We start from the raw sequence: 56636 nt of genomic DNA, 5'->3' as shown, positions 1-56636 counted from the left end.
CGCGCCGTGCACGAAGGCCGCGCGGTATTCGACAACATCAAGAAGTCGCTGCTATTCATCCTGCCGACGAATATCGGCGAGGCTGGCGTGATTTTGTTCGCCCTGCTGGCGGGACTGGCCCTGCCGGTCACCGCCAGCCAGATCCTGTGGGTGAACATGGTCTCCGCGGTCACGCTGTCGCTGGCGCTGGCTTTCGAGCCGCCCGAAATCGACGTCATGCAGCGGCCGCCGCGCTCACCCGCCGAGCCGCTGATCACCCGCTCCATGCTGGTGCGCATCGGGTTCGTCAGCCTGCTGATGGGTGCAACAACCTTCGGCATTTTCGAATGGGAACTGGCGCGCGGCAGCAGCCTTGAGTTTGCACGCACCGCAGCGGTCAATATGCTGGCCTTCGCCGAACTGGCCTATCTGTTTCAGGTGCGCAGCTACACCGCCTCGGCGCTGCATCGCACCCTGTTGCACGGCAATCCGGTGGCGCTGGCGGTGGCCATTTTGCTGGTGCTGCTGCAGCTGGCGTTCACCTACGCGCCGCCGCTGCAGTCACTGCTCGGCGGCGCGGCGCTGCCGCCGTCGTCGTGGGCGATGATCCTGGGGCTGAGCCTGGCGGTGTTTGCCGCCATCGAGATCGAAAAGGCGCTGTGGCGGCGAATGGGCCTGCAGCGCATGTGACGGCGCATCCGTGGCGGGGGCCGACCCTGCCACCGCGAGCCGCATTCTCGACGGCAGCGCGAGAGAGTTCACAGCCGCTGCATTACCGCGCCGAAGTCGGCGGCCTTGGCGTTGTACAGGCTGGAGGTCACGAGCACGTCCACGCCGCTGGCGGCAAACGCCGCGGCGTTGTCGGGGCGGATGCCGCCAGCGGCGTTGATGGTCAGCCGCGGCTGCAGGGCGCGCAGTTGCGGCACGAGCGCGGTCAGTCGCTCGGGCGACATTTTGTCGAGCTGCACGCCGTCCGCCCCGGCGCGGGCGGCGACCAGCGCGTCATCAGCGCTTTCGGCCTCGATGAGCACGAACTTCTCCGGGCTGTGCGCCTTGGCGCGCGCCACCAGCTGCGCCGCATCCAGATCAGGCAGAAAGGCGCGGTGCTGGGCGAACACCAAAATGGTTTCCGACAGCCCGGCGCGGTGCACCATGCCGCCGCCGCACAGCACGGCGTAGTGCTGCAGCTTGCGCGCTCCGGGATGCGCCTTGCGCGTGCCCGCCACCTGAATGCGCGGATTGCCCGCGCGTGCGCAATCGACCATCTGCCGCGTGGCGCTGGCGATGCCGCCCAGATATTCGAGCAGATTCATGCCCTGCTTCCAGGCCATATGCAGCGCGTGCGCGTTGCCGTGCAGCCGCAGCACCGCCTGCCCAGGCGCGGTAGCGTCGCCATCGGCCGCAAGCGGCTCGGGGCGCAAACCCAGCGATTGCGCCAGGCGCAGCAGCGGCGCCAGGCCCGCGAGCACGCCGGGCTGGCGTGCGGAGTAGGTGAGGCTGCCGGGCACGTCGGGCAGCGCCAGCGCGCGCGTGGTTTCGTCGTGCAGCGGCAGGTCTTCGAGAATGAGTTGATCGATGTCAGCCTGGGTGAAGTACATCATGTTTGGCAAGCTCCTTGTTTTGCAGCAGACGCACGGCAACGAACAGCACCAGGCTGAACCCGCCCAGCAAGGCGCTGAGCCAGGCCGCCTGGGCGTAGTCGCCCGTGGTCACGGTGTTGAAAATCGCCAGCGACAGGGTTTCGGTGCGGCCGAGGATGTTGCCGCCGAGCATGAGCGATATCCCCACCTCGCCCATGCCGCGCGCCAGCGCCAGCAGCAGCCCGCCGAGCAAGGCGGGCAGGGCAATCGGCAAGTGCATGGTGAGGTACACATTGACCGGCCCGCGCCCCAGGGTGAGCGCCACCTCGTGCCACACGCGGGGATGCGTCTGGAGCGCGGTCTGCAGGGTCTTGACCGCCAGCGGCAGCCCGGCGATGAACGCCGCCAGCAGCAGCCCCGGAAAGGTGAACACAAAATTCACGCCGAGGAGCTGCAGCGCGTGCCCGAGCAGGCTCTCGCGCCCCAGCAGCCACAGCAGGGCAAAGCCGATGACCACCGGCGGAAACACCAGCGGGATAGTGATCAGCGCGTCCAACCAAGCCGGTCGGCGCAGACCGAACTGCAGCGCATAACCCAACAGCACAGCGGCCACGGCGTAAGCGGGCAGCGCCAGCAGGGCGATTTGCACGCTCAGCCACAGCGCCTTGACCGCATCCGGGGTGAGGACGGACATGCGGCAAGGCTCACAGCCCGGCGCGGCGCAAAATCTCCTGCGCCTGCGCGCTTTGCAAGAACTGCGCAAAGCGGGCGCGGCTGGCCGAGGTTTCGGGCTGCACCGTCTGCTCGGGGAATGCGGCGACGATTTCGATGGGCGCATAGCTGTCCGCCCCCGGCTGGAGTTCGAGGTAGCCGCCGAGCTGCCCCTTGACCGCCAGCACCTCGGTGAGGTTGAGAAAACCGGCGTCGATCTGCCCCGAGGTGAGGTAGGCGCTGACCTGCGGCACGGTCTGCACGATTTTGAGCTTGTCCTGCAGCGGCGCCCACAGGCCCTTGGCCTTGAGCCATTGCTCGGCGGCTCGGCCGTAAATCGCTTGCTGCGGATTGGGCAGGGTGATGGACTGCATCTCGGGCAGGTCGCGCACCGGGTCGGTGATCGGGTCGGGGCTGCGCCGGCCCAGCAGCTTGCGCCGCCACGCCAGCACCAGCTTGCCCTGGCCGAGGGTTTGGCGCTGCGGCAGGTTGAGGTCTTTGGCGTGGTCGATGAAGTCGGCGTCGCCGATCAGCACATCCACCCGCCCACTGGCGCGCGCCTGCGCAAAGATTTGCTGCAGATTGCCATAGCTGCGCTCGACCGGGATCCCGGTGTCGCGGGTGAAGTCGGCGCACAGCGCCTCAACCGGGCGCTTGTAACCGGCGCCAGCCATGAGCAGCAACCCGGCGGGATCGGCAGCCAGTGCGCGCGCCGCGGGCAGCAGCGCCATCAAACCGCCGAGAGCGAGGCGGCGACGGGTGAGCAAAACGGTTTGCATGACAAACTTTCCTTAGGGTGTTCAGGTGGAACGACGGTGGCGAAACACTTTCCACGCCGAGACCGCCAGAATCAGCGCCAGCAGCAGGCCGAGGCCGTCGGTGGGCACGACGCCCAGCAGCAGCCCGCCCAGCAACGCACCGAGCAAGGAGCCTGCGGCCATACTCAGCAGCAGCGCGCGATGGGTGCGCAGCACGGCGAACGCCGCGCTTTCGCGGTAGCGGGCAAATCCCACGATCATGGTCGGCAGCGACACCAGCAGCGACAGGCTGCCCGCGAGCTTGAGGTCCAGCCCCCACAGCAGCACGATGGTCGGAATCAGCAGTTCGCCCCCGGCCACGCCCATCACCGCGGCGAATAGGCCGATCACCAGCCCGGCGGCGATGCCCACAGCCGCGTGCCCCCAGGGCGGCAGAATCTGTGCGAGATTGGGCAGGGCGCGCAGGCCGAACACCTGCTCGGCCGCCATGGTGCAGGCCAACAGAATGAGCAGCACCAGCAGCACGCCATCGAGCGTCTTGTGCGGCAAGCGCATCGCCCAGCCCGCGGCCCACCAGGCACCGAGCAGACTGCCCGCCAACAGGTTGAGCACCACGGGCCAATGCGGCAGCAAAACCGCCAGCGGCACGGCGTGCAGCCGGGCGACGATCGCCACGCCCACCACCAGCAGCGACAACGCCTTGTTGGCGATCACCGCCTGCAGCGTCGCCAGACCGAACAACCCGACCAGCACCGGCAGACGAAACTCCGCCCCGCCCAGACCGACCAGGCCGCCGAGCAGCCCGATGGCCAGCGCGGTGAAAAAGCCACGGACGGCACAGGCCGTATCGCAGGCCGTGGGGCAGGGGGCGGTGACCGACGAAGACGCGTTCATGTCATCGCTCCACCGAGGCGGCCTTGATGAGAGCGATCACAGCCTCGTCTTCGGCGAGACGCAGCGCATCGCGGGCGCGCATGGTGATTTCGCTCCACAGCCCCTGGCCGTCGGCCAGACACAGACGCACCAGACTATGCCCAGGGCGGCTTGCGGCAAAGCCGCAAATGCGCGCGGGCAGGTGATTGAGCATGCTGATTTCGGTGGGCACACTGCGCGCCAGCGCCACGTCGCGGGCGTAGATGCGCAGCCGCACCTGACCCGGCTTGGCGGCGGCAGGAAAGGTCAGCAGGCTGCCGTCGATGCGCAGTTGCGCCAGACCTTCGGCCAGCGGCGTGGCCTCGCCTTCGAGCACCGCCACCGGGCCGAGCCGGTCGAACAAGGGCGAGTCGGCGCGCATCAGCGCCTCGGTCAGCGGCTCGATGCGCAGGATGCGCCCGTCCTGCATGAACACCACGCGCTGCGCCAGACGCTCGATTTCTTCCGGCGCGTGGCTGACCAGCACCATGGGCAAGCGCTGCGAGCGGGCGATCTGGCCGATGAGTTCGAGCAATTCGTCCTTGGCTTTCCAGTCGAGCGCGGCCAAGGGCTCGTCGAGCAGCAGCAGCCGCGGGCGCGACAGCAAGGCGCGGGCGATCGCCACCCGCTGCTTCTCCCCGCCCGATAGCGCGGCGATGCGGCGGTCGAGCAGGTGGGCGATGCCGACTTCGGCGGCGACCTGGTCGATCGCCGCAGGCGCCTCGCCTTTGGGCGCGCGGCTTGCCGCAAACTGCAGATTGCCGCGCACGGAAAGATGCGGGAACAGCGCCGCGTCCTGGAATACATAGCCCACGTCGCGCTCCGGCGCCGGGGTCTGCCGCCGCCCGTCCAGCCAAAGCGCCTCACCGACGCGCAGCGTGCCGCTGGCGCGCGGAATCAGCCCGGCGATGGCGCGCAGCAGGGTGCTTTTGCCGCAGCCGGAGCGGCCGAACAAGGCGGTGATGCCGTCGAGCGGCCAGGAAAAATCACCCGTCTGCAGGCTGAAGGCACCTAGCCGCGCCTGCACATTGCCGCTGACCGCTGCGGTAGATCCGCGCCCCGACATCAGCCGTGCTCCTTGTTGCCGTGGCGGTACAGGCCATAGACGATGGTCAGCACGACGACGGCAAACACCAGCATCAGCGCCGAGAGCATGTGCGCCTGGGCGTACTCCATCGCCTCGACATGGTTGTAGATGTCGATCGACACCACGCGCGTCTTGCCCGGAATATTGCCGCCCACCATGAGCACCACGCCGAACTCACCCACGGTGTGCGCAAAGGTCAGGGTGAGCGCGACGATCAGCCCGCCGCGCGACAGCGGCAGCACCACGTTGAAAAACCGGTCCCACCAACCGGCGCGCAGGGTGGCGGCAGCGTCGAGCAGGTTGCGCGGCAAGCTCTCGAACGCGCGCAGCAGCGGTTGCACCATGAAGGGCAACGAATACACCACCGAGCCGATGATCAGGCCGATTTTGTTGAAGGTGAGCTGGCCTTCATAGCCGAGGCTGTGCAGGGTTTGCGTCACCCAGCCCTGCGGATTGAGAAAGACCAATAGATAAAACCCCAAGACCACCGGCGGCAGCACCAGCGGCAAGGCCACCACCGCCTCGACCACGGCGCGCAGCGGCGAGCGCCAGTTCGCCAGCCACCAGGCCAGCGCCATGCCGGGAACCAGCAGGATGGCAGTAGCGATGCTGGCGACCTGCAACGTCAGCCACAGCGGGCCGAGATCGAGCGCATAGCCGAACAGGGTCATCGTCCGCCGCCCGTCAACGCGGGATGGTGTAACCGTATTTCTCGATCACCGTGCGCGCTTCAGGCCCACGCAAAAAGTCGAGATAGGCCTTGGCCACGGCCTTGTTTTCACCGGGCTTGAGCAGGATGGCGCTTTGGTCGATGGGCGCGTAGTCCGCCTGCGGCACCACCCACCATTGCCCCTTGCCTGCGCCGATGGCCTGCGACAGCGCGACAAAGCCCGCCTGCGCATTGCCGGTGGCGACGAAGTCGAAGGTCTGGCCGATGTTCGACCCTTCGACGATCTTCGGTTTGAGCGCGTCATATACGCCCATTTTTTTCATCGCCTCGATCGCCGCTGTGCCGTAGGGCGCGGTCTTGGGGTTGGCGATGGATACATGCGCGAAATCGCCCTTGCGCAGGATTTGCTCGCCCTGTTCCTTCAGCGGCAGCGTGGTGCTGTAGAGCACGAGCGTGCCGCGCGCATAGACGAAATTGCTCGACGCCAAGGCCAGACCGTCTTTGGCCAGCGCGGGCGCGGTGGTGTCGTCAGCCGCCAGCAGGATGTCGAAAGGCGCGCCGTTGCGAATCTGCGCGGCAAATTGCCCAGTGGCGCCGAAGGCGTACTTCACCTCGTCCCCGGTCTTGGCCTTGAACGCCGCGCCGATTTCCTCGGCGGGCTTTTTGAAGTTGGCCGCCACCGCCACGGTGAGGGTTTCGGCCTGCGCGCTTGCCACCAGCGCGAAAGGCAACACGAGCGCGAGCCCAGCTCGGCGCAGGATTCGGACAAATCGGTTCATACGGATCTCCGTCAGGTTGGGTTACAGGGGCATAAAAAAAGCGGCCCCGGGATGACCCCGAGGCCGACAAGCGAGATGGGACGTTTAGTCCACCCCGAGGATGACATGGGTGGCCTTGATGAGCGCGCATGCGGCGTCGCCCACCTTGAGGCCGAGTGTTTTTTCGCTGCCGGTGGTGATCATCACCACCAGTTCGGCGCCGCCCTTGAGGCCCAGCACCACTTCGGTGTTCACCGCGCCGGTGGTGATGGCCTTGACCGTGCCGCACAAGGTGTTGCGCGCCGAGGTGGCCGGGGCGGCGCCCTTGACCAGAATAGGCCACGAGGCCTTGACCAGCGCCCAGGCCGATTTGCCCGCGGCAAGGCCCAGACGATGGGCGCTGTCTTTGGTGACGATGGCCACGAGGTGCTGGCCCTCGCCGAGGTCGAGCACGACTTCGGTGTTGACTGCACCGTCGTGCACCGCATGAACCTTGCCGTGAAGATGATTGCGCGCGCTGGTTTGCATGATGACTCTCTCCTGATGAAGGGGTGGATGATGTGTTCAGTGTATATGAATGGCTACGACGCTTGAGCTAAAAACCGAACCGATCTTCCCCTTCAGACTGTGACCAACGCCCACAATGTCAACTCATCACCAATATTTGCCCCTATGCCTACTTTGCAACCGCCGCGAACATCGCTTGCGACGTTGTATTTTTATGAATATATTGAAAGCCTCGCACAGCTGTCAAGCGCTGAATTGGATGAAGGAGCAAAACCATGCAAAGACGCACCGTCGCCAGCCTGATTGCAGGATTGGCGGGATCGCCTTGGCTCATCGGCACGGCCCAGGCGGGCAGCGCGCTGGCGCCACCCGGCATTCAGGCGGCATGCGGCTGCGCGGCGGGCGCGCCAGCAGCGCCGACGACCTGCTCGACGGCCTGCAGCACGCCCTGAGCGATGCGCATCGGCCGCTCGCCCAACCCGAAGCACAGCGCCGGGTCGCCGCGCGGATCGACTTCGACGAGTTTGGTTTTACGCCGCACCGGCACGCCCGAACGGGTCAGCCCGCGCAACACGCCGCGCAGCGGCGCAGGCAGCGGCAGGAGTTCGCTCTCTGGCGTGTGCACATGGCCGATCACCTCGCCTGCCTCGACCGCCTGGCCGATCCGCAAAGAGGTTTCGAACACCCCGTCCTGCGGGGCGTAAACCAGGCGCTCGCGCCCCGCGCCGAGGATGGGCCGCGGCTCTCCGGCCAGCGCCCGAGCCGAGCCGACGTGCAGCACCCGCCCCAGTTCATCGCCCCAGGCCGACTCGATCACCACATCGGCGTTATAGCCCACGGTATATCCTGGACCAATGCCGACCGCAGTCGCTGCACCGCCGCACAGCACGCGCAGATCGGGCTGCGCGGCGGCGTGTTTGCGCAGCCGCGCATCGACCAGAATCTGCGCGCCGAGCTGGCGCAGCCACAGCGGCAGGTCGGGAGCGACCACCAGCGGCAGCCAGATGCGGCGGGCAAAGGCGAGAGCCGCATCTGCCGGGTGAAACACCCGCACCGCGCTGAGATGATCGAGCACCGCGATGCCGTCGAACACCGCATCCACCCAGCACATGCCACGCCGCGGGGACGTGGGCTGTTCCGTCTCGACCAGCAACACGGCGTAGCCCTGGCGGAACAAAACATGCGCCACGGCAGAGCCCACATCCCCTGCGCCAAGAACCACGATGCAAGCTGCCTGGCGACGAGGAGCAGGCACAGGTTTGACAGGGAACAATTCTGCAGCGGACATGGCAAGGGATGTGGCAGGCCAAGGGGAATTCGTTATATCTTAGAGAATATCTCGAAACCCGCCATGATTTTTTATTGGAGACCCTGATGCCCCGCTCTCGCCCCGCCCGCCGTCAGCGGCCACTGCAACCTGTGCGCCCCTCGTTGATGCCGCTCCTGCCGCTGCTCGCGGCCCTGCATGCCGCAAGCGCCGCAGCGCAAACCCCGCAGGCCGCGCAACCGGTGTTCCAGCTTGGCGAGGTCGATGTGCAGGCCCCCGCCGTGTCCAAGCCCGCGCCGGGCGGCACGAGTAGCAATGTGGTGACGCAGCAGCAAATGCTCGACCGTGGCGCGCTCAATGTGGGCGAGGCACTGGGCGATCTGCCCGGCGTCACCCCGGTGACGCTGGGCCAGCGCGGCGAGACGCAGGTGAACATCCGCGGCTTCGACTCGCGGCAGATCACCCTGAACATCGACGGCATTCCGATTTATGTGCCCTACGACGGCAATGTGGACTTGAGTCGGCTACTGACGCCCGGCCTGTCCGAAATCGTCGTGACCAAAGGGCTGGGCTCCTTGATGTACGGGCCGAACAATATGGGCGGCTCGATCAACCTCATCACCCAGGCGCCCAGCAAAAAACTCGAAGGCAGCATCACCGGCGGCCTAACCGCCAATCAACACCGGCTGTACGGCAACGATCTGTCGGTGCAACTGGGCAGCCGTATCGACAGCCGCTGGTATGTGCAGGGCGGCGTGGCCAGCGCCAATCGCGACAGTTTTCCGCTGTCCACGGCGTTCAAGCCGGTGGCGGCGCAGCCGGGGGGCGACCGGCTCAACGCCGCCAGCCACGACATCAACGCCAACCTGAAAGTAGGCTTCACTCCCAACGCCACCGACGACTATGCGCTGGGCCTCTACACCGTCAACTCCGACAAAGACTCGCCGCCCTACACCGGCAACACCAAGGTCACCGGCCAGCCGGTGCGCTACTGGCAGTGGCCGCAGTGGAACAAACAGAGCTACTACTACATCGGCAACACCGCCCTCGGAACGGGTTACCTCAAGACCCGGCTGTATCACGACACCTTCGACAACGAACTGATCTCGTTCGACAACGCCCGCTACAACTCGACCCAAAAACCTTACGCCTTCAATAGCCAGTACCGCGATTTTTCCAACGGCGCCACGGTCGAACTCGGCCAGCCGCTGGGCACGCAGAACTTCCTCAAACTCGGACTGTTCTACAAGCAAGACGTGCACCGCGAGTCCAACCTCGCCACCCAGGCGCAGCCTTACCAGACGCCGTGGCTGCATTTCGAGGCGCACACCTACGCGCTGGGCTTCGAGAATGCCTACAAGCCCACGGCGGCGGACACCCTCACCTTCGGCTACCGCCGCGACGAGCACCGCTTCGATCGGGCCGAGCAATATACCAATAAGGCGCAGACCCAGATCGGGCCGATGCCCACCAGCCCGCGCGTAGGGGCGAACAATGCACAAATCGTCTGGCGGCACAAGCTCTCGGCGCACACCGAGCTGCGCGCGGGCATCGGGCAGAAGACCCGTTTTCCCAGCATCAAGGAGGTGTATTCCTACCGCCTGGGCCAGGCCATCCCCAATCCGGCGCTGGGGCCGGAGCGCGCGCTCAACCGTGAAGTCGGCGTCTCCGGGGTGATGCTGGGCGGGGTGAAGTACGACGCCGCGGTGTATTGGGATTCGATCAAGGACGCGATCGAGAGTGTCGCCACCTCCACCCCCGGCATCAGGCAGGCGCAAAACGTCGGCACGGCGACCAACAAGGGGCTGGACTTGAGCGTGCAGGCGCCGATCGGCAACGCCTGGATCGCCTCGGTGGCGTATAGCTATCTCGACGCCACGCTGGGCGCGCCTGGACTGGTCGCCACCAATGCGCCGCGCCACTGGGCCGATCTGGGCGTGTCGTGGCTGCCCGGCGACGCCACCACCCTGTCGGCGCATGTGCAGGCGGCCAGCAGCCGCCAGACCACGACCGACGGCAAGCAGCCGGTGGCCGGGTTCGCCGTGGTCAACCTGCGCTGGACGCAACGCCTGGCCCCGCGACTGACGCTCTACACCAATCTGAACAACGCCTTCGACCGCAACTATCAATTGAGCGAGGGCTTCCCCATGCCCGGACGCGAGCTGCGGGTGCAACTGCAGTACAAGCTATGAGCCGATTTCTCGCTTGGCTGCGCGCTCCTTTGCTCGGCGCCGCGCTCCTGCTGCACGGCGCGTTCGCGCTGGCTCAAACGCCTGCGGCCTGCCCCAGCGCCCCGAGCGGCCCGGTGTATGGGAGCAGCCCGGTCAACAATTACTTGCTGCTGGCGCTGGCGCCCGATCGCATGGCGGGGCTGAACTTTCCCTGGAGCAAGCAGGCGGCGCAGATTCTGCCGAAAAGCGTCCTCGATCTTCCCGTGCTCGGCGGTTGGTTCGGCCAGGGCAAGACGGCCAACCTGGAGCAGGTGTTGCGCGTGCATCCCACGCTGGCGCTGGTGTCCGGGGCGACGGTGGGTGCGCAGGCCAGCACGGCGGCCATGCGCAAGCTCGGGCTGCCCATCTGCCCGGTGCGGCTCGACAGCCTGGCGGACTACCCCGCGGCCTTTCGCCAGGTGGGGCAGGCGCTGGGGATCGCCGCACGCGGCGAGGCGCTGGCCGCCGACGCGCAGACCACGCTGGACGATCTGGCCGCGCTGCGCCAGCGCGTATCCGCACAAAAGCCTGTGCGCATCTATTACGCCGAAGGCGAAGACGGCCTGGCGAGCGAGTGCAGCGGCTCGATCCATGCCGAAGCCATCACCGCCATCGGCGCGCATAACGCCTTGCACTGCACCGACGGCAGCCGCTTCGGCATGGTGCGGGTGAGTTTCGAGCAAATCCTGGCCGCAGACCCCGACTGGATCCTCACCCAAGACGGCCCGGCGATGCGCGCCATCCAGACCGAGCCGCGCTGGAGGCTGCTGCGCGCGGTGCGCGAAGGCCATGTGCTGTTCGCACCGCAAGTGCCGTTTCGCTGGATCGACCGGCCGCCGTCGTTCATGCGGCTGCTGGCCGCGCCCTGGCTGGCGAGCCGGATTTTCCCGGCAGACTACCGCGCGGTGTTCAAGACCCCGATCGACGCCCGCACCCAGGCGTTTTTCGCGCTGTACTTCAAGCGCACGCTTTCCGCCGCGCAAGCGCGCGCCGTTCTGGCGCCCGACCCCGCCGACTATCCCACCCAGTATTGACCCGCCATGCCTGCCTCCCCCCTGCCGCAAATCGGCATGATGCTGCACATGCAGCCCGCCGCGAACGAGCCCATCCCCGCTTTTTTCCAGCAGCGCGCCGCCCTGGTGCAGGAGATCGAGCAGATCGGCGTGCAGGCGGTGTGGGTCACCGAACACCACTTCGACCCGCAAAGCCTGAGCGCCTCGCCGCTGCTGCTGCTGGCCCACTGGGCGGCGCGGACGCAGCGCATCCAGCTCGGCGTGGCCGCGGTGTTGCCCGCAGGCCGCAACCCCTCGCTGCTGGCCGAGGAAATCGCGCTGCTGTCCAATCTGGCGCCTGGGCGCATCGCCATCGGCTTTGCCAAAGGCGGGCCGTTCGAGGCGCAAAAGCGCGCTTTCGGCTGGGGCAGCGATGCGGCGCGCGTGCAAATGCGCGAGGTGGTGGACGCCTTACTCGACCGGCTGCACCCCCAGTCGGTCGGGGGCGGCGGCGAGGCCGTGCTGCAACCGCCGGCGCAACTCCCGCTGCCCCTGTTCGTCGCCAGCCGCGAGCCCGACACCCTGGCTTGGGCGGCTTCGCGCGGGCTGGGCTGGATGAGCGCGCAGTTCTGGCCGCTGGAAACCTACGACGCCCAGGCCATCAACTGGGGCATCGTTGCACAACGTCCGGCCGACGCGCTGCTGTCGCGCGGGCTGTGGATCGATGAGGATGGCGACGCCGCCAGACGCCATGCCCTGGCGTGGCTGGCCGCCTTTCGGCGCAACAAGCAATCGCAATGGAAGGTCGGCTTTCGCGGCCCCATGGCCGAGATGGACGAGAGCGAAAGTCTGGCGCGCGCCATCGTCGGCACGCCCGAGGAATGCGCCCGGCAGCTCACCGACCTGCTGGCGCAACGCGCGGTGCCGCGCCTGGCATTCAACCCGCTCGACGACCGCCCTGAACGGCAGCTCGAACAAATGCAGCGGCTGTTGCGTCAGGTTTTGCCGCTGGTGTCCTCATCTTTATCCGCGCCCCAGCCGACGTCTTTGCCTGCGTCTTTGCCCGCCGCGTCTGCCGCGCCGCATCGGGCAGACGCCGCATTGCCCGGCCGTCCATGAAGGGTCGCTTCGGGTTGCTGGGCTCGGCCTTGTTGCTCTGCGCCGCGATCTCCTTGCTGCTCGGGCGCTATCAGCCCTCGCCGTTCGAGGCGGCCATGCGCCTGTGGCAGGGCCTTGCAGGCCATCCTTCCGAACTGTGGACGGTGATCGTGGAGCTGCGCGCGCCGCGCATCGTCGCGGCCATGTGCATCGGCGCTGCGCTGTCCGCCTCGGGCGCGGCTTACCAGGCGCTGTTTCGCAATCCGCTGGCCTCGCCGGAAGTGCTCGGCGGTTTGGCCGGAGCCGCATTCGGCGCGGCACTGGGCATCCTGCTCGGTCACACCCTTTGGCAGGTTCAGCTTTCCAGCTTTGTCTTTGGGCTGATGGCCGTGGGCATGACCCTGCTGCTCGCCCGCCTGGTCGGCATCCATGGCATTGTGGTGCTGCTGTTGGCGGGCTTGATCACCGGCGCGTTTTTCACCGCCCTGCTGTCCACCGCCAAGTACGTCGCCGACCCGTACGACAAGCTGCCCGCCATCACCTATTGGCTGATGGGCACGCTCTCCAGCGTGTCGGCGCACAGCGTGTGGCTCACCGCCCCGCTGATGGCGCTGGCCACCGCCGCCCTCATCGGCCTGGGCCATGCGCTCAACGTGCTGAGCATGGGCGACGAGGAAGCGACCACACTGGGCGTACCGGTGCGCGCCACGCGCGCCTGGGTCATCGCGCTGGCCACCTTGCTGGGCACGCTGTCGGTGACTCTGGCCGGGATGATCGCCTGGGTCGGTCTGCTGATTCCTCAGATTGCCCGGCTGATCTGGGGCGCGGACAACCGCCGCGTGTTGCCCGCCTCTGCCTTGCTGGGGGCGCTCTACCTTTTGCTGCTCGACGACGTGGCGCGCACGGCGTTCACCGTGGAGTTGCCGCTGGGCGTTCTCACGGCCTTGGTCGGGCTGCCGCTGCTCGCCGTGGTGCTGCGACGCGCCGCCGTGAGCTGGGCCGATTGAGGAGCCGGAGATGATCGACGCACAACAACTCCACGTCCGCTATGGACAGGAAGAGATCGTCAAGGGCGTGCAGCTGCGCCTTGCCCCAGGTGAGACGCTGGCGCTGCTCGGCCCCAACGGCTGCGGCAAAACCACCTTGCTCAAAGCCCTGTGCGCGATTCATGCGCCGCATGCTGGGTCGGTGCAAGTCGATGGCTTAGACCTCTTCACCCTGTCCGCGCCCGAGCGCGCCCGACGCATTGCCTATGTGCCTCAGCAGCACCGGCTGGTGTTCGCTTACAGCGTCATCGACGTGGTGATGATGGGGCGGCTGGCCAGCCGCGGGCTGATCGCCCGGCCCGCAGCCGACGACTTCGCCGCCGTGCACGCCATCCTGCACCGGCTCGGCCTGCAAGCCCTGGCCACACGCAGCTACGCGGCGCTGTCAGGCGGGCAGCGTCAGCAAGTCTTGATCGCCCGTGCGCTGGCACAGGACGCTCCCTACCTGCTACTCGACGAACCTGCCAGCAGCCTGGACTTTGGCAATCAGTTGCGGCTGCTCGAACTGCTCGCGCAGTTGCGCGACGACGGGCGGGCCGTGCTGTTCACCACCCATCATCCTGATCACGCCTTTGTCGTGGCCTCGCGCGTCATTCTGATGCAGGCAGGCCGCTTCATCGCCCAGGGCAGCCCGGCGCAGTGCATCGACCGCGAGCAACTCGCCCGGCTCTACGGTCTGGCCCCGGATCATCTGCAACGCACCCTGCTGGCGCCGCACTGGTCAACGCACGGGGCGATGGGCTGAATCCGTTTGGGGATGCTCCTATACTTGCCCACGCGCCGATTTGCCCTGGGCTTGCGGGCGCGTAACAAATACCGCTAAAACAGCGCAGACCACCGGCGGTTTTCGCTGCATTGCCAGCGCCGCCGGTTTGTTTTTTCAGGAACACCCATGAGTGCTTCGCCCTCAGCCCTCGGTGACGTCACGCCGCAGCGCATGGCGTTCGAGCAGCCGCTGCCGCTTCAAAGCGGCGCGCAACTGCCCGCCTACGAGTTGATGTATGAAACCTACGGCACGCTCAACGCCGAGCGCAGCAACGCCGTGCTGGTGTGTCATGCGCTCAACGCCAGCCATCACGCCGCCGGCACGCATGCAGGCAACCCCAAGAGCGTGGGCTGGTGGGACAACCTGATCGGCCCCGGCAAACCGCTGGACACCGAGCGCTTTTTCGTCTTGTGCGTCAACAATCCCGGCTCGTGCTTCGGCTCCACCGGCCCGATGAGCCTCGACCCCGCCACTGGCCAGCCTTGGGGCAGCCGCTTCCCCGTGGTGACGGTCGAAGACTGGGTGGATGCGCAGGCGCGGCTGCTCGACCGGCTGGGCATCGAGCGCCTGGCTGCGGTCATCGGCGGCAGCCTGGGCGGCATGCAGGCGCTGAGTTGGGCGCTGCGCTACCCCGAACGCGTGGCCCACTGCGCCGCCATCGCCACAGCGCCCAGTCTTTCGGCGCAGAACATCGCCTTCAACGAGGTGGCGCGGCGCGCCATCACCACCGACCCCGACTTTCATGGCGGCGACTACTACGCCCACGGCGTCGTGCCCAAGCAAGGTCTGGCGGTGGCGCGCATGATCGGCCACATCACCTATCTCAGCGACGACGCCATGGCCGCCAAATTCGGCCGTGCGCTGCGCAATGGCGCTCTGGGCTACGGCTTTGGTGTGGACTTCGAGATCGAGAGCTATTTGCGCTACCAGGGCGACAAATTCAGCGGCTATTTCGACGCCAACTCCTATCTGCTCATCACCCGCGCGCTCGACTACTTCGACCCGGCGCGCGCCACCGGCGGCGATCTGGCGCAGGGGCTGGCGGCGGCGCAGGCGCGCTTTCTGCTGGTGAGTTTCACCACCGACTGGCGCTTTTCGCCCCAGCGCTCGCGCGAAATCGTGCAGGCGCTGGTGACCAACCGCCGCGCTGTGACCTATGCCGAAGTCGATGCCCCGCAGGGCCATGACGCCTTCCTCATGGATCACCCGCACTACCACGGCGTGGTGCGCGCCTGGTTCGACCGCATCGCGCAGGAGCTTTCCAAATGACCACTCCCCTGAGCGTGATTGCCGATCTGGTGCCGCATGGCAGCCGCGTGCTCGATCTGGGCTGCGGCGATGGCCGCATGCTGGCGCATTTGCGCGACACCCGCGGCTGCACCGGGCTGGGCGTGGAAATCAGCCCTGAAAAATTGATCGCCGCCGCCGAAAAAGGCGTGGACGTGCTGCAGCTCGACCTGGAGCAGGGCCTGTCGATGTTCGGCGATGGCAGCTTCGACGTGGTGCTGCAGATCGACACCCTGCCCAATATCCGTCACACCGAAAACGCGCTGCGCGAAACCGCGCGCGTGGGTCGGCTGGGCATCCTCAGCTTCGCCAATTTCGCCCACTGGAGCATCCGCCTGCAAATCCTGACGGGCCGCCTGCCCGTAACGCCCGAGCTGCCCTACGAGTGGTACAACACGCCCAACCTGCGCGTGGCCACCTATGCCGACTTCGAGCGCCTGGCTGCGCACTGCGGGCTGAAGATGATCGACGCCTTCGGCATCCGCAACGGCCGTCGCATTACCTTCGCTCCCGGGCTGCTGGCAACGGAAGCGGTGTTTTGTGTGCAGGGCGCGTAGGAGGAGGGCGCCTGCCCGCTGGCGCCCTCCCTGAACATCGTTTGGTTTACCGCAAACACAGCCTACTTCCCCCGGTATGACGGCAACTCGATCACATAGGTATCGACAATCGAACTCGCGTCAATGACCGGCTTGCTGGGGTTCGCATCGCCCCAATCGCTCTGGAACAACATGCGCGTGCCGCTCGGGCTGATGGTGATATTCGGCTGCGCCCAGTAGTTGCTCTGCGGTGCGTTGAAGTAGTTGCCGGTGCTGCGGTGATGCGCCACGCGATACACCTTGCCGGTGTCCACGTTTGCGAGCAGGATCTCTTGGTCGAGATAGGTCATGGGCGAGCCGACCGCGATGGGCTGCCCCCCGTTGCAGTTGCCGTTCGAGCCCGATGGGCAACCGACCATCGAAATGCCCACCCAGCCCGGCGCTTTGAACGCCCGCCCGCTGGCGAACGAGCCTGAAACCGGGTCATGGTCGATCAGCACTTTGGGGCTGCCGCCTTGCGTCAGGTTCATGGTCATCATGGCTTTGTTGAAGGGCGAGTCGAACTGCACCGACACCACCACATCTTCGCCTGCGGCGTTCAGCAGCAGGTCGCCATGTTGCGAACCGTCGAATGACCGGGTCTGCAGCACCGCATTGGTCAGCGGATCACGAATTTGAACCTGCTGCTCGTTTTCGTAGAAGTAGGTGCCTTTTCCCGAAGGCAGCGCCTGCGGTACGGTGCTGTCGTCAGGGATGAAGCTTTTGCCGATCTGCCCGGTGGAGATGCGATAGGTGAACGCTGCATAAGCTGCGCCGCCGCGCGGGGTGTTGCGATTGAGGTAGGCGCCAAGGCCAATCAGGTCGTTGTCCCAACTCATACCGAACGGGTCGCTGCCGCCTGAGACGCGGGTAATCAGACCCGCACCTTGCACCGCGTCGTGCAGCGCGCCGCCCGGTTTGAAGTCCGCAGCGAAGTCGTGCAGCACGGTGGTGCGCGTGGTCACGGCGCCACCGCTGTAGTTCACCGTCATCTTGGTGAGGGCGTTTTGTTGCGTTCCGGTGCGCTGGTTGTTATCCACGTAGAACAAGGCGCTGGGATCGGTCGTTGACCAATAGAACTGTTCCACATCGGCGGGATTGATGTCGAGGTAGTCGAGAAACTTGTAGGTCTTGCCGTCGTACAGGGCAAACGTGCCGTTTCGCCCGCCTTCGCTGAGCGCGCCCGACACGTAGAGGATCATCAGCGTTTCGTCGGCATTCCACGCCTGCGTGGTCGGATAGGCGGGCAAGGCCACACGCGAATTGAAATCCGCCTTGGCGTCGGTCACGCGGACGATCTTTGTTCCGGGGAAATCGGGGTCAGTGAACCGCACGCCCTTGGCGGGCTTGGCCAGAGGGGTGAACGGGCGCAATGCGGTGCCGTAATCCTGCAGGCCTGCGGCGGGTGAGCCTGCGGCCGTCAGGTCGGACGTCGGGAAGGAGATCGGGGTGGACGTCGGAGTCGGCTCCGGCGGTGCGTTATTCGCACTGCCGCCGGTGATCGTGGGCTGCGGACTGGCGATCGCTGCCGTACCAGTTCCTGCAGTCGCATTATTGGCGGCAGCGAGATCCGTCGTGCCACCGCCACCGCAGCCCGCAAGACTCACCGAAGCCACTAGGGCAAGAGTTCCCGCTTTTAAAAAGAATGAATTCATGACTACTTCCTCACTATGACGCCAGCCGTGCACCCATTGCGACCACACGATCAAGCCCCTCCCAAGATGAGACTGTTTCGACTCATGACACTCGAAACCGCCTCCGCAATACAACGCAAAACAAAGGCACTGTTTGTTACATATGGGGTGCACTAAAGGTTTCGCCTCATGTCCTGATCACCACCCCCCCTCGACGAGGCCTAGGCCTGCGACTCGTCAGACCCCAAAATATGCTCATTAGGGAGTGTGAATTGTCGAGTTTTCCCTAAGCTGAATCGATCAGCGCGCTCTGACTTGCGTATCGGAATTTGCTGGTTTTTTTGTCAGAATTTTCTGATAACCTAGGACTGCCGCCCTAAAGCACGTTGAATTCTCTAGTCGAGACCAGATTTCACAACCCGAATGCTGTGATCTCGCACTATTTTTGAACCACCGCATCTCATGCCAAGCTCATGTTGCCGCAGCGCCACATCCGTGAAACACCCGATCACTTGGCCGACTTGGCAGGCGATGCCGATCTGACGTCTGGCGCAACGCAGGCGCCGGAGGGTTTCACAGACCTGCGTGCGCTCGTTGACCAGCTCCCGGGTTTTGTGTTCCGCCTGCGCCATGACGGCGGGCAATTGCGGTTCGACTTTGCCAGCGCCTGTTGCCTGCCGGTTTGTGGCGTTCAGGCCACTGATTTGCAGCACTCCGCGCAGCACCTTCTGAACCAGATCGACCCCTTGGATCTCGCGCCGTTTCATGCGGCGCTGCAGACCAGCGTCGCCTCCGGTTTCTGGAACTGGGAAGGGCGTCTGCATACGCCGCACGGGCTCAAGTGGGTGAATGTGCGGGCGCGCACGCGCAGCATCAACGCCTTCGCGGCCGAATCCACCGGCATCATGCTCAACGTCACGCAGAGTCATCTGCGCGAATCGCAACTGCTCAATCTCTCCAGCGACCTGCGGCAGATCGCCTCGCATCTGGAGTCGGTGCGCGAGGCGGAGCGGGCCCGCATGGCGCGCGACCTGCATGACGATCTGGGTCAGGTGCTCACGGCCTTGCAGATGGATGTGGCGCTGCTGCGCAAGCAGTTTGGCGCCGCGCAGGCGCCGGAGTTGTTTGGCAACGTCGACAAGCTCATTCACGCCGCGGCAGAGGCGGGTCGGCGGGTTGCGTCCGAATTGCGGCCCAGCGTGCTCGACCTGGGGCTGAAGGCCGCGCTTCGCTGGATGTCCGAGCAATACGCCCAACGCTACGACATTCGGGTGTCAACCGAGCTGAGCTACAAAAGCGAGGTCGGCGAACTGATCGCCACGGAGCTGTTTCGCATCGCGCAGGAGGGCTTGACGAACGTGGTGCGCCATGCGCGGGCGCGTCAGGCCTGGGTACGCTGTGTCGATGTGGAGGCCCATCAGATCTGCATTTCAGTCGAGGATGACGGTATCGGCTACACGCCGCAAGAGCCCCCGGCCAGCCGCCCTTCGCTGGGCCTGCGGGGCATGCGCGAACGCGCCGCAGTCTTCGGCGGCAGCTTTCAGCTCGACCAGTCGCCGCGGGGCGGTGTGCGCGTGCAGGTGTGCATGCCGCTGGGGCCTACGCTGTTGAGTGATGACGCGGGCGCGGCCCAGCCCCACCCATCCGCAGGAGACGCCCTTGGATGAGTTGCGCGTGCTCATCATCGACGACCATGCGCTGCTGGGCGAGAGCTTGGCGCGCTTTCTCGGCTCCAACGACATGCAGGCGGTCTGGTGCGGCGATCTCGCCCGCGCCATGCAATCAATCCGCGATCAGTCGTGGAGCGTAGTGCTACTCGATCTGTCAATGCCCCAGGGCAACGGACTCGATCTGCTCAAGCGCATCAAGCTCATGCACCCAGACCTGCCGGTGCTGATTCTGAGCATGCATCCCGAGCAACAGTTTGCGCTGCGCGCGCTGCGCGGCGGCGCGGCAGGTTATCTCACCAAGGGTTGCAGCCCCAACGTGCTGGTCGAGGCCATTCAAAAGGTCGTGCACGGCGGGCGTTACCTCACACCCGGCGTGGCGGAGCAGTTGGCCAACTATATGAACGAGGGCGAGGCGGCGGAAGAACCCCACGCCCGTCTTTCCGACCGGGAGATGCAGGTGTTCATGCGGCTGGTCGAAGGCAAATCGGTCAATCAGGTCGCCGACGAATTGCACATCAGCTGCAAAACGGTGAGCACGCACAAGACGCGGCTGATGCACAAACTCGCCCTCGACAACGACGCCGATCTGGTGCGCTACGCCATGCATCAGGGCATCGTGAGCTGAACCGCCATGCCCTCGGGGGATCTGACGCGCAGCGGCAGGTCTGGGGCGGCGCTATCAGACAGAAAGCGCCGCGGTTTTTATACTGCCGCTGATGCACACCCCCTACTCGCCTGAGCGCGCGGTTCAACTCGCGCGCGACACCCTGGATATCGAAGCCCGCGCCCTGCTTTCCCTGCGCGAGCGCTTGGCCGCGCCGCCGCTGTCGAGCGCATTTGCCCAGGCGGTGCAGTGCATCCTGCAGAGCCCCGGCCGCGTGGTGGTGTCGGGCATGGGCAAATCGGGACATGTGGGCCGAAAAATCGCGGCGACCTTCGCCTCCACCGGCACGCCGGCCTATTTCGTGCACCCGGCCGAGGCCAGCCATGGCGACCTGGGCATGGTGACGCGCGACGATGTGTTCCTCGCCCTGTCCAACTCCGGCGAGACCGAAGAACTCACCCGCATCGTGCCGCAGGTCAAGCGCCTGGGCGCCACGCTCATCAGCATGACCGGCCGCACCGACTCCACCCTGGCGCGGCATGCCGACATCCTGCTCGATTGCGCCGTCGAACAAGAAGCCTGCCCGCTCAACCTCGCGCCCACCGCCAGCACCACCGCCCAGCTTGCCCTGGGTGACGCCCTGGCCGTCGCCCTGCTCGACGCTCGCGGCTTCGGCCCCGAGGATTTCGCCCGCACCCATCCCGGCGGCAGCCTGGGACGCAAACTGCTCACCCATGTAAGCGATGTGATGCGCAGCGCCGAGGCCGTGCCCAGCGTGACGGGCGACGCGCCGTTCACCGCCGCGCTGATGGAAATCACCCGCAAGGGCCTGGGCATGACCGCCGTGGTCGATGCGCACGGCGTGCTGGCGGGCATCATCACCGACGGCGATCTGCGACGCCTGATCGAAAAGGGCGCCAACCTCAACACCCTGCAAGCGCAGCAGGCCATGCACCCGCAGCCGCACACCATCGGCCCGGACGCGCTCGCCGTCGAAGCGGTGCAACTCATGGAGCAATACCGCATCAACCAATTGCTCGTCGTCGATGCTCAAGGCAAGCCCGTCGGTGCGCTGAACATGCACGACCTGTTCGCCGCCAAAGTGATCTGAGAGGGTGTGAACAAATCCGCCATGAACCCGCCTATCAAAGCCACACCCCGCGACGCCACACCCCGTCTCGCCTTTGAGCCCGAACTCCTACTCGCCGCGCTCGATGTGCAACTGCTGCTGCTCGACGTGGACGGCGTGCTTACCCCCGGCGACCTGCTTTATGGCGCGCAGGGCGAAGAGCTCAAGCGTTTTTCCACCCTCGATGGTCACGGCCTCAAGCTGTTGATGAGCGCAGGCATCGAGCCCGTCGTCATTTCCGGGCGCGACAGCCCCGCGCTGCGCGCGCGCATCGCCGAACTCGGCCTGCAACACAGCGTGCTGGGCAGCGGCGCCAAGCTGCCCGCCGCACAGAGCCTGCTCGACCAGCTCCAGCTGAGCTGGGAGCAAGTGGCCATCATCGGCGACGACTGGCCCGATCTCGCCCTGATCGCCCGGGCAGGTTTCAGCGCAGCGCCGCCGCAAAGCCACGCCGAGGTGCTGGCCCGCGTGAGCCACATTACCCGCGCCCCCGCCGGGCTCGGCGCGGTTCGCGAAGTCTGCGATCTGCTGCTGATGGCGCGCGGCGCCTACGCCGCCCTGCTGCAGGATGCGCTCGACGGCAAGCCGCACACACCACCGCCGGGCCGCCCTCACGATGCCATCAGCGGCACCCTGGCCGAGCCGGGCGCCGTGCTGCCCAGCGCGCGTTGAAGCCCCTGTCGACATGAGAATCAACCCGCGCCAGTTCTGGCTCCGCCTCAGCGCCTGGACGCCCATCCTGCTGCTGGCGTTGGCCGCCGCGTTCAGCTGGTGGGTGGCGCAGGTGGTGATGCGCGCCGAGCAAACCCCCCGAATCGACGCGGCGCACTCCAACCTGCCCGACTACCTGCTGCGCGGATTTTCTGCGGCGAGCTACAACGCCCAGGGCCAGCTCAGCGCCGTTTTGCGCGGCACGCAGATGGTGCACCTGCCCGCCTCCGACACCTTCGACATCACGTCGCCGCAGCTGCGCGCGGTCAACCCCCAGGGCATCGTCACCACGGCCAGCGCGCTGCGCGGCCTGTCCAACAAAGACGGCAGCAATGTGCAGCTGCTCGGCCAGGCCGTGGTGGAGCGCAGCGGCGTGCCCCATCAGGCCTCGCTGATCGTGCGCAGCGAGTTTCTCAACATCTTCCCCAACCAGCAGATCGTGCAGTCGAACCGGCCCACGGTGGTGCAGCAGGGGCAGACCGTTTTTTCCGGCAATGCGGTGGATTTCAACGGCATTGCGGGCACTGCATCGCTGCAGGGACGGGTGAAAGCCGTCATCGTGCCGGGCCAAACCCCACCGGGAGCCACGCCATGACCGCCGCATCGCCCGCACCCATCGTGCTGCTCACCGGCGCGTCCAGCGGCATCGGCGCAGCGCTGGCTGCGGCTTATGCCGCTCGCGGCTGGCGGCTGGTGTTGATCGCCCGCCGCGCCGAGTTGCTGGAGCAAGTCGCACGCGATGCCCATCTCGACCCGACTGATGCGGCCCGCGTGCGGCTCATCGCCGCCGACGTGCGCGACACCGACCGCCTGCGCCTTGAGGCCGACACCCTGCTGCGCGAATGGGGCTGCCCGCAGGTGGTCATTGCCAACGCGGGCATCAGCCACGGCGTCGATCTGTCGCAAGCCGACGATCTCGACGTGGCCATCGACATCATGGACATCAACTGGGCCGCCGCGCTCGCCACCCTGGCGCCCTTCATCGCGCCGATGCGCGCGCGCGGCAGCGGCACCTTGGTGGGTATCGCCAGCGTGGCCGGGATTCGCGGCCTGCCCTGCCACGCCGCCTATTGCGCCAGCAAGGCCGCCCTCATCCGCTCGCTCGAAAGCCTGCGCGTGGAACTGCGGCCCAGCGGCGTGAAAGTCGTCACCCTCAGCCCCGGCTATATCGAAACGCCCATGACGGCGGGCAATCGCTTTCGCATGCCCTTTCTCATTTCACCCGCCGAGTTCGCGCGTCACGCCCTGCCCGCCATCGACGCGGGCCGCGCCTACGTCACCATTCCGTGGCAGATGGGGTGGCTGGGCAAATTCCTGCATGTCGTGCCGCGCGCCGTGTTCGACCACTACGCCGGGCGCTACGGCCGCAAGGCCCGCAAGGACGACTGCGAACCCTGCCAGGCGATGACCCGGCGCAACCGCATGCGTCGTCGCAGATAGCCAGGAATTCAGCCCTTGGCCGCCAGCAGCGAGGCTTCGAGGATGTCGAGCGCCTCGGCGAACACGGCGTCAGAAATTGTCAGCGGGAACAGGAAGCGCACCACGTTGTAGTCCACGCCACAGGTCAGCAGGATGAGGCCGCGCCTGAGTGCCTCGGCCTGCACGGCCTTGGTATAAGCCGCGTCCGGTTTGCCAGAGGCGGGGTCGTTGAACTGCACCGCAACCATGGCGCCCAGGCCGCGCACATCGCTGATCTGCGGCACTTGCGCACGCAGACCTTCAAGCCGGGCCTTGAGCTGATCGCCCAGCTTCTGGCCGCGCGCCGGGAGTTGCTCGTCGTGCATCACGTCGATCACGGCGTGCGCGGCGGCCACCGCCATCGGGTTGCCCGCGTAGGTGCCGCCCAGCCCGCCGGGGGCCGGGGCGTCCATGATTTCGGCGCGGCCGGTCACCGCCGACAGCGGCATGCCCGAGGCCAGCGATTTGGCGATGGTCATGAGGTCGGGCAGCACGCCGGTCTGCTCGAAAAAGTGTTCCATCGCGAACAGCTTGCCGGTGCGGCCGAAGCCGGTCTGTACCTCGTCAGCGATGAGCACGATGCCGTGCTGGTCGCACAGCGCGCGCAGCCACTTCACCGCCTCGGCCTGAATGACGTTGAAGCCACCCTCGCCCTGGATGGGCTCGAAGATGATGGCGGCTACGCGGGAGGGTTCGATGTCGGCCTTGAACAGCAGTTCCACCGCCTTTTTCGTCTCGTCGAGGCTGGCGCAATGACAGGGAAACGGCGCGTGATAGATCTCCGGCGGAAAGGGGCCGAAGCCCGCCTTATACGGCTGCACTTTGCCGGTGAGCGACACGGCAAACAGGCTGCGGCCGTGGAAGGCGCCGCCAAAGGCAATCACCCCGGGGCGCTGGGTGTAGGCGCGGGCAATCTTGATGGCGTTTTCCACGGCCTCAGCGCCGGTGGAGAACAGCGCGGTTTTCTTGGCGTGGCTGCCGGGCGTGAGGGCGTTGAGTTTTTCGGCCAGGCTGACATAGCTCTCATACGGCACGACCTGGTAGCAGGTGTGGGTGAAGTGCTGCAGTTGCTCCTGCAGCGCAGCGACGATCCTCGGGTGGCGATGGCCGACGTTCATCACCGCGATGCCGCCGGCGAAGTCGATGTAGCGGCGGCCTTCGACGTCCCACAGCTCGGCGCCCTCGGCGCGGTCGGCGTAGAAGCTGGCCATCACGCCCACGCCGCGGGGCGTGGCAGCGGCGCGGCGCGCCTGGAGTTGTTCATTCAGTGAGTGGTTCATGGTGTGTCTCCAAAAGATTCCCCCTCCCGCCCCCCCCACTGCGTGGAGGAGGAGCAAAGGCCCCCTCTCCGCTTGCGGGGAGGGCCGGGGTGGGGAGGGTTCAGTTCGCGCTGTCGATGCGCATCCAGGTGGTTTTGAGTTCGGTGTATTTGTCGAAGGCATGCAGCGACTTGTCGCGGCCGTTGCCCGACTGCTTCACGCCGCCGAACGGCACGGTGATGTCGTCCTCGTCGTACTGGTTGACGTGCACGGTGCCCGCCTGCAGCGCGCGCGACACGCGCACCGCGCGGTCGATATTGCGCGACCACACCCCGGCGTGCAGGCCGTAGGCGCTGTCGTTGGCAATGGCGATGGCCTCGGCTTCGGTCTTGAAGCGAATGACCGCCAGCACCGGGCCGAAGATTTCTTCCTGCGCGATTTTCATGCTGTTTTTCACGCCGTCGAACACCGTCGGGGCGACGTACTGCCCGCCGGTCTCCTGCAGCGCGCGGCAGCCGCCGGCCACGCAGCGCGCGCCCTCGTCCACGCCCGACTGGATATAGCCGAGCACGGTCTGTGTCTGGGTTTCATCGACCAGCGCGCCGAGCACGGTGGATGCATCCAGCGGGTCGGCCGGGTGGTATTGCGGAGTGAGCACAGCGAGCTTCTCGACGAAGGCATCGGCAATGCTGTCCTGCACCAGCAGGCGCGAGGGCGCGTTGCAGCTCTCGCCCTGGTTGTAGAACATGCTGCCGATGGCCGTGGCTGCGGCGCGGTCGAGATCGTCGAAGTCGGCGAAGACAATGTTGGCCGACTTGCCACCGAGTTCGTTGTACACGCGCTTCAAGTTGCTGCGGCTGGAGTAGTCGAGCATGCGGCGGCCGGTGCGGGTGGATCCGGTAAAGCCGATGGCGTCCACGTCCATGTGCAGCGCCAGCGCTTCACCGGCCTCATGCCCGAAGCCCGGCACCACGTTGAACACGCCCTCTGGCAGCCCGGCCTCCAGCGCCAGTTCGGCCAGACGCAGCGCGGTGAGCGGCGATTTTTCAGAAGGCTTGAGCACCACGCTGTTGCCCGCGGCCAGCGCGGGCCCCAGCTTCCACGAGGCCATCAGCATAGGGTAGTTCCACGGCACGATGGCGCCGACCACGCCGATGGCCTGGCGCGTAATGAGGGCCAGCGCGTTGTCGCCGGTGGGGGCGATTTCGTCGTAGATCTTGTCCACCGCTTCGCCGAACCACTGCAGGCAGCGCGCGGCGGACGGCACGTCGGTGGACAGGCTGTTCTTGATCGGCTTGCCCATGTCGAGGGTTTCGAGCAGCGCGAGTTCGTCGCGCGCAGCGCGCAGTTGCTCGGCAAACGCCACCATCACCTTCTTGCGCGCAGCAGGCGGCTGGCCAGCCCAGCGGCGATCGTTGAACGCCGCGCGGGCGCTGGCTACGGCGCGGTCGATGTCCGCCGCCTTGCCGCGGGCGACGCGGGCAATCACCTTGCCGTCAACGGGCGAGATGCAGTCGAACAGGCTGCCATCAGTCGCGGCCCAGCGCCTGCCGTCGATGACCATGCGGCCGTCGATACCGCGCTTGAGCAGATCGTCGGCGCGTTGATGCCAGATGCGATTGAAGTTCTCGGTCATGCGAATCTCCTGGGGTAAGGTTTAGTTCTTTTTGAGCGCCATGATGGCTAGTGTTTGCGCACCCGAGTGTGGTTTTCCCAGATGCCGGTGAAGCCGCCGGGCACGACGAACGCGTCACCGACGCGAAATTCCTGCGCCGCGCCGTCGTCTGCGGTGAGCGTCATATGCCCTTCGAGCAGCACGCAGAACTCTTCTTCATGCGGGTCGTAGTGCACGCGCCAAGCACCAGGCTCACCCTGCCAGATGCCAGCGGAGAACTGACCGGTGGCGTCGGTGTAGTGATTCCAGGCCCGTTGCTGCGGGTCGCCGAGCAGCACTCGGTCGGGCGCTGGAGCGATGGGTTCGGGCGCCACCCGGTTCGTTGTGAAGGCGATGGGGTGGCGCATGATGGAGTAGCAAAAAGCGGTGAGGCGGCGGGCAAGACACCCGCCGCGAAAGGACAGATCAGAAGCTCACGACCACCGAAGCGGCAAGAAGATTGTTGTCCTTTTTGTAGCTGCCATCCGACACGTTGTAGAAGGTAGCAAGGCTGGAGCGGTCATAGCGGTATTCCATCTTCAATGTGGTCGACTCGGTCAGCAGGTAATTCCAGCCGAGCGAGAGGGCGTAGCGGTTGGCGCCCTTGTTGGGGTCGACGATGGTCCAGTTACCCGTGCCGTCGTTGACGTAGCCTGGGCCGAAGCCGTTGACGCCGTTGAAGCTCGCGCCGAGGCCACCGGCAGTCGGGTTCATATAGCCGCCCGGCAGCCCGCCGCCATTGCTGCTGTTGTTGAGATAGTCAGCGCGGGCGAAACCGAGGAAGCGCGGGGTGAAGTTATAGGTCAGCATGCCCGAGGCGCCCCACCACTTGGCTTTGCCGCCGTTATACGCTGCCCCGGTCTGCTGTCCATAGCCGAGTTGGCCGTAGTAGCCCCAGTCGCCCTGGGTCAGGTAGCCGTCGACCTCGAACATCTGCGCGGTCGAGGTGCCGGTGGCAAACAGCGGCGTGGTGCCGTCCGCCGCCACGTTGGAGTTCGGCAGCTTGCCCACCATGCCCCAGAAGCCGATATCGGCGTTGTCATAACCGGGCGGGGTGTAGTCGGCACGGAACACCAGTGCCGGGGCACGCCCGCCGGAGCCGCCGTAGTAGTAACGCGGCGAGTTCATATTGGCGATCATGCTCTTCCACTCCCAGTTGCCCACGGTCTGGTCGAGCCCGACGCCGGTGTAGGCGGTCAGCTCGGTGAAGTCGAACAGCAGGTTATGGGTGATGGGTTTGGTCTGGTTGTCCCAGGTGTATTCATAGCCTTCCCAGTCGGGGATCTGGCCGGCGATGAGCTTGGTCTCGTTGTTCAACGGAATCGACACCGAAGCTTCATGAATGATGGAGTTGCCATTCATGTTGACGCCGGCGCCCCGATCGGGAGCCAGGGTGAGGTTCCAGCCCACGCCGCCCGCGGTTTCCTTCTGGAACTGGAGATAAACGCCGCCGAAATACGAGTTGTCGTAGTTGTAGAGCGAGTACGCACCCGGATCGCCATTGGACCGATTCAGGAATACGAACGAACTGGCCTGCTGATCCTGGTTGTAGACATAGGCCGGGGCGATCATGCCGCTGACCTTCAATCCCTTGAAGCCGGACGACTCGGTTTGCTCCTTAATGCCTGACACCTGCACATCCGCATGGTTGGCCACCTTTGAGGCTTCATCTGTCGCCTTCTGGTTGTCGGTGATCTGGGTTTGCTGCGCCTTGACCTGCGCTTCGAGTTGCTGCACCTTGGCCTTGAGCGCTTGCAGCTCGTTCAGGATGTCGGCGTTGGTGTCGGCATGTGCCAGTGGGGCGAGCCCCAGGCTGGCCGCCAGCACGGTGAGTTTGAACTTGTTCATCAGTGTGTCCTCCAGGTGTTTTTAGATGTTGACAGGGTGCTTCTCTTGCTCAAAAAAACCGCTCCTCTGGCGACGGCTCATCGCCCCTCGGCGGTCATCAATCCGACGCCGAACTCCTTTGTTTGCGGCGGCTCGGCATCCATGCGCAAGGCCTGCGCGGCCTGTTTTGCGCGCAGACGTTCACGTCGCGCCATGAGCAGGCTACTCACCGCCACCGCAATGATGACCAGATAGACCGTGATCGCCCCGACCACATTGATGGTCGGGCTCAGACCGAGACGGGCGCGCGAGAAAATCACCACCGGCAAGGTGGTGCTGCCAGGGCCGGAGAGGAAGGCGGAGATCACCACTTCATCGAGCGACAGCGAGAACGCCAGCAGCCAGGCCGACACCAGGGCCTGCGAAATGGACGGCAGGGTGACCAGCATGAACACCTGGAAAGGGCGCGCGCCCAGATCCATGGCGGCTTCCTCGATCGACCGGTCCATTTCCTTCAGACGCGACTGGATGACCACCGCGGCATAGGAAATGGCCATGACGGTATGGCCGATGAAGATGGTGAAAAACCCCTTCTGCGGAAACCCCATGGCCTTCTGCACCGTCACGAAAAACAGCAGCAGCGCCAGCGCAATGACCACGGTGGGCATGACCAGCGGGATGTTGATCATGAAGTTGAGCAGGCTCTTGCCCGCGAAGTGGCGATAGCGCACCAAGGCAAATGCCGCCAATGTGCCCAGCAGCACCGAAGTAGTGGCCGTGGCCAGCGCCACCTTGAGCGACAGAATCAAGCCGCTGATGACTTCATGGTCATGCACCACCGCGCCGTACCACTTGAAGGTCCAGCCGCCCCAAATGGTGACCATGCGCGAATCGTTGAACGAATACACCACCAGCACCACGATGGGCAGGTAAAGGAACAGATAGACCAGGATCATCCAGGTCAGGGGCAGCACGGCGGTCTTTTTCATCGCATGCCCTCCAGGCTCTTGGTCTGGTACTTGTTGAACACCGCAATCGGCAGCAGGATGAGCACGATCATCACAATGGCCACCGCGGAGGCGCGCTGCCAGTCGAGGTTGAGGAAGAACTCATTCCACATCACCCGGCCGATGTTGAGCGTGGACGGGCCCGCGAGCAGCTCGGGAATGACGTACTCGCCCACCGCCGGAATGAACACCAGCAGGCTGCCGGCGATGATGCCCGACTTGGACAGCGGCACGGTGACCAGCCAGAAGGTCTTCAGCGGCGTGGAGCCCAGATCCGCCGCCGCCTCGACCAGCCGGTGATCCATTTTCACCAGCGTGGCGTACAGCGGCAGAATCATGAAGGGGATGTAGCCATACACCATGCCCACCATGAACGAAAACTCGGTGAACATCATGCGCAGCGGGGTGTGGATGATGCCTGCCCACATCAGGAACTGGTTGACCAGGCCGTTGACGTCGAGCAGGTTCTTCCAGGCATAGATGCGGATGAGAAACGAGGTCCAGAACGGCAGCATCACCAGCATCAGCAGGGCGGGCCGTACCGTGGGCTTGGCCCGGGCGATGAAGTAGGAAAACGGATAGCCGATCACCAGACACAGCACTGTGGTCATCAAGGCGTACCACAGCGATGACAGATAGGTGATGATGTAGAGGCTGTCGCGCACCAGCGCCAGGTAAGGCGAGAAGTGGATGTTGACCTGCAGCGCATCGTTCACATAGGTGACGAGCGGGTCGAAGCCTATGCCCAGCGCGTCGGTTTCCGACACGCTGATCTTGAGAAGGATAAAGAACGGCGCGAGCAGAAAGGCCAACAGCCAGATCTGCGGAATGCCGATCACGATCTTGCGGCCCCAGTTGAAGGGCTTGCGCACTTTGCGCGGGGTGGAGGTGTCGCTGTTTGTTGGCATGATGCGTTGGCGCTGTGCCTCAGTCCACGATGACCACAGGCGCGTTATCCGCCCAATGCGCGGTAACCGCGGTCCCCACATCAAACGGATCGGCATGGCGATCGGCGTTGGACACGGTGACGCGAACGCGCCGCTTGCTCGGCAGCAGCAGCTCGTAGGCGGTGTAACTACCCATGTACGAGCGCCCGGACACCGTACCCTGAAAGGCGTTGTTCGGGTGACTCTGGTGCCCCTCGGTCAGAGTCATTTTTTCCGGACGCAAGGCGATGCCCAGCTCCATGTTGAGCGTGCCGCTGATGCCGTGGCCGATGTAGAACAACGCATCATCGGTCTGCACTTCGCAATGGTCGGGCTCGTCGGTCACCAGCCTGCCGTCGAACATATTGACGTTGCCGATGAAATCGGCAATGAAGCGGGTTTGCGGGTGTTCGTAAATCTCGATGGGGGTGCCGAGTTGAAGAAACTCGCCATCCTTCATCACCGCGATGCGGTCGGCCATGGTCATGGCCTCTTCCTGGTCGTGCGTGACCATCACGCAGGTCACGCCGACCTTGCGCAGAATGTTGACGAGTTCGAGCTGGGTACGCTCGCGCAACTTTTTGTCGAGTGCGGCCAGCGGCTCGTCGAGCAAAAGCAGCTTGGGGCGTTTGGCCAGGCTGCGCGCCAAAGCCACGCGCTGTTGCTGGCCGCCGGAGAGCTGGTGCGGCTTGCGCTTGCCGTAGGGCTTGAGCTGCACCAGGTCGAGCATCTGCTCCACGCGGGTAGCGATGTCCGCCTTGGGCATGCCGTCGCGTTTCAGACCGAAGGCGATGTTGTCGAACACGGTCAAGTGCGGAAACAGCGCGTAAGACTGGAACATCATGTTGATCGGCCGCTCATAGGGCGGCAGATCGGTGATGTCCTCGCCCTCCAGATAGATGTGGCCGGAGGTCGGCGTCTCGAAGCCCCCGAGCATGCGCAGCAAGGTGGACTTGCCGCAGCCACTCGATCCGAGCAGGGCAAAAATTTCGCCCTGCTGGATGTCGAGATGAATGTCATTGACCGCGACGACCTCATCGAAGCGACGGGTGATGCCGTCGATGCGCAGGAAGGGTTTTGCACTCGTGGAAGGGGGCGTCACAACGCGAACTCCATCATCGGTCGAACAAGGTTGAGGTGTGGGGGATGCCGCGCCCCTGCCAACAAAAAACGCAGAGCGCGGCAACAGGGGTCAGATCACAGGCCGGTCTTGAACTTGGTATACAGACGGGTCACGAGACGACGCTGCTCCGGGGTGTAAACCTTGGGCGGAATCAGCTTGGCCACCATGTCGGGCTTGAGGAACACGAAGTCGTTATCCTTGATCTTGGCATCGACATAGGGCAGCGACGACGGCACCGGGTTGGCGTAGGTCACCGTGTTGGTGTCGGCCGCGGCCACCTTGGGCTCGAGCACGTAGTTCATCCACTTGTAGGCGTTGTCGAGGTTCTTGGCATCGGCGGGAATGGCCATGGTGTCGATGAAGATCACGGCGCCATGCGTGGGCGGGAACACTTCGATGTCCTGCTTGTTTTTTGCCGCCTTGGCGCGCGCCGCGGCAATGCCCATATCACCCGACCAACCCAGCGACATGCAGATGGAGCCGCCAGCCAGGTCGTTGATGTAGCCCGAGGACGAGAAGATGCTCACGTCCTTGCGCACCTTCTGCACCATGGCGTAGGCCTTCTCGAAGTCGGCCGGGCTCTGGGTGTCTTGCGGAATGCCGAGATAGTTGAACGCAGCCTCCATGATGTCGCCGCCCGAGTCGAGCATGGAGATGCCGCAGGACTTGATCTTGTCAGCGTACGTGGGGTTGAAGATCAGGTCCCAGGGATTGGCCGGCATGGGGGTGTTGCCCAGCGCCTTTTTCACCTGGTTGACGTTGATGCCTACCGTGGTGTAGCCCCACATCCAGGGAATGAGGTATTTGTTGCCCGGATCGACCGCGGCGAGCTGCTTCATCAGGCCCGGATCGAGGTTTTTGTAGTTGGGGATCTTGGCTTTGTCCAGCGGATGCAGCAGGCCGCCCTTGATGTCGATGGCCGCCCAGTTCGACGACGGCACCACGATGTCGTAGCCGGTATCGCCCGCCACCATTTTGGCGAACAGGGTTTCGTTGGAGTCGAAGGTGTCGTAGCGCACCTTGATGCCGGTGTCCTTCTCGAAACCCGGCACCGTGGTCGGGGCGATGTAGTCGGACCAGTTGTAGATATTGAGCACGCCGGCGGCTTGCGCCGGAGCGGCGGCGCCGAGGGTTAGCGCCGCGGCGCCCGCCAGGCAGGCCGCCAGCAGCTTGCGACGGACTGACTTCGTATGCAGTTTTTGTGACATGAAAAACCTCTCAAGTGTGTGTGAAGCCAATTGAAAACAACAGGTGCAGCAGGGTGAGGCTTTGCAATTCCCGTACCAGTATGCCGTGACCGACCGATACGGAAATGGCGATTTATACCAAGCCCTGCGCACGCAGACCAGCCAGCGTGTCGTCCAGGCTACGGCGAATGCGCCGGATCATCTCGTCGATTTCGGCATACGTCATCACCAGCGGCGGGGCGATGATCATGCGTTCTTCCACGGCGCGCATCACCACGCCGTTCTTGAAGCAGTGGTCGCGGCAGAGGTAGCCCACGCCCAGATCAGCCGGGAACAGGGTACGGCTGGCCTTGTCCTTGTAGAGCACCAGCCCAGCCACCATGCCGAGCGAATCGACATCGCCCACCAGGGGATGATCGGCCAGGGTGGCGAATTGCGCCTTCAGGTAAGGCGCGGTGTCTGTGGCCACGCGCTCGACCACGCCCTCGTTGCGCAGCGCGCTGACGTTGGCGATGGCGACGGCGCAGCAGGTCGGATGGCCGGAGTAGGTGAAGCCGTGGTTGAAGTCGCCGCCCTGCTCGATCAGCACCTTGGCCACACGGTCGCCCACCAGCACCCCGCCCAGCGGCAGGTAGCCCGAAGTCACGCCCTTGGCGAAGGTGATGAGGTCGGGTTTGGAGTTGATGTGCGGGTGCTGGCAGCCGAACCAGTGCCCCAGGCGACCGAAGCCGCAGATGACTTCATCGGAGATCAGCAACAGGCCGTACTTGTCGCAGATGCGCTGAATCTCGGGCCAGTAGCTGGCCGGGGGAATGATGACGCCGCCCGCGCCCTGCACCGGCTCGCCGATGAAGGCGGCCACCTTGTCGGCGCCCACTTCGAGAATCTTGGCCTCCAGCCAGCTTGCGGCGCGCAGACCGAAGTCGTGCGCGCTCTCGCCCGGCTTGCCGTGCTGCAACTGGTAGGGCTGGTCGATGTGGGTGATGCCCGGCAGTGGCAGGTCGCCCTGTTCGTGCATGCCGCTCATGCCGCCCAGCGACGCGCCGCCCAGCGTGCTGCCGTGATAGGCGTTGTGGCGGCTGATGATCGTCTTGCGCTGCGGCTGGCCCATCAGGTCCCAATAACGGCGCACCAGGCGGATGATGGTGTCGTTGCCTTCGGAGCCGGAGTTGGTGAAGAATACATGGTTGAAGCCGGGCGGCGCCAACTGCGGCAGCAGCGCCGCAAGCTCGGTTGCCGGGGCCGTGGTGGTCTTGAAAAAGGCGTTGTAGAACGGCAGGGTTTGCATCTGGTGGGTGGCAGCGTCCACCAAATCCTGCCGCCCGTAGCCGAGGTTGACGCACCACAGGCCGGACATACCGTCGATGATTTCGTTGCCGTCGGAGTCCCAGATGCGCACGCCCTCGCCGCGCACGATGACGCGGCTGCCCGCGGCGTTCAGGCTCTTGGTGTCGGTGAAGGGATGCAGGTGATGCGCGGCGTCCTTGGCGCGCAGCGCGGCGGTGTCGAACTGGGGCAGATCATTGGGTTTCATGGGAGTCTCCGTTTCAGGACGATGTTTTGTTGAGGGTGCGGCACCGTTCAGACGTGCAACAGCAGGTGCTCGCGCTCCCAGGGGCTGATGACCTTCATGAACTCGGCGTACTCGCTCATCTTCACCGCCTTGTAGATGCCGCAAAAGCGTTTGCCCAGAATGGCCTCGAGCTCGGGCACATCGTCGAGCGCACGCACCGATTCGGACAGGCTTTGCGGCAGCGGAATGGCGTTGGGCGCGGCATAGGCATTGGTCTTCATTTCGGGCAGCGGGCTGATTTTGTTGACCATGCCCAGATAGCCGCAGGCCAGGCTGGCGGCCAGCGCAACGTAAGGGTTGGCGTCGGCGCCGATCACACGGTTTTCCATGCGGCGGTTTTCGGCATTGGAGAACGGCACGCGGATGCCCACGGTGCGGTTGTCCGCGCCCCATTCCACATTGGTCGGCGCCGCGGTATTGGCGACCAGGCGGCGATACGAGTTCACATACGGGGCGAACAGCGCCATGACGTGCGGTATGTATTTCTGCAAACCGCCGATGTAGTGCAGGAACAGCTCGGACTCGCTGCCGTCGGCGTTGCTGAAAATGTTCTGCCCCGTTTTGCGATCGACGATGCTCTGGTGCACATGCATGGCGCTGCCGGGTTCGCCCGCCATGGGCTTGGCCATGAAGGTGGCGAACATATTGTGGCGAAGCGCCGCTTCGCGCAGGGTGCGTTTGAAAAAGAACACCTTGTCGGCCAGATCGAGCGGATCGCCATGCAGGAAGTTGATTTCCATCTGCCCGGCGCCGACTTCGTGAATCAGCGTGTCCACGTCGAGGTCCATCGCCTCGCAGTAGTCGTAGATGTCTTCGAACAGCGGATCGAACTCGTTGACCGCGTCGATGCTGTAGTGCTGGCGCGAGGTTTCGGCGCGACCCGAACGGCCGATGGGCGGACGCAGCGGCTGGTCGGGATCGTTGTTCTTGGCCACCAGATAGAACTCCAGCTCGGGCGCCACCACCGGGGCCCAGCCCTTGTCGGCGTAGAGCTTGAGCATGTTTTTCAGCACGGTGCGCGGGGCGTAGTCCACCGGCTCGCCATCCTTGAAATAGCAGTCGTGAATGACCTGCGCGGTGGGGTCGGTGGCCCAGGGCACGACGCGCGCGGTGCTCGGATCGGGCACCAGATTCATATCGCGGTCGGTATCGGCGATCAGGGTTTCGAGGCGTTCATCCTCGGGCCAGTTGCCGGTGACGGTGAGGCCGATGATGCTTTCCGGCAGACGCATGCCGCGGTCTTCGGTGAACTTGCTGCGCGGCAGGATCTTGCCGCGCGCCACCCCGGTCAGGTCGGGCACGAGGCATTCGATTTCGGTAATGCGTTGGGCGTTGAGCCAGCCTTCAAGATCGTTGAAGGTCCACTGCTTGCGGTTGTCGCTACTCATGATGTGATTCCAGTTTGCGTTTCAAGGATGGTTCCATCCATCGCCTGCACTTTGAACGCCAAAGGTGCAGGCGCGGTTTGCTCAGGCAGCGCGCGCCAGCGAGTCGTCGCGCTTGCGCGCGGCGAACTGCCGACAGGCGTTGCCGAAAGCGGCATAGATCGCGCGCGACACGGGGTTTTGCGCGGCCTGCCATTCGGGATGCCACTGCACCGCCAGCACAAAGCCAGCGTCGGTGCGGTGAGCGGGTTGATAGGTGTACGCCTCGACCAAGCCGTCGGGCGCATGCGCCTGCGCCAGCAGATCGGGGGCGAGGGTCTGGATGCCTTGGCCATGCAGGCTGTTGACCTCCCAGGAATCCGCGCCGACGATGCTGGCGAGCATGCCGCCGGGTACAGCCTGCAAGCGGTGCGCGGGGCCGTACTGCCCGGCGACATCCAGCGTGTCGTCTTCACGATGATCATCAAAGCCTGCGGTGTTGTGCACCTCCTGCAACAGGCTGCCGCCGAGCGCGACATTGATTTCCTGAAACCCGCGGCAGATACCGAGCACCGGAATGCCACGCGCAAGGGCGGCGCGGATCAGCGGCAGGGTCGTGGCGTCGCGCGCCGGGTCGGCGGGCGACTCAGGGTTGCTCAGCGCCTGGCCATAGTGGTGCGGCTCGATATTCGACGGCGAGCCGGTGAACACCAGCCCGTCCACATCCCCCAGCACCGCATCCAGCGGCAGGCTCGCGCCCATTGAAGGCAGCAGCCAGGGCAACACGCCCGACAGCGGCAGCAGCGGGTCAACATATTTTTGCGTCACCGCATACGTCGGGTGTCCGCCGATCGGCTTCAGATCAGTGGTGACCGCAACGCGAGGCAAGAAGGTGAGGTTGGACATCATCAAAACCGGATCAAAGACCAAAAAAACAAGGGTAGAAGCACACAGGCATGTTCCCTGTTTTAGTGCATTGCAACAAGAGGCAGAGCCTGAGGCAGCCGCTCAGTTTTCGCCCTGATTTGGTGCAATGCAATAAGGCCAGGCACCATTCTGAATGGGCCAAAAAAACAAAAAATACTAGGGTTTTCCATGACTTAGCGCGATTCGATAAGCTCAATTTACCTGCCAACTGGTACTCTCGGAAGTGCCACTCCTTGCTTTTGTCATGGAGCCAGTTTTTATCTGCTGCGCCCCAAGTCCGACAGACTCCTACCCATGCGACCCCTTGCCCTGTCCGAACTCCTGCTCACCGAGCTTCTGCGCACCGAAGGCGACGCGGCGGCAGCCCCGCCGCTCAATCGGCGCCTGTATCTCTCGCTGCGCGGCGCTATTCTTGCGGGCCGCATCACCGCCGGGGTGCAACTGCCATCCACCCGCGATCTGGCGCGCGACCTGAATCTCTCGCGCAATACGGTCATGTCGGCCATCAACCAGCTCACGGCGGAAGGCTACCTCACCGCGCGCCAGGGCAGCGGCACTTTCGTTTCCGAGACCCTTCCGGAACTCGGCCCGCTCAGCCCGGCGGTACGCGGGCGCAAGCTGGCGCAGGCCGCCAGTGCGGACAGCGGCTCGCCACGCGAGCTCTCGCAGCGCGGCCAATTGCTCACCGCGCAGTCGGGCTCGGCGGACTTTGAGGTGCAACCCTTCGCGCCCGGCGAAATCGAGTTTGCCGAATTCCCCATTCAGCTCTGGCAAAAACTGCAGGCCAAGTATTGGCGTAGCCTCGACCGCGACCTGCTCGATTACGGCCAGGAAGGCGGCTATATGCCGCTGCGCGTGGCGATTGCGCAGTACCTCAGCCTGTCGCGCTCGGTGCGGGTGACGCCCGAGCAGGTGCTCATTACCTCGGGCACGCAGCAATCGCTCGATCTGGCCGCGCGCCTGCTCACCGATCACGGCGACGAGGCCTGGGTGGAAGACCCGTGCTACTGGGGCGCGCGCCGGGCGCTGCAGGCCGCTGGGCTGAAGCTCAAGCCGATCGCGGTGGACTTGGAGGGCATGGCGCCGTCAGCCGCCGACTGGCAGCAGGGCAGTCCACGGCTGATCTACGTCACGCCCTCGCATCAATATCCGCTCGGCCATGTGATGAGCCTGCAGCGCCGCCGCGCCCTGCTGCAGTTCGCCGCGCAACAGCGCTGCTGGATTTTCGAGGACGATTACGACAGTGAATTCCGCTTCGGCGGCCGGCCCTTCGCCAGCCTGCAGGGGCTGGACGAACATGCGCAGGTGCTTTACTCAGGCACCTTCTCCAAGGTGATGTACCCCGGCATCCGTCTGGGCTATCTGGTGGTGCCGACTGATCTACTGCCCGCCTTCAACACCGGGCTCTACGACCTGTACCGCCCGGGTCAGCTCATGCTGCAGGCGGCGCTGACCGACTTCATCACCGAAGGCCATCTCAACACCCTCATCCGCCGTCTGCGCGTGGCCTATCAGGCACGGCGCGACGAATTGGCGTGGCGCATTCAGCGCTGCTTGGGCGACCGGGTGCAGATCTCCGGCCAGGAGTCCGGCTTGCACCTCTGTTTGCTGTTCAACACGCCGGGTGTGGACGACGAGGCCATCGCCCGCGCCGCCGACGCACAGGGCATGACGGTGCGGCCGCTATCGCGTTATTACCTCGGCGCACCGCAGCGCCGCGGGCTGATTCTCGGCTATGCCTATGTGCCCACCGAGCGCGTACCGCCCTGGGCGCAGAAGTTGTGCATGCTCATCCGCAGCCAGCTTCCCGACTGAAGCCGCAATCAAGCAGCGTGGGCTACGCCCGCCAGTTGCTCCATCCGGGTCTTGTCGTCGCGCAAGGCGGCCGCATCACCCGAAAAGACAATCTCGCCTTCAGACAGCACGTAGGCGCGGTCAGCCAGTTGCAGCGCGAGAAAAGCGTTCTGCTCAACCAGCAACACGGAAATTCCTTCGTCCTTCATGCGTCCCACCGTGCGCATCACCTCCTGCACGATCACCGGCGCCAAACCCTGCGAAGGTTCATCAAGGATGAGCAGCTTGGGGTTGAGCAGCAGCGCGCGCGCAATGGACAGCATCTCCTGCTCGCCGCCTGAAAGGCGCCCGCCTTTGCTGGTTCGGCGTTCATGCAGACGTGGAAAGAGTTGGTACACGCCATCGATATTCCAGCGCCCCGGCGTTTCGTGCACCACCAGCAGGTTTTCGTGCACCGTGAGGTGCCCGAAGATCTTGCGTCCCTCGGGCACATAGCCCACGCCCAGGCCCGCAATGCGGTGCGGCGAGGCGCCGGTCATGTCCTTGCCGAAGAATTTGATCTTGCCCTGGCGCGGCGGCGTCAGCCCCATGACCGAGCGCATCGTCGTGGTCTTGCCCGCGCCATTGCGGCCCAGCAGCGCGACGAGTTCGCCTTCGCCCACGGTCATCGACACGCCTTTGAGAATATGGCTTTTGTCGTAGTAGGTATGAATGTTGTCGAGTTCGAGGACGGCGGTCATAAGCGGAGAGTCCTGTGGAGATGTCGGCTTGGGTCAGGGCGGTCAGGCCGCTTGACCCAGATAAGCCGCCTGCACCCGTGCGTTGTTGGCAATTTCATCAGCCGTGCCCTCGGCGAGCAGCGTACCGTTGTCGAGCACGGTGATGCGATCGGCGATGCCGAACACGATTTCCATGTCATGCTCTACGAACAGGGTGGCGATGCCCTGGTTTTTGTTCAGATCACGGATCAGCGCGGTCATGTGGTGCGTCTCTTCATCTCCCATCCCGGCGGTGGGCTCGTCGAGCAGCAGCAGCTTGGGACGGCGGGCCAACGCAATGCCCACCTCGACCACCCTTTGGTCGCCGTGCGACATCTCGCCCGTCACCCGATCCGCTTTGCCGCTGATTTTCACCAGATGCATCAACTCATCCACCTGATCGTCGATGCGTTTACGCAGGGCGCGCCCCATCCAGGGACGCAGGTTCACGCCCTGTGCCACCTCAACGGCAATGCGCAGGTTTTCATACACCGTGAGCGAGCGGAAGATCTCGGTGATCTGGAAAGTGCGGATGATGCCGCGCTTGACCAGCTCACCAGGGTTGACCGTCTGGATGGGCCTGCCATCAAAGGTGATCTGCCCTTCACTCGGCGGGAAAAACCCGCTGATCAGGTTGAACAGCGTGGTCTTTCCCGCGCCGTTGGGGCCAATGACCGCGCGCAACTCTCCGAGCTGCACGTCAATGGAAATGTCAGTCAGCGCCTTGAGTGCGCCAAAGCGGCGCGAGACGTTGTGCAGCTGCAGCAAGCTCATGATGGCTTCCCCTTGCGCTGCAAAAACCCCATCACACCCAGGGGGAAAAACAGCACCGACAGCACGAAAATCAGGCCGATGACGGACATCCAGTTGTCTGTCACCGAGCTGGCGTAATCCCGCACCAGCACGAAGATGGCCGCCCCGACCAGTGGCCCCCAGAAGTTGCGCATTCCGCCCAGCACCGCAATCACCACCAAGTCGCCTGAAAAGGTGTAGTTAAGGGTGTTGGGCGAGGTGAAGTTGTCGAGCAAGGCGTTGAGGCCACCGGCCAGCGCCACGATCAGGCCAGACAGAGCGAAGGAAATCGCCGCATAGCGCTGTACCGGCAGGCCGAGGAAGGTCAGCCGCTTCTGGTTTTCGCGGATGGCCACAAAGGTGTGCCCCAGCGGAGAGTTCAGCACGATCCACAGCACCAGGGCGCCCAGCGCGAAGCAGGCCACGACGAGGTAATAAAAGCCCAGAGAGCCCATCGTCCAGTCGAACCCAAACAGATGCAGGGTGTGCCGGGAAAAGCCGGTCAGCCCGTCATAGCCCCCGGTCACCGCCTGCCAGCGAATGGCGATGAAATAAAACATCTGTCCGATGGCAATGGTGATCATGGCGAAGTAGATGCCGCGGCGACGCACGGCGATGGGTGCGAGCACAGCGGCCACAACGCCCCCCAGCAAAGTACCCCCGAGCAGCGCCAACAGCACGTTGTGCGTCATGTACTTGAGCATCAAGCCGACGCCGTAGCTGCCCAGCCCGAAATAGGCGGCATGCCCGAACGACAGCCCGCCGGTATGCCCGAGCAGCAGATTCAGCCCCATGGCGGCCAGGCCGTAGATCAGCACGCGCGAGGCGATGTCGTTGTAGCCGCCGACATAATGCAGCCAGGCCGGGGCGGTGAGCAGCACCAGCGCCAGAATGCCGGTGCCGAGATGCTGTTTGAGGTTGGATGTTTGCATGGCAGATGGGGGAGGTGGAGCGGTATAGGCAGGCGTACTCATTCGAACAATCCCTCCTGTCCCATGAGTCCGCGCGGTCGCACCACGAGCATCAGCCCCATGATGAGGTAAATCACCGCCTCACTCGCGGCGGGAAAGTAGGCCGTAGTGATGCCCGACGCCACCCCGATGAGCAGACCGCCCAGCAGAGAACCCAGCAAGGAACCCACGCCCCCGACCACGATGGCGACAAAGGCCGGCATCAGCAGGCCGTCTCCCATCGTCGGCTCCAGTCCGAGCTGACCCGCAGCCAGAATGCCGGCCACGCCTGCAAACACGATGCCGATGACAAAGTTCGCGGTGCGCAGCAGGTAAATGTTCACGCCAAGCGCCGATACGGTTTCGAGATCGGCATTGCCGGCGCGAATGCGGATGCCCAGTCGGGTGTAGCGCAGCACGGCGAACAGCACGGCAGTGCCCACCAGGGCAACAGCAACAACAAAGAGGCGGTAGCCGGTGAGAAAGAAGTAGGTCTGACTGAGGGGATGTCCCAGCGATTCCGGGATGGACAGCGGCACCCCGTTGGCGCCCCAGACGGTGCGGATCACGTCCTGCATGATCAGCGCCAGACCGAAGGTTAGCAAAAGCGAATACAGCGGATCGCGTTTGTACAGGCGGCGAATGAGAAACACCTCGACCACCAGACCCAGCACTCCGGCGAGCAGCGGCGCCACGGCCAGCGCCCCCCAGAAGCCCAGGCTCGGCTCCAGCGTGTACGCGAAGTAGGCCGCCAGCGCCATGAACGCGCCCTGGGCGAAATTGATGGTGTTGTTCAGCCCGAGTATGAGCGCCAGGCCGAGCGCCAGCAGCGCATAGAACGCTCCGGTGATCAGGCCGTTGAACGTATTGAAGATAAGGACGAGATTCAAGGCAATGCCTCCGCAGCAGCAGATGGACAGGCTGCGGACCCGCGCAGTGGCGGGGCCGCAGGCACGCGCAGTGGCGCTTCAGGCGCGCGGAAGCACGCAGCCGGTTTCAGAAGGCGGCAGCGCGATTTTCTCGCCCGGCACGATGCCCGAAACGTCGAACAGGTTCGGATACTTGCCCGTCTGGATCACGTGCCCCGGGAACATGCCCAGCATCAGTTGGTGATCCTGCGGACGGTAGAACACATTGCCGGGCTGAAGCGCGATCTCCGGGGGCAGTACCAGTCCCTCCATCGCCTTGACCACCTTGGCCGTTTCGAGCGACTTGGCCTTTTCCACCGCCAGCCGGATGGCATGCGTGGTGGCAAAACCAAACCATGCGCGCGCCGTCGGGTATTCCCCTTTATTGGCTGCGGCGTAACGCTTGACGAAATCCGCCACATGCGGGGTGTTCGGCTGGTTCCAGTACCACTCCATGGTCCACCAGCCGTAGCGAGCCGCCTCGGGCAATGCCTGCGCCTGCTCCAGCTCGAACAAAGCGCCGCCCACGGCGATGTCTTTGTTGATGCCGAATTGCGCGATCTGCTTCATGCAGTTGACCTGATCGTTACCGGCCAGCAGCAGGCACAGCACGTCGGGCGACTTGGCTTTCACGTCGATCAGATAGGACGAAAAATCGGTCGCCCCCACGGGCACCAGCGCACCGCCCACCACGGAGCCTCCCGCCTTCTTGAGCTGTGTGGTGTAGTCGGCCTGCTCAGACTGGCCAAAGGCGTAGTCAGTGGTCAAGAAGTACCACTTCTTGCCGAATTTCTTGTAGAGCGTCTCGAAGTCGCCGGCCGTCAGCATCCAGGTGGTCGAGCAGGTGCGGAAGGTCGTGGTCTTGCACTCCTTGCCGGTCAGGCTATCGACGTGGCCGCCGGTACAGACGAAGAGCTTGTCGTGGCGATTGGCAAACTGCGACACGGCGAGCGAGGCCGCGGAGTTGACCGTGCCCATGAGGAAGTCCACCTTGTTCTGGCTCAGCAGACGCGAGGCCTTGTCCACCGCAGTGCCGGGATTGCCTGCGCTGTCTTCCACGAAGATCTGCAGCGGACGGCCCATCACGCCACCCGCCTTGTTGATCTCGGCTTCAGCGAATTTGGCGCCCTTGATTTCGCTCTGCCCGAGCGCAGCAAAGGTGCTGGTGATGGGATCAATCAGCCCGATTTTCACCGGCGTCTCACTAGCGCCCCAGCTCGGCACCTGCGTGCCCAGCAAAGCGGCCAAACCCGCCGCGCCGCCCGCCTTGATCAGCGTGCGACGATCCATCTGAACCTGCTCTTTCGAATCTTCCTTGTTCATGCCTGTCTCCTGTTGTGTCAACGAACTGAAATGACGTTTTTTGTGAACCGAGACGACTATAGGGAGGCGACTGGAAAAGAGATAGAGGAGGAACCGGGATGAATTGAAACCTCATGTAACCCGTGTGAGCGCCCGTTATAGCGCGATGAAAAACTTCGCCAAACAACGAGGGTGTACCCGCAGAAATCGCCAGCGGGGCGAAGGTGTTTTGCCTTGAGTTTGGGGAATCACACTCCGACGCCGCAGAGCGGCTACGCCGTCTTCAAACCAGATCGCGCAGCCGGTACCAGAGCATGCCCAATACCAGCGCGGGGGTGCGCAGCAGGTCGCCGCCGGGGAAGGGTTTGTGGCGCAGGCGGGTGAATAGGTCGAAGCGCTCGGCCTGTCCGGCGATGGCCTCGGCGGCGAGCTGGCCAGCCATGCCGGTCAGCGCCAGGCCATGGCCCGAGAAGCCCTGCAGATACAGCACGTCCGGGGCGATGCGGCCGAAATCGGGCGCGCGGTTCATGGTGATGTCGACAAAGCCGCCCCAGGCATGGGTGATCTTCACGTCGCTGAGTTGCGGATACACCGCCAGCATGCTGCGGCGCATGGTGGCCGCCAGATCTCGCGGGGTGGCGGTGGAATAACTCACCCGGCCGCCGAACAGCAGACGATCATCGCCGGTGAGGCGGTAGTAATCGAGCACGAACTGGGTGTCGCACACGCAGGCGCGGTTGCGCACCAGAGACTTCGCTCGCTGCGCGCCGAGCGCTTCGGTGGCGATGATGTAAGTGCCCACGGGCATGATGCGCCGGGACAGCCGCGGCGCCACATCGCCAAGCTGCACATTGCCCGCAAGCAGCACATGGCGCGCGCGCACGCTGCCCTGCGCGGTTTGTACCAGGGCCTTGCCGCCACCGGCCTGCGCCGCGGGTTTGACGCTGATGACGGGCGATTGCTCGTGCAGCACCACCCCGGCGTTGAGAGCGGCGCGGCCGAGTCCCAGGGTGTAGTTGAGCGGGTGCAGGTGGCCGCCGAAATCGTCCAGCACTGCGGCGCAATAGCGTTTGCTGGCGATGAGGCTGCGGGTCTGCTGCGCGTCGAAGCTCTGCAGATGGGTGTAGCCGTATTCGCGCTGCATATGCTCGGCCCAGGCATGCAGCGCACGGGCTTTCTTGGGCGTGACCGCTACGCTCATCGCGCCGGGCGTCCAGTCGCAGTCGATGGCGTATTGGGCGATGCGTTCGCGCAGCAGGCGAATGGCGTCGAGCGACATTTCCCAGGCGAAGTGCGCGCTCTTGGCGCCGAGCTGGCGCTCGAACGGCTCCATCTCGCTGGCGTAGCCCGCCAGCGCCTGGCCGCCGTTGCGGCCCGAAGCGCCCCAGCCGATGTGTCGCCCTTCGAGCAGCACCACCTGCATGCCGCGCTTGCGCAGTTCCAGCGCGGCAGAAAGCCCGGCCAGACCGCCGCCGACGATGCACACATCCGCCGGCACCTCGCCCTGCAGCGGCGCATGGCGCGGCGCGGCATGCGCGGAGTCAACGTAGTACGAGTTCTCGATCAGGCGCTGCGCCTGTTGTTCCAGCCGCATCATGCGCGGGATCCTTCCGGGTCAGGGGGAGACAGTTTTTTCTGAAGCGAGCCGCGCGCACAGATAAGTCCAGACGCACAGCGCCGCGATGTTGGAGGTGAGTTCGGCGTGGTCGTAGGGCGGCGACACCTCCACACAATCCATGCCGACAAAGGGCAGCTGCATGGCGCACAACTCTTCGAGTAGCGACAGCACTTGCGCGCTGCTCAAGCCGCCGGGCTCGGGCGTGCCGGTGCCGGGGGCGAAGGCGGGGTCGAGACAATCGATGTCGAGCGTGACATACACCGGGGCATTGCTCGCGGCCAATCGGGCGCGGATGTCGGCGGTGATGGGTGCGAGCTGCGACGGGCTCTCCAGGCCGCGCAGTTCGCGCGCGGTGATCACCCGGCCACCGATGGTGTTGACGTACTCGCGCGCCTCGCGCTCGGCGGCCGAGCGTATGCCCACCTGCACAACACCCTGCGGCACCACCAGCCCTTCCTGCACCGCCTCGTAAACCCAGGTGCCGTGCCCCGATGGCTCACCGAAGTGGTCGGTCCAGGTGTCGCAATGCGCATCGAAATGCAGCACCGCCAGCGGCTGGCCATGCACCGCGCGCAAAGCCCGCAGCAAAGACAAGGTGATGGAATGATCGCCACCCAGCCACACCATGTGCTGACGCGCCAAGAGTGTTCGCGCCTGGGCTTCGAGTGCGGCGCGCATGGTCTCCAGGCTGGTGTTGGGCAGAGACAGATCGCCGTGATCGCACAGGTCTGCGGTAGGCGAAAGATCGAAAAACGGGTGCGTGGCATCGCACAGCATCTGGCTGGCCTGGCGGATGGCGTTCGGGCCGAATCGGGCGCCGGGGCGGTTGGTCACCGCCCCGTCCCAGGCCACGCCGGCCACGCCGAAGCGGGGCGTCGGCGCATTCTCGGCGCTGGCTGCTGCGCCGAGAAACCGTTGCTGCGACAGATAGGCAAAAGCGTGTTGAACCATATTTTTCGAATAAGTGAACGGACTGCGAAGTTCAGTCCACGCCAATGAAGCCCTGCAAGCGGCCTGAACCATATCGACATTTTTTCAGGAACGATAGAACCACTTCGCCCACCGCGCGCGGGGCCATTTCGGGGCTTGCCAGACGCTCGCAGGCTTGGCGATACTGCGCGGCGGCCGCTTTCCATCGCGCCCTCCATTGCATTTTCCAGCGCCCACCGTCATGAGCCCCACAAGCCTTCCCGCCGACCGCGTTGCCCGCTTTCACGCGATCGAGGCCGCCCGCTTCCTGGCCGCGCATCCGCGCTGCGCCTCGCTGCACCAGCAGGCGCAGCGCCACTTTCTGTTCGGCGTGCCCCTGCACTGGATGGCCGATGCACCCTCGCCCGTGCCGCTCTATGTGGACAAGGCGCAGGGCGCCCGATTGTTCGATGTGGACGGCCAGGCCATCATCGACTTTTGTCTGGGCGATACCGGCGCTATGTTCGGCCACAGCCCCGCAGCCATAGCCCGCACCCTGGCGGAACACGGCGCGTTTGGTGCCACCACCATGTTGCCGTCCACAGTCGCGCTTGAAGTCGCTGACCTGCTGGAGCAGCGCTTCGGCCTGCCGATGTGGCAGTTCACCGCCACGGCCAGCGACGCCAATCGCTTCGTGCTGCGCTGGGCGCGCGCACTCACCGGGCGCCAGCACATCGTGGTGTTCAACGGCTGCTATCACGGCACGGTCGATGATGTGTTCGTCGATCTCGACGCGCAGGGGGCCGCCCACACCCGTCCCAGCCTGCTGGGTCAGGTCCACGACCTCACCACCTTCACCCGCGTGGTCGAGTTCAACGACCTCGGCGGCCTGCGGGCCGCGCTGGCCGCTGGCGACGTCGCCTGCGTGCTCACCGAGCCCGTGCTCACCAATATCGGCATGGTCTTGCCCGAGCCCGGTTTTCTCCAAGCCGTGCGCCAACTCACCCGCGAGCACGGCGCATTGCTGGTGATGGACGAGACGCACACCATCTCCTGCGGCCCCGGCGGCTACTGCCGGGCGAACGATCTGCAGCCCGACGTGCTCGTCCTAGGCAAGCCCATCGCCGGGGGTACGCCCGGCGCGGCCTATGGCTTCACAACGCAAGTCGGCGCGCGCATGCAAACCGTCAAGACCGCATCACCGCCGGGCCATTCCGGCATCGGCACCACCCTGTCAGCGGGGCTTCTCACCCTGCGACTGATGCGCACCATGTTGGCCGAAGTGATGACCGAGGCCGCCTACGCCCAGATGTTCGCCATCGCCAACCGTGTGGCCGGCGGGCTGGAGCGCGTGATCGCGAACCACGGTTTGCGCTGGACGGTGACGCGCCTTGGCGCGCGCTGCGAAGTGCAGTTCGCCCCTCAGCGCCCGCGCAACGGCAGCGAAGCCCGCGCCGCCTTCGACGACGAGCTGGAGCCCGCGCTGCAGCTGGCGCTGCTCAACCGCGGCGTGCTGCTGACCCCCTTCCACAACATGCTGCTGGCCAGCCCGGCGCACACCGAAGCCGATGCAGATGCGCTGATCAGCGCCTTTGACGACGCGCTCACAGGCCTGAAAAATACCTGACTTCGGCGAATCTCCGCTTGACACTCTGTTTCGCAGAGTAATAAGCTCTGCGAAACAGAGTGATTCAGGGAGATCGCATGCCATCCATCGCCTCACAGCAGCTCGACAGCATCCACGCCATGCTGGGCGCCGGGCAGCGCAGCCTGCGCCTGGAGTCTCATAGCCTGATTCTGTGGGGGACGAGCTTTGGCGGTCTGGCCCTGGTCAGCAACCACCTGTTGACCGCCGATCAGATCCCCGACGCCGCAACGCGCGCCATGGCCTGGCTGGGACTGATGTCCCTGCTGCTCGGTGCGGTCAGCCTGCTGGACTGGCAGCTCACCCGGCGAGCCAAGCTGGCGCGCGACGAGCTCTGGTCGTTCATCCATCGCCAGGTGCTCAAGGTGTGGTGGCTGCTGCTGTCGGCCGGCGTGCTGGGCACCTTCGCCACCTTTTTCTTTGGCGGCGCCTACCTCGTCTTCCCCCTTTGGCTGGTGCTCGTCGGCCTGGGTCTGTATGTGCACGGCCTGTTTTCGGAGCAGACGGTCGAGTGGGTCGGCGGCCTGCTTATCGCCCTCGGGGTGTGCTCGGTGCTGTTTCGTCTGGATGCACAGTCCTTGCAGTACCTGGCCGCAGCCGCCTTCGGCCTCGGAATGCCGCTACTCGCCCTGCTGCAGGGCCAAAGGCATGCAACGTCGACACCGTTTTGGCTGCGCGGCGCCAAGCTGCTGCTCTGGCTGGGCGTGGTGCTTGTCCCGCCGCTGCTGGCACAGCGTCTGGCCGACGCACAGCAGCCCGCCGCCGCTCCGCTGCAGACTTTGCAGGAATATGCCCGCAATCCGCTGACGCGGCAGACCGTGCTGCTGCCCGCCGGGCTGTCCATACCGGTGCACGTCGAGGTGTCGGGCGATGCCTTTTCTCCCAGCGCCAATTCGGTGCTGCCCCTGGTACTCAAACGCCCGGTGGAAGTGCTGGTCGAACACGGTCGGCCGACGGGGCAATGGCGCTACCCCACCGGTCCTTGGCAGCACGAAGGCTATCCAACGGCCCTGCTTATTCCCTGGATGCGCGCCACGCTGCAACCGGGCATCGGCCCGCAGTTGCAAGTCGGGCTGGTGGTGAATATGACCGCACGCGCCCCGTCCTGATCCGTCCTCTTTCAACCCCTACTGGAGTTTTTGATGCGAAACCTGCTCTTGCCTCTACTGCTCGCCAGCGCCTCGCTGGCGGCCTGCAGCAGCCTGCCCCCCGGCCCCGCTCCCACGGCGGCCGAAACGTCCAAGCTACCCGTGGTTACCTTGGGGCAGCCGCTACCCAGCGGCGACGCCTATGTGCTGTACTTCCCCGCCGGGACGCCGCTGCCCATCCGCACCGTGGTGGACGGCAGCGCCTTCACCCGGGGCGCCGAATCCACCCTGCACATCGTGCTCAAGCGCGGCATTTATGGCTACCGGCAATACGCCAGCCTGGACGGCCAGCACTGGATGCCCTGGGACCAGATGCTCAAGACCCAATTCCAGATGCACATCCCCGGCAAGGACGGCAAAGACGCCGCCGTGCTGCACCTCCAGATGGACGCACTGAATCCGCCCGCGCCGTGAGCATCGACGCCCTTGATCCCTTGCTGCACCAGCCGCTGCGCACGCAGATCGCGGCCTATCTGGCTGGTGCGGGACAGGCCACGTTCTCCGACCTCAAGCGCCTGATCGGGGTGTCTGACGGAAACCTCGATGCCCACTTGAAAAAGCTGCTCGCCGCGGACTATGTGCAGGCACACAAGATCACCGACGGACCACGCCCGCAAACCGTCTACTCGCTAACGACTACGGGTCGTGAGGCACTGCTGGCCTATGTGGCCGCGCTGCAGGGCTTGATCGCTTTCGCACAGGTCGAGCCGACCCGCCTGCAAGAGACCGTCAATGCCGCAGCGCAGCCCGCGCAAGGGGTTACTTGAATCGTGCAGATCGGCCCTACAGACCTGCCAAAGCCGCGAAAACAATCAGCCCGTCACGTCAGGGTTTGATGTATTCAAACCCCGCGTGTTCGAGCTGCATGATGCGCAACACCCCGGCGGGCACGATGACCGCTTGCGGCACCAGTACCGGCAGGTGGCCGAGTTTTTTCGCCATGCCTTCCATGGTGTTGTGGCAAGCGTCGAATTCGATGCCTTCATCGTTCAACGAGGAAATGCGCTTGGCCTCCGGGCTGTTCTTGAACAGCATCTTCAGCCCCGGGCCAAAGGCCACCACGACTACGCGCGCATTTTCCTGACCCACGGCGTCGAGAATGTTCTGCGCATTGTTGAGCACCAGATCCCAGCGGGCGGGTTCATCTTCGCTCACCTGCAACACCACGTTGTATTTGGCGAACGGCAGCTTGTGAATGTAGGTCGGCGCGTCGAACTTGAAGTCGTTGAGCATCGACGGATTGGCCGCCTGGGCCTGCATCAGACCGGCGCCCAGCAGGGCAAAAGCCAGAGTCAGATGGCGCGCAGGGCGCATCAGCTGGCGGTGAAGGGGGGTATGAATCATGTTTGTCTCCTCGGTATGGATTGAATGTTTTTAATGCTTTTTATCACGCGTTGACGACGGCATTTGCATCAGGGTGTATCCCCCGTCACCGGCTGTTGGTCGCCACTTGCCGACGCACTTTGCGCAGGGCCGCCCGTCACGCGGCAAGCCCCGCGCAAACGGGCGCTCAGAAACTGACCACGGGCAGGCCGCGCTGCTCCCACTCGTTCATGCCGCCGGGATATTCGCGCAGACCCTTGCGCCCCATGATGCGGTCGATCACGAACCAGGCGCCAGCCGCGTACTGCCCGGTGTTGCAGTACACGATGCCCGGAGCGACGCGCTGCACGCCCCCACCGGCCAGCACCTTGCGGTAGACGTGCGCAGAGAGAAACCGCCAGGAGCCATCATCCGCGTTGCGATAAAACAGCTCGGCGGGCAGGGGAGAGGCGCCGGCCAGTCTTCCGGCAGCCGGCACCACGGGCGTGCGCTCGAGGCCCGCGATCTGAGCCAACGGGCGCGCGTCCAGCAGCAGACCATGCGCACGCTGCGCCGCCTGCACTTCGGCAGTCGTCGCCAGCAGCGCCGGGTTCGGCGCCTGGGCCTTCCACTTGCTGGAACTCATAGGAGCGATGGCGTCGGTATCCACGTCATAACCGGCCGAAGTCCAGGCGTGCATGCCACCGTTGAGAATCGCAATCTGCTCCTGCGGCACGCCGAACACCTGCAGCTCCCAGGCGAAGAACGCCGCCTCCTGCAGCGAGGTGGCGTCGTCGCCAGTAGGCACGATCACAATGGGTTTTCCCGGCTCCAATTGCACGGCCTGCATGGTTTCCTCAAACTCCTTGGCTGTGGGCAACATGAAGTCGATCGTCTTGCCGTCGATCACATGCTTTTGTCGCAGGCCCCAGAAGTTGACTGACAGCGCGTCCGGAATATGCCCACCCACCTCTTCGAGCACCTTCTGCCCATTGACCGTGGCGTACTTGGGATCGTTGGTGAGCGAGCCCAGGCTGTCGCGGATATCGACGATCTGCACCTGCTTCGCGTGGTCATGCAGCCAGGGCGGCGTCACTAGCGCGCCCGGCAGCACAGCCGCCTGCGCGGCGCTCGTCACCGCAGCGAGCGCGAACAGCCATGCCCCTATCCACCCCTTGGGCAAACCCCTTCGAGCGATTTTCATTCGACCCCTCCAGTTGTAATGATGATTGGAGTGCCGATTATGCGCAGAAGCAGCGCAGCAAAAACAGGGATTTCTTTGGCTGACGGATATCGAATTTATGGATGATCCCGCGCGAATCTCCAACTACCGAGTGTTCAGCTCTGCACCAGCCGCTTGGATTTGGCGATGGAAAACAGCATGCCCGCGCCGAGCATGAGGGTGATGAGCGCGGTGCCGCCATAGCTGACAAAGGGAAGCGGCACGCCGACCACCGGCAGGATGCCCGACACCATGCCCATGTTGACGAAGGCGTAGATGAAAAAAATCAGCGTGACCGACGCGGCCAGCAGGCGCGAGAACAGCGTGGGGGCGTTGGCGGCGATCATCAGCCCCCGCACGATAAAGAAGGTATAGGCGGCCAGCAGCATGAGATTGCCGGCCAGCCCCCACTCCTCGGCCAGCACCGAGAACACGAAGTCGGTATGCGACTCGGGCACGAAGTTCAGATGCGCCTGGGTGCCGTGCAGGTAGCCCTGGCCGAACACTCCGCCGGAGCCGATGGCGATCATGCTCTGGATGATGTTGAAGCCCTTGCCCAGCGGATCGCTCTGCGGGTCGAGCAACATCATCAGCCGTTGCCGTTGATAGTCGTGCATGAAGTGCCACATCACCGGCGCGCTGGCGGCGGCGAGCGCAAACAGCAACGCGATGACCCGCCACGACAGCCCGGCGAAGAAGATGACGAAGGCCCCGGTGAGCAGCACCAGCAGCGCGGTGCCGAGGTCGGGCTGCTTGGCGATGAGCGCCACCGGCAGCAGCAACAAAGCCGTGGCGATGAAAAAATCCTTCACCCGGATCTGGCCCTCGCGCTTCTGGAAATACCACGCCAGCATCAGCGGCACGGCGATTTTCATCACCTCGGACGGCTGTACCACGGTGACGCCCAGATCGAGCCAGCGGCGCGCACCCTTGCGCACCAGCCCGAACAGGGCCGTGGCGATGAGCAGCGCCACGCCAAAGGTGTAGACCGGCACGGCGATCTGCATCAGCCGCTGCGGCGGCACCTGCGCCGCGACGAACAGCACCAGAAAACCGATGGCCAGATTGCGCAGATGGTCGTCGAACGGCACATGCGCATCTTGCAGGGCGGAGAACAGCACGATGCAACCGATGGCCACCAGCCACAGCAGCGCCGCGGCCAGTGGCGCATCGAAGCCGGTGAGATAGGGGCGCACTCGCCGCCAGAGCGGCGGACGGCCGAAGGTTGCGCTCATAGCCTTACCCCTTCCGATTCATCACTCACATCGGGCCGGGCGCCGAAGCGGGTGAACAGCGGCGCGCGCAGCCCGCCCGTGCAGGCGGTGCGCGGGTAGTTGCCCACGGCCTCCGCATCGAAGGCGGTGGGCTGGGCGCGCGCGCTGGACGCTGCCGCCGGTGCAGGTGCGGGCTTCGCCGCAACTCCTGCGGCCCCCATTGCGGCGACTCCAGAAGCAGCGCCCGCCGGGGCGGATGTCGCCGGAACAGGCGGTGGCTTGGCGCCAGGAATGATCGGCACGCCTTCACGCTCGCCCGCATAGGCAAACTGCACCGGCTGCGGCTTGGCGCCGCTGATTTTCTCGATTTCCTCGTCGGTGGGGTAGAGGCCGAGCAGGTGATAGTCGAGCGCCTTGCGCGCGATGGGCGCGGCCGCAACCCCGCCAAATCCGGCGTTCTCCACGATCATCGCCAGGGCGATCACCGGGTTGTCGGCCGGGGCGTAGACCACATACAGCGCATGGTCGCGCAGATGATGGGCGATGTCCTTGGCGTCATAGGTCTGGTTCTGGCCCACGCTGAACACCTGCGCGGTGCCGGTCTTGCCCGCCGTGGTGTAAGGCGCGCCCTTGAAGGCTTCCGCCGCCGTGCCGCCGGTCTGGTTCACCGCCATCATGCCGCCATGCACCACCTGCCAGTACGCAGGATCGAGGTCGATGCGCTGGGCCACTGGCGCGACCACCGGCGTGAAGCGGCGCGTGCCCATGTCTTCGATCGCACGCACCACGCGCGGCTCGTAGCGCGTGCCCTGATTGGCCAGCGTGGACAGCGCCGTGGCCATCTGCAGCGGGGTGAAACTGTTGTAGCCCTGGCCGATGCCCAGACTGATGGTGTCGCCGGGATACCAGCGCTGCTGCGCCGGGCTGCGAAAGGCCTTGCGCTTCCACTCGCGCGAAGGCAGCACGCCCTTGGCCTCGCCCTTGAGATCGATGCCGGTGGCTTGGCCGAAGCCGAACTGCTGCGTCCACTTGGCCATGCCGTCCACGCCCCAATCATGCGCGACCATGTAGAAATACACGTCGCACGACACCTGTATGGCCTTGTGCATGTCGACGATGCCATGCCCGCCTGGCACGTCATCGCGAAAACGGTGTCCGGCGAACATGAAAAAACCGGGGTCGTGAAAGCTCCACTGCGCGGTGCGGATGCCGTCGGTCAGCGCGCCCGTCGCCAGATAAGGTTTGTAAGTCGAGCCCGGCGGAAAGGTGCCGCGCAACACGCGGTTGAGCAGCGGCCGGTCGGGCGAGGTGTTGAGCGCGTCCCAGTTGACCTGATCGATGCCGTCGACGAACAGATTGGGATCGAAGGTGGGCATGGAGACGAAGCTCAGCACTTCACCGTTGCGCGGATCGATGGCCACGCAAGCCCCGCGCCGCTTGCCGTAGAGGTCTTCGATGAGCTTTTGCAGGCGGATATCGACTCCGAGCACCAGATTCTGTCCGGGCGTGGCGGCCACGGTCTTGATCTTGCGCACCGGCCGCCCCACGGCATTGACCTCGACTTCCTCATAGCCGGTGATGCCGTGCAGCTGCGTCTCGTAAGCCTGCTCCACGCCCAGCTTGCCGATATGGTCGGTGCCGAGGTAGTTGCTGGCGTCGTCACTGTCGTCGATGCGCTGCTGCTCGGCCTGGTTGATGCGGCCGATATAGCCCAGCAGATGGCAGCCCAGCGCGCCCAGCGGATAGTTGCGAAACAGCCTTGCCCGCACATTCACGCCGGGAAAACGAAAGCGCTGCGCCACGAAGCGAGCCACCTCATCATCGCTGAGCTTGTTGAGAATCGGCAGCGACTGAAAGCGCCGCGACTGCCCCAGCAGATTGTTGAAGCGCCGCTCGTCGAACGGCGTGATGGGCACGATGGCCTTGAGCGCATCGATGGTGTCCTGCAATGTGCCCTTGACCTTCGACGGCGTGATTTCCAGCGTGTAAGCCGCGTAGTTGTTGGCCAGGATGATGCCGTTGCGGTCGAGAATCAGCCCGCGCTGCGGCGGAATCGGCACCAGCGCAATGCGGTTGTCCTGCGCCTGGGTCGAAAACTGCCGATGCCGCACCACCTGCAGCCACACCCAGCGACCGATCAGCAGCGCAAAGCTCAGCACCACCACGGCCGCGGCCAGAATCAGGCGGCGGCGAAAGCGGAACAGCTCGCGTTCGATGTTGCGCAGCTCGGTCATCGCAAAGAGGCGTAAATAGAGATTGAGCCCGTTGCGGGCGCAAGGTTCAGCACGGTCGCCATCACAAAGGCCGATTGCGGTCGGAATCCGGTGCGCGCCGCTGCGGCGCCAGTAGCAGCCAGGACAACAAGGGCCACAGCGCCGCCTGCACAACCGGCGCCAGCAAAAATGCCCAGCCTGGAAAGCTGCCGCCAGCCCACATGCCCACCAGCAGCAATAGCACCTGCGTGGCCACGAACAGCGGCAGCACATGCAAAGCCTGCTGCAGCGGCGGAAACCACAGCAGCCGGCGGTGCAGCGTGATGGCGAAATAGCTCAGCACCGTGTAAACCAGCGCATGCTGCCCCAGCACCGAACCCTGCTGCACATCCACCGCCAGCCCCAGCACGAACGCCACGGCCATGCCCACGCGGCGCGGCTGATGCACATTCCAGAACACCAGAGTGAGCGCGACCATATCGGGCATCCACGCCAGACGGCCCAGCGGCAAAAAGTCGATCAGCAGCGCTATCAGCAGACTAAGCGCGATGAACCAGGGGTTGACCGGCAGCAGCAACACCTCGCGCGCGCCGCCCGCAGGGGCTCGTGCGGAAGGCATGGCGCCCTGATCGGAGCGACGGCGGCGGGGCAGGAAAGACACGGCAGTCAGATCAATGTGAAGCGGCGGCAGCAGGCTTGGGCACCGCCTTGCCCGACTTTTGCACCTGCGGCTCGGTGGCCTTGACCGATGGCCCCGCCACCAGCGGCGTGAGCGGCTGAAGCACCAGCACATGCCGTCCGCCTTCGACATCGGCAAGCGGCGCGCACATCACCCGGGCAAACGCGGTATCGCGCTGGCGCGTGACGGCAGTCACCCGCGCCACGCGCAGACCCGCCGGATAGATGCCGTCCACCCCGCTGGTCACCAGCACATCGCCCACGCGCACATCGGCGGCAGCGGGCATCCAGCGCAGCTCCATGCCGCCCTGGCCCAGCCCCGGCTCGCCGTACACCACACCGCGCTCGCCGGTGCGCTGGTTTTGCACCGGCACCACGGCGTCGCGGTCGGTGATGAGAGTGACTTCGGCGCTCCACGGGTAGTCGCGCGTGACCTGGCCGAGCAGCCCGGTTTCGTCGATCACCGGCGAGCCGAGTTCGACGCCCTGCAGGCGGCCGCGGTCGATCACCACGGTGCGGCTGAACGGATCGCTGGCCTGCGCACTGATCTGCGCCGCCACCGACTTCGGCGGCAGGCTCTGCTGCAACTGGAGCAAACCGCGCAGGCGGTTGTTTTCCAGCCGCAACTGCGCTTCGAGCTGGGACTGCAACGACAAGGCCACATTGGCGCGTTGCAGTCGGCTGATTTCAGCTTGCGCCTTGGCCGGCGCTTCAAGATAGCCGCTCAGTTGCCGCGACCAGTCCACCGGCGCCTGCGCCATGCGCTGCAGCGGATAGATCGCCACCGACAGACCCTGGCGCAGCATGGGCGTGACCTTGAACCGCACGTCCAGCGCCATCAGCAAAATGGCCAGCGCGGAGAACAACACCAGCCGCGTGAGCGCAGAAGGCCCCTGCCGGAAAAACGGCGGAGGTGAACGCTCAAGAGTGCCGTAGGCCATGGGAACGAGAACAAACGCAGGGCGAAAAGGGCTCAAATCGAAGCGGCTCGAATCGAAACGGCCCGGATCAGGTGCGTGGCGGTATCAGTGAAGCACCCTGGCGCACCCCGGGAAGATCGCCGATCAAAAAACCGCCGCAAAACAACCGCAAAAGGCGCCGCTTACTCCGACGTGAAAATGGTGCCCAGCCGATCCATGCGCTCCAGCGCCATGCCGCTGCCACGCGCCACGCAGGTCAGCGGGTCTTCGGCCACCAGCACCGGCAGGCCGGTTTCTTCGGCCAGCAGGCGGTCGAGGTCGCGCAGCAGCGCACCGCCGCCGGTGAGCATCATGCCGCGCTCGGCGATGTCGGCGCCCAGTTCGGGCGGGGTTTGTTCGAGCGCGTTTTTCACCGCCGAGACGATCTGGTTGAGCGGATCGGTCAGCGCTTCGAGAATTTCATTGCTGGAAATGGTGAAGCTGCGCGGCACGCCTTCGCTTAAGTTTCGGCCCTTGACTTCCATTTCCTTGACCTCGGAGCCAGGAAAGGCCGAGCCGATCTGCTTCTTGATGGCTTCGGCCGTGGGCTCGCCGATCAACATGCCGTAATTGCGGCGGATGTAGTTGATGATGGCTTCGTCGAACTTGTCGCCACCCACGCGCACACTGCCCTTGTACACCGTGCCGCCCAGCGAAATGACGCCGACTTCCGTGGTGCCGCCGCCGATGTCGACGATCATCGAGCCGGTGGCTTCGCTGACCGGCAGCCCGGCGCCGATGGCCGCAGCCATCGGCTCTTCGATGAGGTACACCTCGCTGGCGCCCGCGCCCAGCGCCGACTCGCGGATGGCGCGGCGCTCGACCTGGGTGGAGCCGCAGGGCACGCAAATGATGATGCGCGGACTGGGCCGGAACATCCGGGTGTCGTGCGCCATTTTGATGAACTGCTTGAGCATCTGCTCGGTCACGGTGAAGTCGGCGATCACGCCGTCCTTCATCGGCCGGAT

General features: G+C 64.9%; 54 protein-coding genes (1 of these 54 running past the window's edge). 19 read left to right on the top strand and 35 right to left on the bottom strand.

The annotated features are described in order from the left end of the window. A protein-coding gene (locus B3H47_RS05010; protein WP_414718228.1) for a cation-translocating P-type ATPase crosses the window boundary here: on the top strand, positions 1-669 show its final stretch. It extends 1965 nt beyond the left edge of the window; 669 of the gene's 2634 nt are visible here — the last part of the coding sequence; its start codon lies beyond the left edge, outside the window; the stop codon is at positions 667-669. 68 nt (positions 670-737) lie between these two features. Here the strand turns inward: B3H47_RS05010 and modD are convergent, their stop codons facing one another. The 9 genes from modD to B3H47_RS04965 all read right to left on the bottom strand — a co-directional run bounded on the left by modD (position 738) and on the right by B3H47_RS04965 (position 8184). After that, positions 738-1580, bottom strand: coding sequence for a ModD protein (gene modD / locus B3H47_RS05005; RefSeq protein WP_286986281.1), 843 nt, complete (start codon positions 1578-1580; stop codon positions 738-740). Then, positions 1558-2253 carry a molybdate ABC transporter permease subunit gene (locus B3H47_RS05000; protein WP_286986280.1) on the bottom strand — a complete coding sequence of 232 codons (696 nt, stop codon included), beginning with the start codon at positions 2251-2253 and terminating at the stop codon, positions 1558-1560. Before B3H47_RS05000 ends, modD begins: the two co-directional genes overlap by 23 nt. Positions 2254-2263: 10 nt before the next feature. Beyond that, a complete protein-coding gene (gene modA, locus B3H47_RS04995; protein WP_286986279.1) occupies positions 2264-3049 on the bottom strand; it encodes a molybdate ABC transporter substrate-binding protein in 786 nt (261 codons plus the stop codon). A 21-nt stretch (positions 3050-3070) separates the two neighbouring features. Next, positions 3071-3922 carry a sulfite exporter TauE/SafE family protein gene (locus B3H47_RS04990; protein WP_286986277.1) on the bottom strand — a complete coding sequence of 284 codons (852 nt, stop codon included), beginning with the start codon at positions 3920-3922 and terminating at the stop codon, positions 3071-3073. Between the two features lies 1 nt (position 3923). Next, entirely contained in the window at positions 3924-5006 is a 1083-nt protein-coding gene (gene modC / locus B3H47_RS04985; RefSeq protein WP_286986275.1) for a molybdenum ABC transporter ATP-binding protein, read from the bottom strand. Next, positions 5006-5698 carry a molybdate ABC transporter permease subunit gene (gene modB / locus B3H47_RS04980; RefSeq protein ID WP_286986274.1) on the bottom strand — a complete coding sequence of 231 codons (693 nt, stop codon included), beginning with the start codon at positions 5696-5698 and terminating at the stop codon, positions 5006-5008. Before modB ends, modC begins: the two co-directional genes overlap by 1 nt. A 13-nt stretch (positions 5699-5711) precedes the next feature. Further along, the gene (modA, locus tag B3H47_RS04975; protein ID WP_286986272.1) at positions 5712-6476 is read right to left on the bottom strand and encodes a molybdate ABC transporter substrate-binding protein; all 765 of its coding nucleotides are present in this window, start codon (positions 6474-6476) and stop codon (positions 5712-5714) included. 84 nt (positions 6477-6560) lie between these two features. Next, complete coding sequence (locus tag B3H47_RS04970) at positions 6561-6983, bottom strand: TOBE domain-containing protein (protein WP_286986270.1); 423 nt, start codon at positions 6981-6983, stop codon at positions 6561-6563. 355 nt (positions 6984-7338) lie between these two features. Then, entirely contained in the window at positions 7339-8184 is an 846-nt protein-coding gene (locus B3H47_RS04965) for a hypothetical protein (RefSeq protein WP_286986268.1), read from the bottom strand. 152 nt (positions 8185-8336) lie between these two features. On the opposite strand from B3H47_RS04965, the gene B3H47_RS04960 reads away from it, so the two are divergent. The 7 genes from B3H47_RS04960 to metW all read left to right on the top strand — a co-directional run bounded on the left by B3H47_RS04960 (position 8337) and on the right by metW (position 16185). Further along, a complete protein-coding gene (locus B3H47_RS04960) occupies positions 8337-10421 on the top strand; it encodes a TonB-dependent receptor plug domain-containing protein (protein WP_286986266.1) in 2085 nt (694 codons plus the stop codon). Continuing rightward, positions 10418-11473: an ABC transporter substrate-binding protein gene (locus B3H47_RS04955; protein WP_286986264.1), complete on the top strand. Its 1056-nt coding sequence runs from the start codon at positions 10418-10420 to the stop codon at positions 11471-11473. The genes B3H47_RS04960 and B3H47_RS04955 overlap by 4 nt, the downstream gene beginning before the upstream one ends. Before the next feature lie 6 nt (positions 11474-11479). Then, a complete protein-coding gene (locus B3H47_RS04950) occupies positions 11480-12550 on the top strand; it encodes an LLM class flavin-dependent oxidoreductase (RefSeq protein ID WP_286986262.1) in 1071 nt (356 codons plus the stop codon). After that, a complete protein-coding gene (locus B3H47_RS04945; RefSeq protein WP_286986261.1) occupies positions 12547-13536 on the top strand; it encodes a FecCD family ABC transporter permease in 990 nt (329 codons plus the stop codon). Before B3H47_RS04950 ends, B3H47_RS04945 begins: the two co-directional genes overlap by 4 nt. Positions 13537-13546: 10 nt before the next feature. Next, positions 13547-14320: an ABC transporter ATP-binding protein gene (locus B3H47_RS04940; protein WP_286986259.1), complete on the top strand. Its 774-nt coding sequence runs from the start codon at positions 13547-13549 to the stop codon at positions 14318-14320. A 147-nt stretch (positions 14321-14467) separates the two neighbouring features. Beyond that, positions 14468-15610, top strand: coding sequence for a homoserine O-succinyltransferase MetX (metX, locus tag B3H47_RS04935; RefSeq protein WP_286986257.1), 1143 nt, complete (start codon positions 14468-14470; stop codon positions 15608-15610). Further along, entirely contained in the window at positions 15607-16185 is a 579-nt protein-coding gene (gene metW, locus B3H47_RS04930) for a methionine biosynthesis protein MetW (protein WP_013104378.1), read from the top strand. Before metX ends, metW begins: the two co-directional genes overlap by 4 nt. A gap of 62 nt (positions 16186-16247) precedes the next feature. Here metW and B3H47_RS04925 read toward each other — a convergent pair whose 3' ends face one another. Next, positions 16248-17858, bottom strand: coding sequence for a hypothetical protein (locus B3H47_RS04925; protein WP_286986255.1), 1611 nt, complete (start codon positions 17856-17858; stop codon positions 16248-16250). 452 nt (positions 17859-18310) lie between these two features. Between B3H47_RS04925 and B3H47_RS04920 the strand changes: the two genes are divergently transcribed. From B3H47_RS04920 to B3H47_RS04895, 6 genes are all read left to right on the top strand, one after another. Next, entirely contained in the window at positions 18311-19504 is a 1194-nt protein-coding gene (locus tag B3H47_RS04920; RefSeq protein ID WP_286986253.1) for a PAS domain-containing sensor histidine kinase, read from the top strand. Continuing rightward, entirely contained in the window at positions 19497-20132 is a 636-nt protein-coding gene (locus B3H47_RS04915) for a response regulator (RefSeq protein ID WP_286986252.1), read from the top strand. Before B3H47_RS04920 ends, B3H47_RS04915 begins: the two co-directional genes overlap by 8 nt. A 91-nt stretch (positions 20133-20223) precedes the next feature. Continuing rightward, a complete protein-coding gene (locus tag B3H47_RS04910; protein WP_286986250.1) occupies positions 20224-21222 on the top strand; it encodes a KpsF/GutQ family sugar-phosphate isomerase in 999 nt (332 codons plus the stop codon). A 21-nt stretch (positions 21223-21243) separates the two neighbouring features. Further along, positions 21244-21912 (top strand): KdsC family phosphatase, encoded by a 669-nt coding sequence (locus tag B3H47_RS04905; RefSeq protein WP_286986249.1) that lies wholly within the window; start codon positions 21244-21246, stop codon positions 21910-21912. 13 nt (positions 21913-21925) lie between these two features. Continuing rightward, positions 21926-22546, top strand: a complete 621-nt coding sequence (lptC, locus tag B3H47_RS04900; RefSeq protein WP_286986248.1) for an LPS export ABC transporter periplasmic protein LptC — start codon at positions 21926-21928, stop codon at positions 22544-22546. After that, positions 22543-23391, top strand: coding sequence for an SDR family oxidoreductase (locus B3H47_RS04895; protein ID WP_286986247.1), 849 nt, complete (start codon positions 22543-22545; stop codon positions 23389-23391). Before lptC ends, B3H47_RS04895 begins: the two co-directional genes overlap by 4 nt. Before the next feature lie 8 nt (positions 23392-23399). Here the strand turns inward: B3H47_RS04895 and gabT are convergent, their stop codons facing one another. From gabT to B3H47_RS04840, 11 genes are all read right to left on the bottom strand, one after another. Further along, on the bottom strand, positions 23400-24689 hold the full coding sequence (gabT, locus tag B3H47_RS04890) for a 4-aminobutyrate--2-oxoglutarate transaminase (protein WP_286986246.1): 1290 nt from the start codon (positions 24687-24689) through the stop codon (positions 23400-23402). Positions 24690-24789: 100 nt separating this feature from the next. Continuing rightward, complete coding sequence (locus B3H47_RS04885) at positions 24790-26304, bottom strand: aldehyde dehydrogenase (protein WP_286986244.1); 1515 nt, start codon at positions 26302-26304, stop codon at positions 24790-24792. A gap of 47 nt (positions 26305-26351) precedes the next feature. After that, a complete protein-coding gene (locus tag B3H47_RS04880; RefSeq protein ID WP_286986243.1) occupies positions 26352-26690 on the bottom strand; it encodes a cupin domain-containing protein in 339 nt (112 codons plus the stop codon). A 58-nt stretch (positions 26691-26748) separates the two neighbouring features. Beyond that, positions 26749-28170, bottom strand: a complete 1422-nt coding sequence (locus B3H47_RS04875; RefSeq protein ID WP_286986242.1) for a DUF3138 family protein — start codon at positions 28168-28170, stop codon at positions 26749-26751. Positions 28171-28247: 77 nt separating this feature from the next. After that, the gene (locus tag B3H47_RS04870; RefSeq protein ID WP_286986240.1) at positions 28248-29138 is read right to left on the bottom strand and encodes an ABC transporter permease; all 891 of its coding nucleotides are present in this window, start codon (positions 29136-29138) and stop codon (positions 28248-28250) included. Next, positions 29135-30064, bottom strand: a complete 930-nt coding sequence (locus tag B3H47_RS04865) for an ABC transporter permease subunit (protein ID WP_013121977.1) — start codon at positions 30062-30064, stop codon at positions 29135-29137. The genes B3H47_RS04870 and B3H47_RS04865 overlap by 4 nt, the downstream gene beginning before the upstream one ends. A 19-nt stretch (positions 30065-30083) precedes the next feature. Continuing rightward, positions 30084-31184, bottom strand: a complete 1101-nt coding sequence (locus B3H47_RS04860; protein ID WP_286986238.1) for an ABC transporter ATP-binding protein — start codon at positions 31182-31184, stop codon at positions 30084-30086. A gap of 95 nt (positions 31185-31279) precedes the next feature. Then, positions 31280-32413: an extracellular solute-binding protein gene (locus B3H47_RS04855; RefSeq protein WP_286986236.1), complete on the bottom strand. Its 1134-nt coding sequence runs from the start codon at positions 32411-32413 to the stop codon at positions 31280-31282. A 112-nt stretch (positions 32414-32525) separates the two neighbouring features. Next, positions 32526-33926: an aspartate aminotransferase family protein gene (locus tag B3H47_RS04850; RefSeq protein WP_286986235.1), complete on the bottom strand. Its 1401-nt coding sequence runs from the start codon at positions 33924-33926 to the stop codon at positions 32526-32528. 47 nt (positions 33927-33973) lie between these two features. Next, positions 33974-35353, bottom strand: coding sequence for a glutamine synthetase family protein (locus B3H47_RS04845; protein ID WP_013104341.1), 1380 nt, complete (start codon positions 35351-35353; stop codon positions 33974-33976). A gap of 81 nt (positions 35354-35434) precedes the next feature. Next, entirely contained in the window at positions 35435-36235 is an 801-nt protein-coding gene (locus B3H47_RS04840) for a gamma-glutamyl-gamma-aminobutyrate hydrolase family protein (protein ID WP_286986234.1), read from the bottom strand. A 315-nt stretch (positions 36236-36550) separates the two neighbouring features. Here B3H47_RS04840 and B3H47_RS04835 point away from each other — a divergent pair, with 315 nt between their 5' ends. After that, complete coding sequence (locus B3H47_RS04835) at positions 36551-38071, top strand: PLP-dependent aminotransferase family protein (RefSeq protein WP_286986233.1); 1521 nt, start codon at positions 36551-36553, stop codon at positions 38069-38071. Positions 38072-38079: 8 nt separating this feature from the next. Here B3H47_RS04835 and B3H47_RS04830 read toward each other — a convergent pair whose 3' ends face one another. The 7 genes from B3H47_RS04830 to speB form a co-directional block, all read right to left on the bottom strand. Further along, positions 38080-38790, bottom strand: coding sequence for an ABC transporter ATP-binding protein (locus B3H47_RS04830; RefSeq protein ID WP_013104338.1), 711 nt, complete (start codon positions 38788-38790; stop codon positions 38080-38082). Between the two features lie 42 nt (positions 38791-38832). After that, positions 38833-39582: an ABC transporter ATP-binding protein gene (locus B3H47_RS04825; RefSeq protein WP_286986232.1), complete on the bottom strand. Its 750-nt coding sequence runs from the start codon at positions 39580-39582 to the stop codon at positions 38833-38835. Then, on the bottom strand, positions 39579-40574 hold the full coding sequence (locus B3H47_RS04820) for a branched-chain amino acid ABC transporter permease (RefSeq protein WP_286986231.1): 996 nt from the start codon (positions 40572-40574) through the stop codon (positions 39579-39581). Before B3H47_RS04820 ends, B3H47_RS04825 begins: the two co-directional genes overlap by 4 nt. Then, complete coding sequence (locus B3H47_RS04815; RefSeq protein ID WP_013121971.1) at positions 40571-41440, bottom strand: branched-chain amino acid ABC transporter permease; 870 nt, start codon at positions 41438-41440, stop codon at positions 40571-40573. Before B3H47_RS04815 ends, B3H47_RS04820 begins: the two co-directional genes overlap by 4 nt. Positions 41441-41518: 78 nt before the next feature. Beyond that, the gene (locus B3H47_RS04810; protein ID WP_286986230.1) at positions 41519-42781 is read right to left on the bottom strand and encodes an ABC transporter substrate-binding protein; all 1263 of its coding nucleotides are present in this window, start codon (positions 42779-42781) and stop codon (positions 41519-41521) included. 262 nt (positions 42782-43043) lie between these two features. Then, on the bottom strand, positions 43044-44357 hold the full coding sequence (locus B3H47_RS04805; protein ID WP_286986229.1) for an NAD(P)/FAD-dependent oxidoreductase: 1314 nt from the start codon (positions 44355-44357) through the stop codon (positions 43044-43046). An 18-nt stretch (positions 44358-44375) separates the two neighbouring features. After that, positions 44376-45329, bottom strand: coding sequence for an agmatinase (speB, locus tag B3H47_RS04800; protein WP_286986228.1), 954 nt, complete (start codon positions 45327-45329; stop codon positions 44376-44378). Between the two features lie 220 nt (positions 45330-45549). Here speB and B3H47_RS04795 point away from each other — a divergent pair, with 220 nt between their 5' ends. From B3H47_RS04795 to B3H47_RS04780, 4 genes are all read left to right on the top strand, one after another. Beyond that, positions 45550-46914, top strand: a complete 1365-nt coding sequence (locus B3H47_RS04795; RefSeq protein ID WP_286986227.1) for an aspartate aminotransferase family protein — start codon at positions 45550-45552, stop codon at positions 46912-46914. Between the two features lie 77 nt (positions 46915-46991). After that, positions 46992-48041, top strand: coding sequence for an MFS transporter permease (locus B3H47_RS04790; protein WP_286986225.1), 1050 nt, complete (start codon positions 46992-46994; stop codon positions 48039-48041). Positions 48042-48074: 33 nt separating this feature from the next. Then, positions 48075-48494, top strand: a complete 420-nt coding sequence (locus tag B3H47_RS04785; protein ID WP_276707483.1) for a hypothetical protein — start codon at positions 48075-48077, stop codon at positions 48492-48494. Next, positions 48491-48847 (top strand): transcriptional regulator, encoded by a 357-nt coding sequence (locus B3H47_RS04780; protein WP_013104328.1) that lies wholly within the window; start codon positions 48491-48493, stop codon positions 48845-48847. Before B3H47_RS04785 ends, B3H47_RS04780 begins: the two co-directional genes overlap by 4 nt. A gap of 58 nt (positions 48848-48905) precedes the next feature. Here the strand turns inward: B3H47_RS04780 and B3H47_RS04775 are convergent, their stop codons facing one another. The 7 genes from B3H47_RS04775 to B3H47_RS04745 form a co-directional block, all read right to left on the bottom strand. Continuing rightward, complete coding sequence (locus tag B3H47_RS04775) at positions 48906-49424, bottom strand: hypothetical protein (protein ID WP_286986224.1); 519 nt, start codon at positions 49422-49424, stop codon at positions 48906-48908. Positions 49425-49590: 166 nt separating this feature from the next. Continuing rightward, positions 49591-50586, bottom strand: a complete 996-nt coding sequence (locus B3H47_RS04770) for a sulfurtransferase (RefSeq protein WP_276729227.1) — start codon at positions 50584-50586, stop codon at positions 49591-49593. A gap of 134 nt (positions 50587-50720) precedes the next feature. Next, a complete protein-coding gene (rodA, locus tag B3H47_RS04765; protein ID WP_276729229.1) occupies positions 50721-51839 on the bottom strand; it encodes a rod shape-determining protein RodA in 1119 nt (372 codons plus the stop codon). Beyond that, a complete protein-coding gene (gene mrdA / locus B3H47_RS04760; RefSeq protein ID WP_286986223.1) occupies positions 51836-54052 on the bottom strand; it encodes a penicillin-binding protein 2 in 2217 nt (738 codons plus the stop codon). Before mrdA ends, rodA begins: the two co-directional genes overlap by 4 nt. 61 nt (positions 54053-54113) lie before the next feature. Further along, positions 54114-54650, bottom strand: coding sequence for a rod shape-determining protein MreD (gene mreD, locus B3H47_RS04755; RefSeq protein ID WP_156053963.1), 537 nt, complete (start codon positions 54648-54650; stop codon positions 54114-54116). A gap of 52 nt (positions 54651-54702) precedes the next feature. Continuing rightward, entirely contained in the window at positions 54703-55650 is a 948-nt protein-coding gene (gene mreC / locus B3H47_RS04750) for a rod shape-determining protein MreC (RefSeq protein ID WP_013121960.1), read from the bottom strand. Positions 55651-55811: 161 nt separating this feature from the next. Beyond that, a partial coding sequence (locus tag B3H47_RS04745) for a rod shape-determining protein (protein ID WP_286986222.1) occupies positions 55812-56636 on the bottom strand: 825 nt, incomplete at its 5' end.

Source organism: Thiomonas sp. UBA7699 (assembly GCF_002482605.1).
Classification (GTDB): domain Bacteria; phylum Pseudomonadota; class Gammaproteobacteria; order Burkholderiales; family Burkholderiaceae_C; genus Thiomonas; species Thiomonas arsenitoxydans.
This window is presented reverse-complemented; position numbering and strand designations above follow the sequence as displayed.

Coding starts and splice junctions, on each gene's coding strand:
- modD (WP_286986281.1), bottom strand. CDS start 1,580: ATGATGTACTTCACCCAGGCTGACATCGATCAACTCATTCTCGAAGAC.
- B3H47_RS05000 (WP_286986280.1), bottom strand. CDS start 2,253: ATGTCCGTCCTCACCCCGGATGCGGTCAAGGCGCTGTGGCTGAGCGTG.
- modA (WP_286986279.1), bottom strand. CDS start 3,049: ATGCAAACCGTTTTGCTCACCCGTCGCCGCCTCGCTCTCGGCGGTTTG.
- B3H47_RS04990 (WP_286986277.1), bottom strand. CDS start 3,922: ATGAACGCGTCTTCGTCGGTCACCGCCCCCTGCCCCACGGCCTGCGAT.
- modC (WP_286986275.1), bottom strand. CDS start 5,006: ATGTCGGGGCGCGGATCTACCGCAGCGGTCAGCGGCAATGTGCAGGCG.
- modB (WP_286986274.1), bottom strand. CDS start 5,698: ATGACCCTGTTCGGCTATGCGCTCGATCTCGGCCCGCTGTGGCTGACG.
- modA (WP_286986272.1), bottom strand. CDS start 6,476: ATGAACCGATTTGTCCGAATCCTGCGCCGAGCTGGGCTCGCGCTCGTG.
- B3H47_RS04970 (WP_286986270.1), bottom strand. CDS start 6,983: ATGCAAACCAGCGCGCGCAATCATCTTCACGGCAAGGTTCATGCGGTG.
- B3H47_RS04960 (WP_286986266.1), top strand. CDS start 8,337: ATGCCCCGCTCTCGCCCCGCCCGCCGTCAGCGGCCACTGCAACCTGTG.
- B3H47_RS04955 (WP_286986264.1), top strand. CDS start 10,418: ATGAGCCGATTTCTCGCTTGGCTGCGCGCTCCTTTGCTCGGCGCCGCG.
- B3H47_RS04950 (WP_286986262.1), top strand. CDS start 11,480: ATGCCTGCCTCCCCCCTGCCGCAAATCGGCATGATGCTGCACATGCAG.
- B3H47_RS04945 (WP_286986261.1), top strand. CDS start 12,547: ATGAAGGGTCGCTTCGGGTTGCTGGGCTCGGCCTTGTTGCTCTGCGCC.
- B3H47_RS04940 (WP_286986259.1), top strand. CDS start 13,547: ATGATCGACGCACAACAACTCCACGTCCGCTATGGACAGGAAGAGATC.
- metX (WP_286986257.1), top strand. CDS start 14,468: ATGAGTGCTTCGCCCTCAGCCCTCGGTGACGTCACGCCGCAGCGCATG.
- metW (WP_013104378.1), top strand. CDS start 15,607: ATGACCACTCCCCTGAGCGTGATTGCCGATCTGGTGCCGCATGGCAGC.
- B3H47_RS04925 (WP_286986255.1), bottom strand. CDS start 17,858: ATGAATTCATTCTTTTTAAAAGCGGGAACTCTTGCCCTAGTGGCTTCG.
- B3H47_RS04920 (WP_286986253.1), top strand. CDS start 18,311: ATGTTGCCGCAGCGCCACATCCGTGAAACACCCGATCACTTGGCCGAC.
- B3H47_RS04910 (WP_286986250.1), top strand. CDS start 20,224: ATGCACACCCCCTACTCGCCTGAGCGCGCGGTTCAACTCGCGCGCGAC.
- B3H47_RS04905 (WP_286986249.1), top strand. CDS start 21,244: ATGAACCCGCCTATCAAAGCCACACCCCGCGACGCCACACCCCGTCTC.
- lptC (WP_286986248.1), top strand. CDS start 21,926: ATGAGAATCAACCCGCGCCAGTTCTGGCTCCGCCTCAGCGCCTGGACG.
- B3H47_RS04895 (WP_286986247.1), top strand. CDS start 22,543: ATGACCGCCGCATCGCCCGCACCCATCGTGCTGCTCACCGGCGCGTCC.
- gabT (WP_286986246.1), bottom strand. CDS start 24,689: ATGAACCACTCACTGAATGAACAACTCCAGGCGCGCCGCGCCGCTGCC.
- B3H47_RS04885 (WP_286986244.1), bottom strand. CDS start 26,304: ATGACCGAGAACTTCAATCGCATCTGGCATCAACGCGCCGACGATCTG.
- B3H47_RS04880 (WP_286986243.1), bottom strand. CDS start 26,690: ATGCGCCACCCCATCGCCTTCACAACGAACCGGGTGGCGCCCGAACCC.
- B3H47_RS04875 (WP_286986242.1), bottom strand. CDS start 28,170: ATGAACAAGTTCAAACTCACCGTGCTGGCGGCCAGCCTGGGGCTCGCC.
- B3H47_RS04870 (WP_286986240.1), bottom strand. CDS start 29,138: ATGAAAAAGACCGCCGTGCTGCCCCTGACCTGGATGATCCTGGTCTAT.
- B3H47_RS04865 (WP_013121977.1), bottom strand. CDS start 30,064: ATGCCAACAAACAGCGACACCTCCACCCCGCGCAAAGTGCGCAAGCCC.
- B3H47_RS04855 (WP_286986236.1), bottom strand. CDS start 32,413: ATGTCACAAAAACTGCATACGAAGTCAGTCCGTCGCAAGCTGCTGGCG.
- B3H47_RS04850 (WP_286986235.1), bottom strand. CDS start 33,926: ATGAAACCCAATGATCTGCCCCAGTTCGACACCGCCGCGCTGCGCGCC.
- B3H47_RS04845 (WP_013104341.1), bottom strand. CDS start 35,353: ATGAGTAGCGACAACCGCAAGCAGTGGACCTTCAACGATCTTGAAGGC.
- B3H47_RS04840 (WP_286986234.1), bottom strand. CDS start 36,235: ATGTCCAACCTCACCTTCTTGCCTCGCGTTGCGGTCACCACTGATCTG.
- B3H47_RS04835 (WP_286986233.1), top strand. CDS start 36,551: ATGCGACCCCTTGCCCTGTCCGAACTCCTGCTCACCGAGCTTCTGCGC.
- B3H47_RS04830 (WP_013104338.1), bottom strand. CDS start 38,790: ATGACCGCCGTCCTCGAACTCGACAACATTCATACCTACTACGACAAA.
- B3H47_RS04825 (WP_286986232.1), bottom strand. CDS start 39,582: ATGAGCTTGCTGCAGCTGCACAACGTCTCGCGCCGCTTTGGCGCACTC.
- B3H47_RS04820 (WP_286986231.1), bottom strand. CDS start 40,574: ATGAGTACGCCTGCCTATACCGCTCCACCTCCCCCATCTGCCATGCAA.
- B3H47_RS04810 (WP_286986230.1), bottom strand. CDS start 42,781: ATGAACAAGGAAGATTCGAAAGAGCAGGTTCAGATGGATCGTCGCACG.
- B3H47_RS04805 (WP_286986229.1), bottom strand. CDS start 44,357: ATGATGCGGCTGGAACAACAGGCGCAGCGCCTGATCGAGAACTCGTAC.
- speB (WP_286986228.1), bottom strand. CDS start 45,329: ATGGTTCAACACGCTTTTGCCTATCTGTCGCAGCAACGGTTTCTCGGC.
- B3H47_RS04795 (WP_286986227.1), top strand. CDS start 45,550: ATGAGCCCCACAAGCCTTCCCGCCGACCGCGTTGCCCGCTTTCACGCG.
- B3H47_RS04790 (WP_286986225.1), top strand. CDS start 46,992: ATGCCATCCATCGCCTCACAGCAGCTCGACAGCATCCACGCCATGCTG.
- B3H47_RS04785 (WP_276707483.1), top strand. CDS start 48,075: ATGCGAAACCTGCTCTTGCCTCTACTGCTCGCCAGCGCCTCGCTGGCG.
- B3H47_RS04775 (WP_286986224.1), bottom strand. CDS start 49,424: ATGATTCATACCCCCCTTCACCGCCAGCTGATGCGCCCTGCGCGCCAT.
- B3H47_RS04770 (WP_276729227.1), bottom strand. CDS start 50,586: ATGAAAATCGCTCGAAGGGGTTTGCCCAAGGGGTGGATAGGGGCATGG.
- rodA (WP_276729229.1), bottom strand. CDS start 51,839: ATGAGCGCAACCTTCGGCCGTCCGCCGCTCTGGCGGCGAGTGCGCCCC.
- mrdA (WP_286986223.1), bottom strand. CDS start 54,052: ATGACCGAGCTGCGCAACATCGAACGCGAGCTGTTCCGCTTTCGCCGC.
- mreD (WP_156053963.1), bottom strand. CDS start 54,650: ATGCCTTCCGCACGAGCCCCTGCGGGCGGCGCGCGCGAGGTGTTGCTG.
- mreC (WP_013121960.1), bottom strand. CDS start 55,650: ATGGCCTACGGCACTCTTGAGCGTTCACCTCCGCCGTTTTTCCGGCAG.